The organism is Amycolatopsis echigonensis (genome assembly GCF_002846615.1).
Lineage (GTDB): Bacteria > Actinomycetota > Actinomycetes > Mycobacteriales > Pseudonocardiaceae > Amycolatopsis > Amycolatopsis echigonensis.
On sequence record NZ_PJMY01000003.1, the window covers coordinates 7,975,701 to 8,029,774 of the forward strand.

A 54,074-nucleotide genomic window follows, 5' to 3' on the forward strand; every position below is an offset into this window, starting at 1 on the left:
CATCGGCCAGATCGTCGACACGATCTCGCACAGCAAGTACTGGAAGGACTCGGCCATCTTCGTGGTCGACGACGACAGCCAGAACGGGGCCGACCACGTCGACGGCCACCGCGCTCCGGTCCAGGTGATCAGCCCGTACGCGGTGCACGGCAAGACCGTCAGCACCTACTACTCGCAGATCAACATGGTCCGCACCATCGAGCAGATCCTGGGCGCGCAGCCGCTCAACGAGAAGCTCGCGGCCGCGACGCCGATGTACGACGCCTTCACCAGCAAACCCGACAACACGCCCTACACGGCGGCGCCGAACCAGGTTCCGCTCACCGAAGGCATCGCCACCCAGCCGTCCTGCGGTCCCGACACCACGGGCCAGACCGGCGCCGCGGCGGCCGCGCTGAACAGGTCGGAGGCGCAGAAGACCGCGGTGCCGGCGAACATGCAAGCCACCGCCGCCGCCTGGCAGGCCTGGCTCGCCGGCCAGCACACCACCGGCAACGGTGCGGTTCCGGATTACTCGAACCCGGAGCAGATGAACCGCTACACCTGGTACCAGACGCACCAATGGGCAACGCCCTACCCCGGTGACCCGAAGATCTACGCCCCGAACGACGTTCCGGGCGCGGTTCTTCCCGGCGCGGACCCCAACTGACGAGTTCGCGGCAACAATTCGACGCAGCACATCACGACGGCCCGCCGGATCTCCGGCGGGCCGTCCTGCTTTTCGTCGGCCCCGAGGGCGAGAGCTCACGGGTCCGGCACGCGGGAACGCCCCGTCATGAAGCACGGCCTGCTGCCCCTCGGCATCAACGCCGAACACTCTCACCGAGACGCGGGCAACCACCGGGCCAGCGCGTACTTTGAGCAGCTGCCTCACCGCAGCTCGCGTGCTCGCGTGGCGCGCCGCCCGCCGATCATGCTGGCGATCCCGGCGCCGAACGCGAGGATCAGCCCGGCGGACATCACGACGTTGCCCGTGACCGTGCCAGGGTTCGAGGAGACGAGGTTCGGGGTCAGCTGCCCGGAGAGGCCGCCGACGCCGACGATCCAGAACGCGATGAACACGCCGAACACCGAATGCCACCACCAGCGGGCGGTGGCCAGCATCAGCAGCCCGGCCAGCACGATGAACAGGATGCCGGGCGGGAACGCGAGCCCGAAGAACCCTTGGGCCTCGGAGAACTTCGCCGGGTCGGCGGCCCACTGCACCAGCAGCCCGACGATGCCTGCGAGCAGCCCGGTGAAAGCGAGCAGGGTGTTGCGGTTGAGACGGCGGAACATGGCGGACTCCTTCATACAGAGGGTTGGCGGGACGAGCGCGCGGTGACGACTGCGGCCACCGCACACACCGCGGCGACGGCGAAGCCGGCCATCTGCGCCCAGCCGGCAGCGAAAGGCCCGAGCCGGTCGGCGTCGAGCAGCTGGTGCACGAACGCGGGTGAGGAGAGCCCGCCGAAGACGAAGAACACGCTCATGACGGTCGCGGCCAGCGGGGTGAACCGTCCCGGGACGAGTGCGACGAGCAACGCGAACGCCGGGTAGATGAACGGGCCGGGTCCGTCGTAACCGGTGGCCTCGTCCCCGATCGCGGCCACGATCAGCGCCACGCACGTCGCGACGAGAAGCGCCCGATGCCTGCCCTGCGCACGGCCGAGCGCGGTACGGGCCATCCGGATCTGTTCAGCCACGGGATTGTCCTCCTCGCCGCGGGAAACTGGCTCGGCTGCCAGTGTCGGCGAGCGGCCCGTACACAGGCATCGGGCGGGAAGCGACACTTTGGCGGCCCGGTCTACGTCACCGGACGTACCCGCGATGTCGGCGCACCGTTGACCGACCCGGATATCCAGACCACGCGAATGTGTTCCATCGGCTGGCGATGCGGGGAAATCGAGCGACGTGGGCACGATTCCGCGCGCCCCTGGGACAGATCATGGAGACCCTGCCCGCTCGGAACCCCCGCAGCCCAACTGAACCGCAGCGACTGCTCTCGTCCTGCTTCAATTCCGCGGGGAATACCGGCGTGCCAGGAAGCGAACCTTCGGTCGCGAGCATCGGGCCACCGCGTCGGGCAACTGTCCCATGTGGACATCATGAGATGCCCCGCCATACATCCTCATTCCGTGAGGTGCCGGTACTTTCTGCCGTCACGCCGGGAGCAACGCCGGAGGTCACGGCGGACCGGAAGGGCTGATGTCTCAGGGGTGCCGACACACTTGCCCGGCTTGGGTCCGGTGCACTACCGCCGTCCGCACAGTGTCGGCGTGCTGACATTTGTGCTGCGGCGATCGGCCTTGGCTGATGGGCTGATGCCCGCACCCTGAGCACGGACCTGGACCGAGGAGCGGCTGGTGGCGGAGCGGAAGCGGGATCGCGACGAGGTGTTCGTCGAGTACACCAAGAGCATCTGCCCGGTGTGCAAGGGTGGTGCTCGACGCGCACGTCAACATCCGGCAGGACAAGGTCTATCTGCGCAAACGCTGCAAGGAACACGGCGAATTCGAGGCGCTGGTCTACGGCGACGCTCAGGCGTACCTGTCCTCGGCCCGGTTCAACAAGCCCGGCACGATCCCGCTGACCTTCCAGACCGAAGTCAAGGACGGCTGCCCGTCGGACTGCGGCCTGTGCCCGGAGCACAAACAGCACGCCTGCCTCGGGATCATCGAGGTCAACACGAACTGCAACCTGGACTGCCCGATCTGCTTCGCCGATTCCGGCCACCAGCCCGACGGTTACGCGATCACCCTGGAGCAGTGCGAGCGGATGCTGGACGTGTTCGTCGCGTCGGAAGGCGAGGCGGAAGTAGTGATGTTCTCCGGCGGGGAACCCACTATCCACAAACACATCCTCGACTTCATCGACCTCGCCCAAGCGAAGCCGATCCGCAACGTCACCCTCAACACCAACGGCATCCGCCTCGCCACCGACAAGCGACTCGTGACCGCGCTCGGGGAGCGCAACGGCCGGAACGGGAAGTCGATCAACATCTACCTGCAGTTCGACGGCTTCGACGAGCGCACGCACCGGGAGATCCGCGGCAAGGATCTCCGCGAGCGCAAGCGGCAGGCGCTGGACAACTGCGCCGAAGCGGGGCTGACCGTCACTCTGGTCGCCGCGGTCGAGCGCGGGCTCAACGAACACGAACTGGGCGACATCGTCGAATTCGGGCTCGCGCATCCGGCGGTGCGGTCGGTGTCGTTCCAGCCGGTCACCCACTCCGGACGGCACGTGGAGTTCGATCCACTGACCCGGCTGACCAACTCCGACGTCATCAACCTGATCGCCGCGCAGCGCCCGGACTGGTTCGGCAAGGAGGACTTCTTCCCGGTGCCGTGCTGCTTCCCGACCTGCCGGTCGATCACCTACCTGCTCTCCGAAGGCACACCGGGCGAACCCGATTTCGGGGTCGTGCCGATCCCGCGGCTGCTCAAGGTCGAGGACTACCTGGACTACGTGTCCAACCGCATCGTGCCCGACTACGCAATCCGGGAGGCGCTGGAGAAACTGTGGAGCGCCTCGGCGTTCATGGGCACTGACACCACCGAAGAGCGGCTACGGCAGACCGCCGAAGCCCTCGACTGCGCCGACGCGTGCGGGGTCAACCTGCCCGAAGCCTTGGCCAACCTCACCGACCGGGCGTTCATGATCGTGGTGCAGGACTTCCAGGACCCCTACACCCTCAACGTCAAACAGCTGATGAAGTGCTGCGTCGAGGAGATCACCCCGGACGGGCGGTTGATCCCCTTCTGCGCCTACAACTCCGTCGGCTACCGGGAACAGGTACGCGGACAGATGTCCGGGGTGAAGGTCGCCGACGTCGTGCCCAACTCGGCAGAACTCCAGCCGTTGCTGGCCGATTCGCCCTACGGTTCCAAAATCGCGGCAGGCAACGGGCACCGGCCGAGCGCCCCGGACACCACCAACGTCGGTCGGCGGGCGGTGCCGGAATGAGCACGCCGGGCGAGATCAAGCTCTGTTGCGCCGCCTCCTACGAGCTCGACGCCGTGGCCCTGGTGCTGGGCGAGTCCTACCACCCCGGCGGGTTCGCCCTGACCCGTCGGCTGGCCGATCAGGTGCGGCTGAGCAGCGGCGAGCGGGTCGCCGACATCGCCAGCGGCCCCGGTGCCACCGCACGGCTGCTCGCGACCGAGTACGACGTCTCGGTCGACGGAGTCGACCTTGGACAGTCCACAGTGGAAGCCGCTACGGCAGCGGCGGGCGAGGCAGGGCTGGCTGCCAAGGTGCGGTTCCACCTCGGCGACGCCGAGCGAATCCCGTTGCCGGACAGCACTTTCGACGCGGTGGTGTGCGAGTGCGCGTTCTGCACCTTCCCCGACAAGGCCACCGCCGCGGCAGAGTTCGCACGAATCCTTCGACCGGGCGGACGGGTCGGCATCACCGACGTGACCGTTGCCGCGGGCGGACTGCCCGGGGAGCTGACGACAGTGGCGGCGTGGGTCGCCTGCATCGCCGACGCCCGCCCGCTCGCGGACTACGCGGCGATCCTGGAACGGGCCGGGCTGCGTATGGTGCACACCGAGCGCCACGACACCGCGATCGCGCGGATGATCGACGAGATCGACGCCCGGCTGCGGCTCCTGCGGATGACCGCGTCCGCCCGACTGGCCGAATCCAGGATCGATGTCGAGGCCGTCCTGCGCTACACGGCGCTGGCCCGGCAGGCCGTCGCCGACGAGCTCATCGGATACGCCCTGCTCGTCGCCGAAAAGCCTGGACAACGCGCTCCCCAGTTAAGGGTCCCGATAGGCCAGGCGGCGGTGACCACGGCCGGGACCAGGTGATAGCTGGCCGTCGGGTTGGCGGTGGCGAGGGCGAACCAGCCGACGGCTGCCAGAAGGGTGACCACCAGGCCCGCATGCCACGGACCGGCGGCGCAGCCCCGGCGTCCTCCCAGATGTTGACCTTGCGGACGGGCAGGCCGATCCGCTCCAGGTCGCCGAGCAGCCGCGAACAGTACGGGCAACCGGGCCGCCAGTACACGGTGGCACCGGTGTCGTTCCCGGTCACGGCGTTGGCGTGCGACCGAACAGACGGCTCCAGAAGCTGCCGCCGGGACGCGGTTCGGGTTCGCCCTCGATCCGCACCGCGGGGTAGAACGCGACGTGGTTCTTGATCCGCCGGGCCAGCGGGCTGGGATGCGGGTAGTACCACGCCACGTCCAGCTCGCTGCCCCGGTCGGAGGTGAGGTTGTAGTAGCTCGCCAGGCCCTTCCACGGGCAGAGCGTCTTGGTCCGGCTCTTGGCGAAGTACTCGGTGTGCACCGAATCCGGCGGGAAGTAGTGGTTTCCTTCGACGCGGACCGTGCGCGGCGCCTCGGCCAGCACGATCCCGTTCCACACGGCACTCAACATGCCTCCATACCACCACCCCTGCGGGAGCCCGGCAGCCGAAGTGTCAGCACGCTGACAGGACGGAAACTCTGTCAGGTCGCTGACACTCCACGGTGATCGGACAGGCATTCCCGGCGGAACACTGTCACGCTGGCCGTATGGCGTTGTCGAAGCTGCCCGCCGCGGCGATGGAGCAGACGATGCGGTTGCTGGGCACCGGTCCCGCCGCCGACATGGCGATCCGGCAGGCTGCGTGGGTAGCCCGCTGCGTCGGCCGCGGCGAGGCCGCTCCCCTGGGCCGCGCCGACGTGGACGCGCTCGCCGCGACGCTCCGGACCCGGACCTACGAGCGCGGCGCGCTCCTCTTCCGCGGCGGCGACGCCGCGGACGGGGTGTGGATCGTGCAGCGCGGCCGCGTCGAGCTGTCGGTGGGTTCCGGACGGCACCGCGCGGTCGTCTACGTGCTGCAGCCCGGGGACGTCGACGGCGACATCCAGCACCTGCTCGACATGCCGCTCACCTACACCGCACGCGCCCTGGACGAGGTCACCGCCCTGTCACTGGACACCGCAGCCTTCGAGAAACTCCTGGCCGAGCACCCGCAGATCGCCCGCCGCTGGCTCTCCAGCGTCGCGCAGCGGCTGGCGACCAGCCAGAGCCGCATCGTCGGGTTGCTCGGCCGGTCGCTGACCGAACAGGTCGCCCGGTTGCTGCTCGACGAAGCCGTCGACGGCGAGGTCCCGCTGCCCCAGCGCACCCTGGCGGCCATGCTCGGCGTGCAGCGGCCGTCCCTGAACAAGATTCTCAAGGAATTCGAGCGCGCCGGCCTGATCGAAGTGCGCTACGCCGCCATCGGCCTGCTCGACCCGGCCAAACTGCTCACCACCGCCGGATAGGAGACGAAACCGCGAGACGCTACGCCACCCGGCCTGCCACCGCGCCATCGAAGACGCCCTCTCGCGGACTGCGGTTCGGTAGTCGTTCGCGCCGCGCTCGAAGACTTCCCCATCGAGATCGCGGTGTCCGGTCACGACCCGCGAGGTGCTGGTCGGTTCACGGTGGTGTCTGCACGCTGACACTTTCCCTGTCAGCAGGACGACGGCTGCGATTAGCTTCCCGGGTCCACGGTTGTGAGGTGACGAGGTGGCGGTCGAGGCATGCCGACACACCGGCTCGCAGGTGTGTCCGCGGTGTTCGTGGACGCGGCCGGGCGAGGCGGCGCTGCTGGTGCTGCGCGGCCGCACTGCGCGCACGGCGTTTCCGGTGGCGCTCGTGGTCGGCACGGTGCTGTCGCTGGTCAATCAGGGCTCGACGATCCTCGCCGGCACGGCAACCGCGAGCACGTGGATTCGAGTGGCGGTGAACTACACGGTGCCGTTTATCGTGGCCAGCGTAGGCTATCTCGCCGGACGCCGCACCGCAGCGGACGCCACGGCCTGGCCCGGTTACCTGGCCCGCTACCACGACGCCCGGCCCGGCATCACCGAGCTCATCCTGGGGCAGGCCACGGACCGGCAGGCGGAACAGCCCTACTCGTGGCTGCTGGAACCGTTGCCCGGCCGCCACGCGGTGGTCCTCGACCTCGCCTGCGGCTCCGCTCCCACCCGCGAGTTGCTTCCGGACGCGCGCTGGCTCGGCGTCGACTTCTCCGCCGGGGAACTGGCGCTCGCCGTGGCCGCCGGCCGCGGCCCGGTGGTCCGCGGCCGCGCCGAGCAGCTGCCGCTCGGCGACCACAGCGTCGGCGCGGTCTGCGCGGCCATGTGTTTGCCGGTGCTGACCCCGCTCGACGCGGCGCTGGCCGAGATGAAACGCGTGCTGCGGCCCGGCGGGACGCTGGTGGCACTGGTCCCGTCCCGGATGCGGTTCGGGCGCGGGCTGCTCGGCTGGTGGCGGGTGATGCGGTCCCTGGGCATCCGCGCCCAGCCCTGGCCCAACCCCGGCGCCCGCGACGGACTGCCGAGAATCCTGCGTGCGCACGGGTTCATCGTCGACACCAGCGAACGCCGCGTGTTCCGGCGCGAGATCGGCGATGCGCACGCGGCGGCACTGCTCATCGACGGGCTGTACCTTCCGGACATCGCACCCGACCGCGTCGAGGCCGCGCGCGCCGCGCTGGCGTCCTGGGCACGACCGGGCCGCCGACTGCCGTTCCCGCTGCGCCGCGTCGTCGCCCACCTGCCCCTCACGAGCTGAGAGGAGAACCTGTTGTCGTATTTGCCGTCGCTGCCCGCCGAGGCCGTCCTGCTCGACGTGTTCCGGTCCTATCCGGACACCGCAGGACCGTTGCTCGACTATCACGAGGCGCTGCTGCGTGGGCCGTCCCCAGTGAGCGTGGCGGAACGCGAGCTCATCGCCGCCTACGTCTCCGGGCTCAATTCCTGCGGCTATTGCCACGGCGTCCACACGGCCACCGCGGCCGCGTTCGGCGTCCCGGGAAACACGCTCAGCGCACTGCTCGCCGATGTCGCCACCGCGCCGGTCGACGAGCGGCTCAAACCGCTCCTGTCTTACGTCGGGAAGCTCACCCGCACCCCGAGCCGGATGACCGAAGCCGACGCCGCCGCGGTGTTCGCTGCGGGCTGGGACGAGCGTGCCCTGCACGACGCGGTCTCGGTGTGCGCGTTGTTCAACCTCATGAACCGCTTGGTCGACGGGCTCGGCATCACGGCCAGCGCGGACTACTTCACCCGCTCGGCGCGGCGGCTGGCCGACGGCGGATACGCGGGTCTCAAAACAATGCTCGGCGACGACCGGTGACGACCGAGCCGGACAGCCGCGCAGCCACCAATGCGCTCCTGGACGGGTTGCGTCAGGGACGGTGGCGGCCGCGAGCCTGGACCAGATTCCTCCTCGACACCACTCGGCGCTCGATCAGTCAAGCCCGGCTGCGGCCACCTGCGCTGGGCGAGATCACCGTGCTGCACCTCGTCTTCGCTGCGGCCGGTCGGCGGAAGCGTCCTGTGTGGACGGTGGCGAGCTGGGTGCTGGCGGCCACCCACCTGGGCATGCTGGAAGACCGCCGCTCCCTCGGCGCGGCCGACATCGTCACCTTGACCCGCGCCAACCTGCCCGCGATCAGCGACGGGTGGGCCGTCCCCCTCGTTGCGCTCGCCAGCGATCTCGCCGACGGCCGTCTCGCCCGCGGGCTCGGCACCGCATCCCGGTTCGGGGCCGCCGCGGACTCGCTGGCCGACGCGGCCTTCTGGGCCTGGTACGCCCTGCACCACGAACCAAGCATCCGGGTCCGCACCGCCGCGCTGGCGGCCTGGGTGGCTCCGGTCGTCGCGGTCGCCACGGCCAGCTTCGGACGCGGCCGGATGGTGGACACGCCACGGCCCGTCCTCGTCCGGCCGGCCGCGGCGATGCAGGCCGTGCTCACCGCCCGCGCCCTCCTCCGCTGGACGCGTGGCTACCGCAGCAGCAGACAGACTCCCCAGTCCCGGAACCGGTCCGGGCATTCCAGCGGCATACCCGCAATCGGGGAAGATGTGTCGTAGCGCTGGCAATGTCCGGCCAGACCGTCACTCGCGCGTCGCTGACGGACCGCAGACGAGCCGAATGAAACGAGACGGAGCCTTGGGGCTCAGGAACCGGCCGCCTCGCACAGTTGCTGGAGCAGGGTTTCCCGTGCCCACTTCTCCCACTTCGCGGGCGACCAGCCTCGTTCCCGGGTGAACACCAGGTACAGCTCCGGGCTCAGCACCCCGTACAGGACATCCGCGGCATGCCGCGCCGACACTCCCGTCCGTGCGCCTGGCTTCGTGACCAGGGACTTCGCGGTCGTGTGCAGGACGGTATAGCGCGGGTCACGGTCCGGCCACAGCGCCGGGATCTCCGGATCCGTCGCGGTGGCGGCCGCGATGACCGGGATGATCGGTGCGACCCGGTCCATGACGGGTCGCGTGCCTCGCACGTGCAGGCGGACGTGTTCGGCCGCGGTCGGAGCGGCGACCGCGCGGCGGAACCAGTCCCGGCCCATCGTTTCCACCGGCTCGGCGTCGCCGGCGATGGTGGTGTCCACGACGTCCTTAAACAGCGCGCGTTTGGCGCCGAAGACGAAGTAGATCGTCTGGACGGCCACCCCGGCCCGGGTCGCGACGTCCTGCAGGCTCGTCGCCCCGTATCCCTTCTCCACGAACAGTTCGCACGCGGCGGCGACGATCTTCGCGCGGGTCTTGCGGGAGCGTTCGGCCTGCTTGTCAGAACTCACGAAGAAGAGTATAGCTCTAGAGAGGAACTCTAGAGGCTGACTCTAGTAACCGGAGGAGAAGTCATGGTCCAGCGGATGCAGGCGAAGAGCCCGGCGGAACAAGAGACGGCGGTCCGGCTGGAGTTCGAGGAGTACTACCGGGAGAAAGCGCCGTGGGACAACGGCGTCACGCCGCCGGAACTGGTTGCGCTGGTCGAGCGCGAGCCGGCCGGGCGCGCGCTCGAACTCGGGTGCGGCACCGGGACCAACGCCGTCTACCTCGCGGAACACGGCTGGGAGGTAGTGGGGGTCGACCTGATCGAACGGGCGATCGAGCAGGCCCGTGCGAAGGCGGACGCGGCCGGAGTGTCCGCACAGTTGCTGCTCGGCGATGCCACTCGATTGGTCGAGCTGGCCGTGGGCGACGGCTTCTCGCTCGTCTTCGACCTGAGCTGCTTCTGCGCCATCCCGGCGCATCGGCGTGACGGCTACGCGGCCGGAGTCACCCGCGCCACGGCACCGGGGGCGAACCTGCTGATGTTCGGGTACGGGCCGGACGCACTGCCCGACAAGATCTTCGGGGTGACCGCCGACGAACTGCGCACACGGTTCTCCGACTGGGATCTCGTCGACGTCACCCCGGGCACGAACCCCTTCCCCACTTTCTGGTTCACCCTGCGCCGCCGCTGAGCGGACGCGAAGTGCCGCTTCACCGCGACCGGTCCTGCTGGCAGGCTTCGCCACGGTGACGCGGGTGATCTTCGCCCCTGATCATGTGCATCGGCTCGGTCCCCGGATCACTCCACTGTGGACGTCGATGGTAAGTCTCGGCCGCACGGTCATGGGGTGGGAAAGCACAGAGACAAGCCAGCAGCGAGGGCAGAGCGATACTGGGTGACCTGACAACCCGGTCGCCGAAGCGGGAGGCCGAGGCCGTTGAACGCGAACGCCAGCACGACGTTCTGCTAAAACCTGCGGTAGGAGCGGCACCTGATCTCGGCGCGCGGTGAGCACGAGCCTGAGGTCGTCGCGGACAAGGATGATGTCGGCGGACCCGGTGGCGATGTCGGTGCCCCGCCGATGGGCACGCCCACGTCGGCGCGCATCAGCGAGGACGCGTCACTGATGCCGTCCCCGACCATCGCGACCTGGTGCTGGACTTGCCGCCAGAGAATCCATGCAGTCGAGTTGCCGACGTGGAGCGTCACCGGACTCGGCGCAGGCGTAACAAGGCACCGGTGACGCGGCGCATGACCGGTCTCTGGAGTGCGTCGCTCGACTCGGCCACGGCCGCGTTCCAGACACCGTCGGACCACGCCGGATAGGGATGAATCACCGACGCGAGATCCCTCAACCTCCCGCCGCGCGCGAGCAATCCGGTGAGCTCGGCGATCATCTCCCCGGCCCGCGGTCCTACGACTGTGGCACCGAGCACGCGACCTTTGGCGTCGAGCACGACGTGGGTGAAGCCGTCGGTTTCGTCTTCTACAATCGCGCGGTCGAGGTGCTCGTGCTGGAGCAGCCGGACCCGGACCGCGTCGCCGAAGCGTTGGCGGGCTTGGTCTTCGGTGAGGCCGAGGTGGGCGATCTCGGGGTCGGTGAAGGTCACCCAGGGAATCTTGTCGTGGTCGATGCGGCGGATCGGGGCGAGCAGCGCGTTGGTGGCGGCGATGCTGCCGTGGACCCCGGCGACGTGGGTGAACGCGGGCGCGCCGGTGACGTCCCCGGCCGCGTAGATCCGGTGGTTGCTGGTGCGCAGCTTGGCGTCCACGGCAACGTAGCCGCGCTCGTCCAGGCGAACCCCGGCCTGCTCAAGGCCGAGCCCGGCGGTGCGCGGGCGGCAGCCAGTGGCGACGAGCACCCGGTCGACATCGAGCACGCTCGGGCCGGTGCGGCCCGTGAGATCTAGACGCACCCCTTTCGCCTGCCGGGCGGCTTGGGTGACGGTAGTCGAGGTCAGCACGCGGACGCCGTCCGCGGACAGGGCGGCCGACAACGCGGTCGCAGCGCGGGGTTCTTCGCGCGGCACAAGGCGTTCGGTGGCCTCGACGACGGTCACCTCGGCGCCGAGGCGGGCGAACGCCTGTCCGAGCTCGCAGCCGATCGGGCCGCCGCCCAGCACGGCCAACCGGGCGGGCAGTTCCGCCAGGTCCCACACGGTGTCGCTGGTCAGCGGCTCCGCCTCGGCCAGGCCGGGCACCGGCGGGAGCGCCGGGGCGGAGCCGGTGGCGATCAGCGCGCGCCGGAACCGCAGCGACCGGCCCTCGATCTGGAGTTCGTCCGGGCCGGTGAACACCGCGGTACCGGCGACGACCTCGGCACCGGCGTCGGTAAGCGCCGCGGGCGAGTCGACCGGCTCGATCCGCTCGATCGACCTGCGGACATGCGCCGTCACGGCCGCGAAATCCACCTGCGGCTCGACCGGAGCGATGCCGAACCTGCCCGCAGTGCGCATGTTCTGGGCGGCGCGGGCAGCGGCGATCAGTGCTTTGCTCGGCACGCATCCGGTCCACAGGCAGTCACCGCCGATGCGGTCACGTTCCACGAGGACGACCCGCGCGCCGAGCCCGCCCGCGGTCTGGGCAGCGATGATGCCGGCGGTTCCGCCGCCGACGATGACCAGGTCGGCCCTGCCACTGCCTCGCGTCACGCTGCGCCCTCCTTGCCGAGCCTCGGACTCATCGTCCAGCACACCAGACCCGCCCCGCCCGGCAAGCGGAGTTTGTCAGCGACCAGACACTGCGATGGCGCGATCGACACCTGCGATCCAACCTGGAACGAGCGGTCCAGGTTGGAGGTGCACCGTGTCGGGCGTCAAGCATTTCGATCCCTCGGCGGTGGTCGGCGCCGTGACGCAGTTGCTGTGGCAGCGTGGCTGGGCCGAGACCGGGATCGCGGACATCGTGGCCACCACCGGCATCAGCCGGTCAAGCCTGTACGCGACGTTCGGCAGCAAGCAGAGCCTCTGCCTGGCCGCGCTGCGCCGCTACCTGGCCGAGCACGCCGAACCCGCGTTCACCGCGCTCGAGACCGGCGGGCGCGGGCTGTCGACGATCGCGGAGTTCTTCGACGGGCTGATCACCGCGCGCTGTGCGGGTCCGCGGGCTCGCTGGGGCTGTCTGGCCACCAACCTCCAGACCGGCGGGCAGGCACCCATCCCGGATGCGCTCGCCGAACATCACCAGCGGGTGCGGGATGCGCTGCGGACTGCGCTGGACTCGGCTGACCGGCTGGGCCAGCTCCGCCCGGACCTCGACCTGGACGCCACTGCCGAACACCTGGTGCTGGTGGCCCAAGGCGTCAACCTGCGCTCGCGAGCCGGCGCGGACGCGTCGACCCTGCGCAGCGCCGTCGCCGCCGCGTTGACCGCGTTGCGCCGTCCGGGCGATACCACCGAGACGTGGCCGCGCTCAACCCGACGAACACGGAGGAATTCGATGTCGGAGTTCACGATCCACGACGAGCATACCGCGCCGGCCGAAGTGGCCCCGGCGCTCGAAAAGATCCACAAGAGTCTCGGGTTCATCCCGAACCTGTACGGCATCATGGCCGAGTCGCCGCAGGCGTTCAACGCGTACCAGGCACTGTCGGAGCAGTTCCGCAAGACGTCGCTGCCCAAGGGCGGGCAAGATGTCGTGTGGCTCACGGTCAGCCGTTACAACGCCTGCCACTACTGCATGGCCGTGCACTCCACGAACGCCCTGCGGTCCGGTGTGGACAGTGAAACGGTCGCCGCGTTGCGCGACGGCAAGCCGCTCGGCGACCCGCAACTGGAAGCCATCCGCCGCTTCACCCACGCCGTGGCCGCCGAGCAGGGCAACGTCCCCGACGACGAGATACGCGCATTCCTGGCCGCCGGATTCGCGCAGCGGCAGATCCTGGACGTCGTCGTCGGTGTCGCGATGAAGACCCTGTCCAACTACATCAACCATCTGGCCCACACGCCCCTGGACGACGCGTTCACTGCCCAGGCATGGGAGGCCTGATGCCGAATCGCCCGCGCGTAGTGGTCTTCGACGTAGTGGAAACCCTGATGTCGCTGGAGCCGTTGCGACACCGCTTCAGCGACATCGGCGCACCACCGGAGTTGCTGGAACGCTGGTTCGACCGGCTCCTGCGCGACGGCATGGCGCTGACCTTGGCCGGGGACTACGAACCGTTCCCGAAGGTCGCCGCGGCCGCGCTGCGCACCCTGACCCGCGGCGCGGTCAGCAAGGACGCCGTCGAGCACGTCCTGGCCGGATTCGCCGAACTGCCAGCGCATCCCGACGTCGAACCGGCGCTGCGGCTGCTCGCCGAACACGACGTCCGCGTGGCATGCCTGAGCAACGGCGCAGTGCGGAACACCCAGGATTTTCTGCAGCGCACCGGGTTGACGACGTATGTCGAGCAAATTCTGTCCGTCGCCGACGTGCGCAGCTGGAAGCCGCCCGCCCAGGTCTACCAGTACGCACTCCAGAAGGCCGGCTGCGAGCCCGAGCAGGCCGCTCTGGTGGCAGTGCACGCGTTCGACTGCCACGGCGCGCACCGGGCGGGCCTGACGACGGGATGGGCCAGCCGCCACGAAGGCCACTACGCCGAGATCTTCGCGCCCGCCGACGTGGTCGGCTCCGACCTTGCCGAGGTCGCCCAGAGACTGATGGCGCTGCCCGCCGGTGCCTAGCGCCTGAGGTTGCGCACTTTGTGGCGCAGCGACCCCAGCAAACCCGGCGACGGGCGGCGCGCGGCATCGGACGCGAACGGCACGTCCGGCATCGCCTCCCGCATCGCCGCCTGCACCTGGCGCAAGCTCGGATTCACCAAGCCCTGCCCGCCGACGACCACCGTCGGCACGGTTTCGTTGCCTCGCGCAATGGACCGCACCGTCTCCGCCGCGGCCGGGTCTTCCCAGATATTGACCGGCCGATACGGGACCCCAGCGCGATCGAGCTGCCGCCGCAGCCGCGCGCAGAACACGCAACCCGGCCACCAATACACCGCCACTTCAGACATACCCCGCGCCCTCCCGAACCGCCGAACGTTGTACCCGCACTCAACGCCCCGGTCGACGGGCCTGCCGAGGGCAAACGCTACGACAGGCATTGCACCGGAGCGGCCATCGTGGTCGCGAACTCGCTGCCGCGCCGGTTCGGCCGCCGCTGCTCAGGCGAAGGTGCCTAACCAGGTTGTCAGCGCGTACAACGCGACGTACGTGCCGACGGCGATGCCGAGGACGCCGAGCAGCCGCCACCACCAGCGCCGCATCCCGGCCACACTGCACTGGTCGCGCCGCCGAAGGGACAGCCAAACCAGGACAGCCAGAACGGCCAACCCGCCGAGCCGGAACCACCAGGCGTAACCGTCATAGAGGTTCGTCGCCCACGCGAACGCGGTTCCGGCGGTGACCAAGCCGAGCAGCGCCAGCACAGTCGGGCCGACACAGCAGAGAATGCCCACCAACCCGCCGACGACGCCGATCCGCCATACCGGCAGCCGGTCGGCCTTGGTCTTCCTGGGAGACTCCCGATGGGACGTGGTCACGATGCTCCGTTCGCCGTTGCTGCCGACCACTCCAGCCTGGTGGTGCCGCGTTCGGCCACGGAACTGTCAGCGAGGCGACAACACGCGGTCGCCGGTATGGAGACGCCGCAGCGGAGCCGGTGATTGCGCTCAATTCGTCGGCCGCCGCGTGCCGCGCGATCCGGTACTGCGCCTCCAGATGCGGCAGCCTCGCATCTAGAAACGCTCGGTGTGCCTCACCGCGGTTGCGACGCATCCGACCCGTCCATGTGCCCGCACATCACCGTAGACGCCGGAAACCATCCCGTGACTGGGTCGGCCGCGTGCGGCAATGCACTGCAGGCGGCCGCGCACGACCGACGCCCACGCCGGGCTGATTCCCGACGACAAGGTCATCGCCGTGCGCGAGCTGGAAGCCGACCGCGAGCGGGTCACCGTCATGGGGGCTGACGCGTGCAGGCCGGTGCGGAAGGCTGACCAGCAGCCCCGCATCACGTGAGGCAGACTCTCCCCGGACGGGACTGCCGGCTCTGATGACACCATGAGCGGCACTGTCATGGTTGAAGTCCGGCGTCGCGCCGACCGTTCTCACCTGACGGGAGCGGCGTCCTGAACCGGTGTGCCGACTGCGGATCCGGTCCCCAGCACGTCCGCGATCCAGTCGGCCATGTAGTCGGTCCCCAGCGACATGTTCCCGATCTGGCAATGCTGTTCGCCGCCCTCCTCCGCGGTGAAGCGCCGGAGCTCCCGGCGCGGGCTGTTGACGCAGTCGTGGTAGGTCGCCCACGCGTCGGAGACCGGGATCTGCTGGTCCTCCTCGCCGTGGGTGATCAGGATCGGCACGGTGATCCGGTCCAGGATGCCGCGCAGGTGGAAGTCCCGGGTCGCCTGGACGCATTCCTCCATCGTGTTGGTGCCGAACACCCACATCAGGTGCTTGAACAGGTGCGGCACCGACGGCTGCGCGCCGGCGCCGGCGACCCTGCCGCGCAGGCGGGCAGCGAAGTCGTAATTGGCGCCCCAGCACACTGCGAGCTTGAAGCGCGGCTCGAAGGCAGTCGCTCGCGCCGCGTGGTGGCCGCCCAGGCTGAGCGCGACCATGCCGATCCGGTCGGGGTCCACGTCGGGACGGCCTTCCAGGTAGTCAACGCAGGCACCCGCGGGGATCTCAGCCTCCGCGAAGTTGTGCAAGCCGTGCTTGCGCAGCGCCTCCCCCACGCCGGGATTGTCCACGAACAGCACCGAAATCCCCCGCCGGTTCAGGGCCGCGCCGAACCCGGTGAGGAACAGGAACTCCTTGGTCCCGTCGAGTCCGTTGAAGTGCACCACGGCCGGAGCCGCGCCGCTCGCCGCCGGCACCCACAACGCAGGCAGCACCGAGCCTTGATACGGCACGAACACCTTCTCGCAGTTCACCTCGCCGAGCTCGAGGTACTTCCCGAACGCGTGGAGGACCCGGTCGTACGCCTCGACGCGCGCCGGGTTGTCGTGTTCGGGCATCCGTTCGCCGGTGATGTACATGATGGCGGCGCGGCGATATTTCTCCGCTGCCGAGTAGCGATGCCCGACGGCCTCGTCTGCTTGAGCCGCGGCGACGAGCCGGTCACCGGCACCGACCCAGGCCTCGAAGAACGCGTCCGCTTCGTCCATGCCAGGCCGCGGGCCGTGGTCGCGCAGATCGCGGCAGGCCCGGTCGACCTCGTCCATGTTGGCACCCATGTCCAAGGCCATCGACAGCGACAGATCGGCCGGGTAGTCCTTGAAGTAGTTCAGCATCCGCTTTCCTGTCTCCGGGGGTCGGGTTCAGATGTCGAGGCCGAGTGCGGCGAGCTTGCGGTAGAGCGTCGACCGGGACACGCCGAGTTCCTGGGCGACTCTCATCCGGCTGCCGCCTGCCGAGTCGATCAGGGCGGCGATCGCCTCGCGTTCGACGTTCTCGAGGAAGGTCAGCTCGCGATGCGGGGCGGGGGTGCCGGCGAAACCCAGTGCCGCCCGGTCGATCCGGCCGTGGGGCCGCGCTGCCAGGGCCCGATCCAGTGTGGTGAATAGCTGCCGCACGTTGCCCGGCCAGCTGCGCCGGGCCAATTCGTGGACCGCCGTCGCGTCGACGCTCACGCCGGAACGCTGGCGGTCCGCCCACGCGCGGACGAGGTCGGCGATGTCGGCGGAGCGGTGCGCCAGGCTCGGCAGCTCCACCATGTCGCCTCCGATCGCAGCCGCGGCTTCTTCCGCGCGAGCCGGACTGCACCACGAGACGAGGACCGTCAGGCGGCCGGAAGCCCGGCGCGCGTCCACCACCCTGCGCAGCAGTTCGCCCGGCCCCTCGCGCAAGTCGACGCCGTCGAGCACCAGCGCGTCCGCCTCGCAGTGCTCGGGCATGGTCTCGCCAGCCGATGCCTCGGCCACTTCGACTCGTCCTTCGTTGCCCACCTGCTGCTGGGCAGCCGATACGGCCAGGAAGCTCTTCCCGCTCCCGCTCGGCCCGGTGAGCACCACCGGGCGGCTGCCCGCCAGTGCCTCGCGGACCCGCTGGACCGCGCTCGTCCACCGCAGGCTGCGGCCGCGCAGGGCTGCCGCCGCCGCGGTCTCCAGCACGCGAGGACCGCACGGTGCGCCTTTCGGCTCAGATGCGGGGAAACCGGGCACCAGCTGGAGAACCGCGCCCAGGCACTGTCCGGGTTCGCCGATCACCCGGATGCGGGCGCTGAGCGGCGTTTGCGCGCCGCGATCGAGGCGGAGCGTCCGCTCGCCCCGGGAGATCGCGCGCTCGACCTGTTCCCACAGCAGCAGCTGCGGATGTCCGGCCAAGGCGTCGCCGACGTGCCGGTTCACCACGAGAAGCCGGCTGTTCACCGCTGCCAGCGGGCGCCGGTGGCCACGCCGGTCCAAGCGCAGGTACGCGTCGAGCAGCTCCCGGTCGTGTCTCGCGTGCCCGCTCGCCAGCCGATCGCCCGCGTCCCGGGCCGCGTGCGCGGCGAGCGGGAGCATCAGGCTTGACGGCGCACCGGTCGGCGCAACGAGATCCAGCACCCCTTCGACCACGCCGGTCGCCGGGTTGGTCACCGGAACACCGGTGGCGACAACGGAATCGAAGGTCTCGTTGTAGTGCTCCGCACCGTCCACAATGGCTGGACGGCCCTCCTCCAAGGGCGTGCCCAGTGCGGTGGATCCCACGAACGACTCGTCGAAGACCGCTCCGGGGACGGCGCTCATCCCGTCGAGCCGTCTCTCCATCGCGCCGTTGGCCGTCCACCGGCCCACTACGCGGGCGTCGCGGTCGATCAGGACCATGCCGAAGTCGGAGGCGTGGAACTGGCTCATCAGGTCCTCGGTGACCGGACGCACCGCGCGCAGCAGCGCACTGTCGCGATCGAAGTCCTGGCCGGTCCGGCGCGACACACGACCGGTCGCCGGCACGCCGGCCGCTTTGCAACGGCGCCACGAAGCCAGCGTCTCGGCGCGGATGCCTGGCGTCTCGACTCCGCCGGCGACGAACGCTGCGCGGGCCGCGGCGATGAATTCCTGTGTTCCGGCGGACATGGCAGGTCCTACCGGCCGGTGGGCGCGACGAGAATCTTGCCCTCGGCGCTGCCGGACGCCAGCGGTTCCAGTCCTCGCGCGACCACGTCCGGCAACGGGATCACCGACTCGAGCAGCGCCGTTTCGAGGTGTCCTTCGGCGAGGATGTCAAGAGCCGGGACGAGGTCGGCGTCGCACACGTGCGCGACGGTGGACTCGACGGTGATCTCGCGAAGGGCGACGGCAGCCAGGTCGATGGCGGGCTTGTCCTTCGGCAGGCCGACTGCCAGGACCCGGCCGCCGCCCGACACCATCCGCAGCGCGTTCTCGAACTGCCCGGAAGCGCCGCTGGCTTCGATCACCACGTCTGCTCCCCGGCCACCAGTGCGCTCGAGGACGGCAGCGACGACGTCGCTGCGGGCGGACACGGTGTGCGCCGCGCCGAGCCGCGCGGCCCGCTCCAGCTTCTTCCCGGGCAAGTCGATCACGGTCAGGTCGGCTCGGTACAAGTGGATAAGCCCGGCGAGGACGAACGTGCCGATCGCGCCGGCGCCGATGATCACGACCGAGTCGCCGTCGCGTACGCCCGCCCGGCGCGCCGCGTGCAGACCGACGGCGAGCGGCTGCGCCATCCCGGCGGCGTCCACGGAGACGCCGGGAGGAATCGGCCGCAGCGTCGCGGCGGGTGCCGCAACGTACTCCGCCAGGCCGCCCGGTGCGTTCAGCCCGAGCGTGTAGTAGTTGCGGCAGACGTTGGTGCGGCCCTCGGCACACCTGTCGCACTGTCCGCACCAGACTCCCGCGCCGGAGGCGACGAGCGTGCCCGCGGGAAGGCCGGGGCTCCCGTCCACCACCTCGCCGACGAACTCGTGTCCCAGGATCATCGGCCCGACGTGCCCGCTCGCCGGATGCGGCCGGTGCAGCGGCACCAGCACCGGCCCCTTCGCCCACTCAGTGGCGTCCGTCCCGCACAGGCCGTTGCGCCGCACTGCCAGGAGCACTTCGCCATCCCGCGGAGCCGGCACCAGCACTTGTTCGATCCGCACGTCCTGCGGGCCGTGGTAAACGGCTGCCTGCATCGTCCCAGTCATGCGGCAGCCCCTCGGACGCGGTCGGCCTCGGCCGGAAGGGCCTCGCCGGCCGTGGTGCGCGGCAGGAACAGCGCCGTCACGGCCGCAAGGGCGAAAACGCCCGCACAGACCAGGAGCCCGCCGCTGAAGCCGATGGTGCCGGCGAGCCCCGCCAGCGCGAACGGGGCGAAAGCGGAGATGCCGCGGCCGACGTTGAAGCAGAAGCCCGCACCGGTGGCTCGCGCCCGGGTGGGGAACAGCTCCCCGAGATAGGAGCCGAACAGACCGAAGAACGCGGTGAACGCGCCGAACAGCGGACCGAGCCACATCAGCGCCGCCTGATGGGTGACGACCGCGTAGACGGGCAGGGTGACGGCGACGCCGGCCAGTGTCGCCACGATCGTGCGGTGCCGGCCGACCCGGTCGGCGAGCAGGCCGAACCCGTTGTAGCCCAGGAACATGCCGAGGTTGAGGATGGTCACGAAGACCGCGACCGACGGGGCGGGCAGGCCGCGCTCGGTGGTCAGGTAGGTCGGGAGCCAGGTGGTCGCGCCCCAGTACCCGGTCAAGGCCAGCGCGGCCATGAGCGTGCCGAGCAGCGTGGTGCGGCGCAGCGAGCCGGTGAGCACGGTCCGCGCGGTGACCGGATCGCCCTCGTACTGTGCGTTCTGCTCGGCCCAGCTGGCCGATTCGCGGAAGAAGGCGAGGACCACCGCGACTGGCACGACGACCGCGAGACCGGCGGCGAGGAACATCGTCCGCCAGTCCGGCAGGAACGGGGCGGACAGCACCGCGGCGATCGCTCCCCCGGCGGGGAACGCGCTGATCACGAACGCGGCGGCACGGCCGCGCAGCCGCGACGGCCAGGTCTCGACCACGTACGCCGACACGACGCTCCACACCGCGCCGAGCCCGATGCCCGCGAGGAACCGGAGGACGAGGAACACCGCGAAGTTCGGCACGGCGGACAGCGCCGCGGTGAACCCGCCGAACACCAGCAGCGAAGCGATCAGCGCTTTCTTCCGGCCGAAGTTGTCCGCCACGTAGCCGCCGGTGACGCTGCTGACTCCGATGCCCAGCAAGGTCGCGGTCGCGAGCAGGCCCGCTTGCGTGACCGACAACCCCATCTCGTGCCGGATCGCCGGCAACGCCAGCGACAGCAGGACGATTTCGAGCGCGTCGAACAGGTAGGCGAGGAAGCACCCGCCCAGGACGATCCAGCGGGAATCTCTCATGTCGCATCTCCACGGTGAGCTGCCAGGGCATGCGGGCAGGGTCGATCGCCGTCCGGGCGCGGACGGTCGGGAATGGGCGCAGCGGGTCAGGGGCGGGCCGGTGCGGGGGCCAGGACGAGGTCGAAAGCGATGCTCGCCCAGGGGGCCGCGGGCTCGGTCCCGTCGGGTGCGAGCCCGCCCGCGTGAGTGGTCGCGTCGACGATCAGGCTGTCTTTCACGCCGAAGACCGCGTCGTCGCGCAGATGCGGGTCGCCGGCGAGGAAAATGTGGGTGATCAGCCGCCGGTATCCGGGCGCGGTGACCATGAAGTGCAGGTGCGCCGGGCGCATCGGGCCGCGTCCGGCGGCCTTGAGCAGGTCTCCGACCGGGCCGTCGTGCGGGATCGGATACGGCGCGGGCAGCACCGACCAGAATCGGTACTCCCCGTCCGGCCCGGTGCGCAGCCACGCCCGACCGGCGGAGCGGTGGTCGTCGTACTGGACGTCGTAGAAGCCGTCCTCGTCGGCCTCCCACACGTCGATCCGGGCCCCGGCGATCGGCTCGCCGCCAGTGCCGCGGACCTGTCCGGACACGTAGCATGGCATCCCGGCCGCGCCGCGGGCGATGTCTCCGCCGAGCGCGATTTCCGGTGCCTCGTCGTGGAAAAACGGCCCGAACACGGTCGCCTCGGTCGCGCCCGGTTCCGCCGGTTGGTTGATCGCGACGGTCAGCATCGACAGCCCGAGCACATCGGACAGCAGAATGAACTCCTGGCGCCGGTCGTCGGTGAGGCGCCCGGCGCGGGTGAGGAATGCGATGCCCGCTTCCCATTCCCGTTCGCTGAGGCGGGTTTCGCGGGCGAACGCGTGCAGGTGCCGGACCAGGCTCTGCATGACCTCGCGCAGCCGTGGCTCGGCGTTGTCGAAGCTGGCCAGGACCTCGTCAGTGACGGCCTGTTCCCGTTCGGCGGCAAGGCTTTCCCGTGTGCTCACCGGCTCTCCTTTCCTGGCTCGATGCCCGCCCACGCCGCGTGCAGCAGCGTCCGAACCCCGGCGGCGGTGACCGGACGGGGATTGTCGGCCGGTGCCAGCTCGAGGATCTCGTCCAGCACAGTGTCCACATCGGACTCAAGGAGTCCCAGCTCGCGCAACCCAGCGGGAACGCCCAGTCGCGCGGCCAGTTCGAACAACCCGATCGCCGGGTCCGGCGCGCCAAGCGCGGCGGCGGTCCGCGCCGCGGCGTCGGCGGCGGGAGCGGCATTGAACGCCAGCACGTGCGGGAGCACGATGGCGTGCGTCTGCGCGTGCGGCAGGTCGAAAGCTCCGCCGAGCACATGGCAGATCTTGTGGTGCAGCCCCGATCCCGCGACGGCAAACGCCGACCCGGCCAGGTAGGCGCCGAGCATCAGCTCTTCGCGCGAGGCGGGGTCCGCGCCCGAGCCGGGCAAGCCCGCCGCCAGGTGCCGGATCCCGTCCTCGGCGACGGCGCTGGACACAGGATTGCGGCGCGGCGCCCAGAACGCTTCGACGCAGTGCGCCATCGCGTTCAGACCGCTGGCGACCGCCAGTTCCTCCGGCAAGGTGGCGGTCAAGTCCGGGTCGTAGACGACTGTGCGGGGCAGCACGCGCGGGTCGGTTCCGGTCGTCTTGCGGCCCGCGTCGGTCAGGCCCCAGACCGGGGTGACCTCCGAGCCCGCGTATGTGGTGGGCACGGCCAGGATCGGCAGTCCGGTGGTCAGCGCGACCGCTTTGGCGGTGCCCGTCGTCGAGCCGCCGCCCACCGACAGGATCAGATCGGCGCCGGCGGCCGCGGCGCGTGCCTTGTCCGCCGCCTCGACCGGGACGTGCGGACGGACTGCGGAGAAGGTCTCCGTCACCCGGCCGGCGAGCGGGCCGCAGAGTTCGTCGGCCAGCTCGGTTTCCGAATCGGCGGCGACCACCAGAATCCGCTTGGCCCCCAAGGCTTCCGCTTCCGCGGCCAGCTGGGTCCGCGCGGCTCCGGCGCCGAAGACCACCCGGCCGGGCAGGGTGTCGTAGACAAAGGCGGCCATCAGCGCGCCTCGGGCAGCACGGTGGGCTGGTAGGCCAGCAGCAGCCATCGGCCGTTCTCGCGCACCCACACCGCCAAAGCCTTGTTGGCCAGGGTCTTGCGGGTCCCGCCGGCGGTGATGTCCGCGTGCATCTCTCCCACCACGACGGCGGTGTCCCCGGAGACGAGGATCCGGTCGACCGGGTGATCGATGCGGTGATAGACGTAGTAGCCTGCGCGCAGCTTCTCGCGGTACGAGTCCAGGGTGTCGGTGACGCCGTTCGAATGGGTGTAGGCCAGGTCGGGGTGCGCGTGCGCGGAGAAGGCCTCGATGTCGCCGGAAATGACGGCGGCGTAACGGCTTTCTTCCAGATCCCGGATGGTCGCTTCGACGTCCGCGGCAGTGCCGGCGGTCATGAGATCGTCTCCTTGTCGTTCGAGCGGGTGTTGCGCAGCCGCAGTGCCGCAAGGACCTGAGCCATGTCCTCGTCGCCGAGCCCGGCCGCGATCGCGTCGTCGAGGACGGACTGAGCCGCTTCGGTGCCCGGCAGTCCGAGCCGGCGACCGGCGGCGACGTCGAGGGCGAGGCCGAGGTCTTTGCGGATCAGCGACACCGGTGCGGCGACTCCGGCCGAGGCCGGGGAGAGGAACGCTTCCTCCTTGTAGCCGACGTAAGGCGCGCCCGCGGCGCTGGTGCGCAGCACGTCGTAGAAGATCTTCAGGTCGAGTCCGCCCGCCTCCGCGACGAGTAGGCCTTCGGCGACCCCTTGGTTGACCGCGGCCAGCACCGTGTTCACCGCGAGCTTCGCCGCCGAACCCGAACCGACCGGACCGGTGTGCACCTGCGCAGCGGTCATGGCGGACAGGACCGGACGGAGCCGGGCGAACTGATCCGGCGTGGCGCCGACCATCGCGGTGACCGTGCCGGCCTCCGCCATCGACACGCTGCCGGACACCGGGGCGTCCGCCAGTTCGACCGGGCCGCCTCGCGCAGCCAGTTCGCGCACCAGCGCGGGCCCGACGGTGCCCATCACGACGTGCAGATGCCCACGCCGCGCTCCGGCCAGCCCGCGCTCCACCAGGTCCCGAGTTGTCGCCCCGTCCGGCAGCATGCTGATGCTCACCGGCGCGTCCGCGAGCCGGCCCGCCGACTCGACCGCGGTCACGCCGTCGGGCGCCGCGCCGAGGCCCGGGTCGTAAGCGAGGACGGTGTGCCCGGCTCGGGCCAGCCGGGCGGCCATCGGCCAGCCCATCCGCCCGAGCCCGGCGAATCCGATCAACACGGACTCCTCCTGAGGATTGACTGCCTGGTTTCTCCGGCTGGCCGACAAGTGAGGGAACGGTCGCCCTCGACTGCCCATCGGAAGCGCAGCGTTCAGCCGGTGTTCAGTATCATGAAACAACGCGCAGCCTATGTCAATGCATAGCGCACAAAACCAGGCCGGGCACCGAGATCGCGGCAGCTCAGTACGCGGTCGCCGGGCGGCCCGCCAGATAAGCGAGGACCCAGTTCGAGAACTCGCAGGCGAGGTGCCAGCGGTGCTCGCTGATCATCCACGGCGGCAGCACCGCCGGAAACGCGATCGCGAGCCGCGCGGCGAATCCGCCTCGCGGGTCGTCGCGGAACTGGTGGCGCACCGCGCCGATCGGGACGCCGTCGCCGCCGCGAGCCCAGCCGGAGAGGTCGATCGGGAACCCCTGGTCCCGCGCGATCGGAACGCCCGCGGTGTCGGCGTAGTCGATGACGAACCGCGCGGCGAGCACCGCGCCGCCGGTCACCTCGATCACTTCCTGGACGCCGGCGCGGGGAGTCCGGACGAGGTAGTGGTCCGGGCAGGCGGCCAGCATGGCTCGCTCGTCGTTCCGGTCCCGCTCGCCGGTGAACCACCGCGCGAATCCGCCGGCCGTGCCGCGGCTGCTGGCGAGCCCCGCGCTGCTGACCGCCCACCCGCCGGGGGCAGCCGCGCCCTCGCTCGCCGGGCCGCTGACCGCGAGGTCAGGAGCCATCAGCTTGCGGATCTCCGCCTCGCCCATCCGCATCTTCACCGCGACGAGACGCTCGCGGTCACGGGCCACCTCCGCGGTGCTCTGGGCAGGCCGCAGCACTAGCGCGTCGAGTTCGGCCGCCAGCGCGGCGGGCAGGTTGCCGCGCAACCGCTCCGCAGCGACGCGCAGGCGTCGCGCCTCCCATTCGAGCACCGCGTCGCGGCCGATCGCCTCGCCGCTGAGGTAGGCGGTCAGCCCGGGTTCCGCGTCGTCAGCGGCGGCCGTTTGCCGACCGGCGACGGGCGCGAGCCCGGCCGCGGCGGCGGCAGTCAGAAAACGTCGCCTGGTCAGCACAGGACACCTCCGAGGAGAAGCATTTCCGGGCAGCGGCACGGCATTTCGATCCGTACCGTGCCGGGGATGCTAGGCCGCCGCGGCGGGGCCTCGGTGTCCCAGATCCGGCACACTTCCGGCGGAGCTCGCGCTCCTGTTTCAGCCGGCTCCGCCTTCCGCGGCGCGCTCCGCCGCGAGCATCTCGAGCGCCTCTGCCGCGTTCGACGGCGACGCGGCGAAACCGGCGGGACCGAGTTGCGCGGCGACCCAGTCCTGCGTGTGGTCGAGCTCGTGCCGTCCCGTGACGAACCAGATGCCGCGCGCGGGTTCGGCGCCCTGGTTCACGTACAGGTGCGGCCGGGTGGAGTCGAAGCACAGCGAATCGCCCGCGGCGATCGCATGCCGCTCGAAGTCCAGCAGCAGGACCAATTCCCCGGACAGCAGGTAGGCGTGCTCGGTCCCGCTGTGCCGCATCAGCTTCCGGTCCGCGGCACTCGCCGCGCCCGGTTCGTAGGTGACCAGCAGCGCGTCCACTCCAGTACCCGAGCCGACCGCCAGCCGCTCCCACCGGACCCCGCTGGCCATCTCCAGCACCGGGTTGTCGGCGGCACGCTGGACCACCCCGGACGACGCCGCACCCGGCGGCCGCTCGGCCGGGGTCGCGGCGGCGCGGCCGCCGCCGAGGCCCAGCAGATCGTCGAGCGAGACGCCGAGGTGGCTGACCAGTGCGTACAGCGTGCTCACCGACGGCTGCGACTTGCCGTTCTCGACCTGAGACAACAGGCTCGCGGAAATCTTGGCCGCCGCCGCGACGCTGCGCAGGCTCAGGTTGCGCGCCAACCGCGCCTCCCGCAGCGCCGGACCGATCATGTGCTCCACAGTCACCCCTGCTCGCCGTCCAGGTGGGCAGACCTGATCCGCCCTCGCTGAACGATACCGCCCGGACCGGCGCACGCGGGATCTACACTGTTCAGTGTCAACGCACACGAGCTCCGCGCAGGCACCCTCGTCGCGGGCACGTCCACCACCGGAGGCTCCGATGCCACCTGCCCCGCTGTCCATCCGCACAGTCCTCGACGGACGTCCGGTCTCCCGCGACGACGTGCTCAAGTGGGAAGCCGGCCGGATGCGCAAAGCAGCGGCGAAGCTGGGCTTGCCCGCTCCGCGAGGCGACCTCGCCCAGATGAGGACAAGCTTCGCCGACGCCAAGCTCGCCCTCGGCCCGGACGAAGTGCGCCGGCGGCTGAATCGCGACCTCCGCCTCAGCGAAACCGTTTCCCGGGCGCTCACCGGACTCTCGCGCGGACGCCGCGCACTGAGCACCTGCGACCTGTACGTGTCTGGCGCCGGCCGGGCGGGCGAGTTCGTCGACTGGTTCTGCGACACCGGCCGCAGCGATTACGCCCGCAGCATGATTGCCGCGAACCCGGACCACTTCCTGATCGACACCGCGCCCGACGGCAGGCAGGAAGTGGTGGAAACGACCGGCGGAAGCCCCCTCGCGACCCGGTTCTTCATCGACTACGCCGACACCTCGTCGCTCGTGACGCCCCGAGACGCGGAGTTCCCGCTCGACGCGTCGGGCGTCGCCCGCACCGCAGCGGGCCAGGCGATCGGCGGCGTCCGCCACGAATTCCGCGACCAGGACGGCGGATTCCACGCCCGGCTCCGCGTCGAGTTCCCGAAGCTCACCGCGCCGGCCATGCTCCGCGAGCACCGGCTCCACCTGGCGTGCGAATTCTCCAACTGGATCGCCATGTTCCGGGCCAGGCCCTAGCCAGCGTGACCGCCGACGCGGGAGCGCAGGTCCCGCGCAATGCGGAATCCGGACCGACGGCGATCCAGTCGTTCACCACTGCGGTGCACCACATAACCGGAGACCCGGTGGTGCTGTAGTCGCTGCCCGGGTTTTCGACCCAGGGCGAATGTCCGACCGGAGCAGCAGACGCGGGTTTCGGCGCCGTCCCAGCGGTTGGTTCCGGCACAGCACCTGCGCCGATCGCAATCGCACTCCAGATAGAGGCGGGATAAACGCTTGCCCGCTCCAACTGGGCTCCCAACAGCCGGTCAATCCCAGCAACCGACTGTTCCAGCTTAATGAACACAATCCGAACGTCAGCAAGCCGATCCAGCGCGGATGCCGGACCACCGATGGATCAGCACCGCACGTCGGAGCACGCTCATCTCCTCGTGCTGCCTCGCTTGCGCGCGACCCCGCCGACGATGTTCGCCTCCGCGGAGTCCCCCTGGATCGGCGCGTCCGGACGCCAATCCGGAAGCCAGACCAACCCGGGCTCGACAAGCTCGAAGTCGCCGAACAAAGCGGCGATCTGCTCCCGGCTCCGCTGGGTCAGCGGCAGGGTGGCCCGTTGCGTGTACTGCCCCGACACCTTGCCGAACGAGCCCAGCGCGTCCTCGTCCTCGGGATTCATGCTCACGTGCGTCAGCGCGAGCAAGCTGCCCGGCGCCAGCAGGTCGCGATAGTGCGCCAACTGCCGTTCCGGCTCCAGGCCGTCCGGCATGAAGTGCAGCAACGCGACGATCAGCAGGCAGACCGGCTCATCCGGATCGATGATGCCCTCGTCCAGCACCCGCTCCCACAGACCGGGACCGTCGAAATAATCGCCGAAGATCGCCCGGTGGCGCAACGGGTCCGCGGTGTCCTCCAACAGGATCTGCGAGTGCGCATGCGCGACCGGCTCGTTGTCGACGTAGACGACACGGCACTCCCCCGGCGCGACCTCATCGGCCACCTCGTGCACGTTGCCCTGCGTCGGCAGCCCGCTGCCGATGTCGACGAACTGCCGGATGCCCGACTCCACCGCGAACCGCACCGCCCGGCCGAGAAACTCCCGATTGGCCACCATCCCGACCCGCATCTGCGGCATTTCCTTGAGCTGCTGCTCCGCGAACTCCCGGTCGATGGCGTAGTTGTGCGTGCCCCCCAGCACGTAATCGTAGATCCGGCCGGCGCTCGGCCGGTCGATGTCGATGCGCGGAGCCTCGTCAACCATGCCGCGACCTTAACCGACACCCACCGAAGACTTCAGCAGCAGACCTGCCGCGAGGGCCGTTCGACCGGGCCGCTTCCCCGGCTCGGCCCGACGGGTGCCGCGCGAACCCGCGGTCCGTCCTGCCGCCAGGCGAGAAGATCAGCACCTGACAACCGGCCTCCGGAGTGAACGCCCGCCGGTTTGCCGGACGTCCTTGACACCTGTGTCAACGGGCAGGTAAACCGGCAGAACCCGACGGCGCGCGGAGGCCAACGATGGTGTTCTCGCAGGTCCTCGACCCTGCCCACAGCGTATTCGGCAGCACACTCCTCGCGCTCGCTCCGGTCATCGTCTTGCTGTTGCTCCTGGCGGTTTTCCGCATCTCGGCATGGCAGGCCGTGATCGTCGGCGCGCTGGTGACGATCGCGCTCGGCGTCACGGTGTGGCACGCGCCGTTCGCCGCGACGGCCAAGGCCTACGGGATCGGCGCCGGCCAGGGTTTCTGGTCGGTCGACTGGATCGTGTTCTGGGGCGTCGTCATCTACAACACGCTCGTGGTGACCGGCGCGTTCGACGTCTTCAAGAACTGGCTGATCGAGCAGGCGACCGCTGACATCCGCGTGCAGACGCTGCTGATCGCGTGGGCCTTCGGGGCGTTGCTGGAAGGCCTGGTCGGATTCGGTTACCCCTGGGCTGTTGTCGCGCCGATCCTCATCGCGTTCGGCATCGCCGACCTGCCCGCGTTGCGGGTGGCCGCACTGGCCAACAACGCGCCGGTGTCCTACGGCGCCCTGGGCGCCCCGGTCCTCGGCCTCGCGGCCGTCACCGGGCTTTCGGCCACGGCGCTGTCCGCGTCCATCGGCAAGATCGTCGCGGTCCTCGCGCTGGCGCCGCCGTGGATCCTGCTGTACCTGGTGAGCGGCAAGCGCGGCATCAAGACCGGATGGCCGCTGGCGCTGGTCGGCTCGTTCGGCTACATCATCGGGCAGTACCCGACCTCGCAATACCTCGGCCCGTACCTGCCCGACGTCATCGGTTCGCTGGTCTGTTTCGCCGCGTTGCTGCTCCTGCTGAAGGTGTGGCAGCCCAAGGAAACCCTCGGCTTCGGCGGCGTGCCGATCCCGTCCGACCGATCCCCCGTCGCCGACACTCCCCCAAGGCAGACCGCGCCGCTGCGGGCGCTGCTGCCGTTCCTGATCCTCGTCATCGTCGTCGTGGCCTGGACGGGACCGTGGTCGAAGCTGGGCAACTGGACCCCGTTCGCGCCCAGCGTGTCGGCGCGGTCCTCGCTCGGCCACACCGCCTCCGCTGTCACGTGGAAGTTCGCGCCCTTCATCGCCGGCACCGCGATCCTGGTCAGCTGGCTGCTGATCCTGGCCTATCTGCGGCCGCGCGGAGACCAGCTGCGCCGGGTGTTCCGGTCCACGTTCCAGCAGATGTGGGGTGCGCTGCTGGTCGGGCCGCTGATCTTCGGGCTGGCGGCGGTCTACAACTTCAGCGGGATCGCCAACTCCATGGCGAACGGGTTCTCCCACCTGGGTACCTGGTTCGTGGTGCTGTCCCCGGTCCTGGGCTGGATCGCGGTCGCCTTGTCGGGCAGCAACACCTCCTCCAACGCCGTGTTCGGGCACTTCCAATACTCGGTGGCGCAACTGATCCACGCCCCGGTGCTCCTGCTGCCCTCGCTCAACTCCCTCGGCGCCGAGGTCGGCAAACCGATCGCGCCGCAGACAGCCAGCGTCGGCGTCGCGACCACCAAATTCGTCCGCGACGAAGGCCAGGTCATCCGCTACAACATGGGCTGGACACTGGTCATCCTCGCCTACCTCATCGGCATCGGAGCTCTGTTCTACTTCGTGCTGCCCCAAGCGATGCGGATCTGATCCTGGCGACCTGCCGAGAGGTATCGAATCCAGGGTTCCCAGACGACCGCCCACCTCCCGTTCGAGACCGCGGGCGTGGTCGAAGCCGAACTCCGGCTACTTCGCAGACTGATCTCGCACTTCAGACGTCGCGGGCTACCTCGTAGACGTTGGCGGAGCGGAGGGAGACCGCGGCGTCGGCTGGTACAGACGCGTTCGCGGCGACGCTTCGCGCCGCAGTTTCGTCGGTGAACAGCTGAAAGCTCACGCCAGTTCGACCGTCGGTCGCCCACGTCCCGCGGACGAAGCCAGGAATCGTGCGGACGTGGCTGGCGAGGTGGTCGAGTTCGTTGTCGAGCTGTTGTGGCGTCGCCGACGGCTTGAATTCGACGGTGAAGACGACTGCGTGCATGGGTGCTCTCCTTTGGTGGTCGGGATATGAATCTGGTTGTCGGGACATGGATCAGACGGCGACGGCTTCGGCGATGCGCAGCGGTCCGGCGATGTCGAGCACGGCCGTCCGGCGGAAACCAGTGGCCGTGAGCAGGCGATCGAGTTCTGACGGGCTGCGTTCCTGGCCGCCGCTGACGGCAAGCATCAGCAAGTCGAGCGTGCGAGCTCGCGGATCCGGATGCTCGTCGCTGGGCAGACTTTCGATCACGAGGACCACGGCACCGGTTCGGCACGCGGCCCGCACGCCGCGCAAGATCGCGGTGGTGCCCCGGTCGGGCCAGTCGTGCAGCACCTCCATCAGCAGGTAGAGGTCGGCCGCTGGCAGCGGGTCGGTGAAGAAATCTCCCGCGCACGTGGTGAGGTGAGCGTCGTCGACACCGGCCTGGGCGATCACGTGCGGCAGGTCGAACAGGATGCCGCGAACGGTGCGGTGCCTGGTCAGGATTGCGTTAAGCAACTGCCCGGTCCCTCCGCCGATGTCCGCGACAGTCCCGAAGGGACTGAAGTCGTAGGCGCGGATGACCGCGTCCACGTCCGCGCGCGCCTTCGCCTGCATGGCGTTGTCGAACAGCTGCGCTTGTGCTGGGTGTTCGGCCAGGTAGTCGAAGAGGCCGTTCGGCGCGATCTCGGCGATGCCGGTGGTCCCGTGCCGGACTGCTGTTTCGAGTGATGCGACTCCGTGCCAGACCACATCGAGTGCCATCAGCTGTGCGAACGCGCGCAGGGACCCCGCGTGGTCGGTGCGCAGCAGGCGCGACATGGCTGTGTGCTCCACGCCCGCCGGCCCGTGCCGAAACACCCCAAGGTCGGCCAGTAGTCGCAATACCCGTCCCAGTGAGTGGTGCGCCACGCCGCAGGCGGCCGCGAGTTCGCTGACCGGGACCGGATCGTCCCCGATCAGGTCTGCGACACCGAGGTCTGCGACGACGTGGAGGGCACGTGCGTGCAGGTGGGCCGTCGTCATTGCCCACACCTGATCGACCGCCGCGTCGTGCACGGATGTCGTGGTCATGAGATGCCCTCCGATTTCGTCGCGAGTCGTCGACGAACCGGACGCTACGAGCCGGCGGCTGCGCGCAGATCCGCCGGATGACTCAGATTCCTACTCACCTCGGTTCTCGGCCACCCACGTCGCGATCGCACTTCGCGTGTTCACCCCGAGCTTGTCGAGGATGTGCTGGACGTGGTTCTGCGCGGTCCGCTCGGAAAGCACGAGACGCTCACCGATCTGCCGGTTGGTCAGACCCGCCGCGACAAGTCCGGCGACCTCCCATTCGCGGCGCGTGAGCAGACTCGTGCCGGTTGGCTGCGTGCGGACCGAGTCCGCACGCCGGCGGACGCCTGGCATGCGGTGGGACTTCGCCACGGCCGTTGCGTGCGCGATCAGCTGCCGCGCCCGCCTCGCGTCGCCGGGGGCACCTCGTGCGACGAGTGCCGCGGCGATCTCGATTTCGACGTCGCACTGGAAGCCGAGAGCGGCAACGCGTTCGCAGATGTCGCGGGCTGTTTGGAGGTCGTCCAGCGCGCCGCTGAGGTTTCCGAGGTTTCGGGCAGCTGTGCCCAGCCAGAGTTCGACCGGCCCGAGATAGGCGAGCGCCCCGACGCCGCTGACTACGTGATGACCTCGATAGTTGGCCAGCCGTTCGACGAAGACCGGCAGATCCTCGCCCCGGCCTAGCTCCGACGCCACCGCGATGCCCATGGCCGCGCACAACAGGGTGACGTGCGGGGCCGGACGCCAGTGACGTGGCGACCCGAGCGCGTCGTAGACCTCCGCCGCCTCGGCCGTGTGCCCCGCGGTCACCAGGCTGTGCGCCAAGGCGATACCGGCGATGACCGGAGGTGCGCCACCGGGGTTCGGCGCAGCCGAGTCACCCGACGCGGACAGCGTCGTCTCGTCGTGCCCGGCATGGCGGCCGAGGTTGCCCAGCAGTGCTGCCCGCCCGTGACGCGCGTTGGGCAGTCCGGTCCCGCCCGCTGCGGCGTGGGCGGCGTCGGCCAGCCGGCGCGCCTCGACCACGTGGCCGCGCGCTTGCGCGAGCGTCGCCTGCGCCAACAACAAATGCAACCGCGCGACCGGCGTGCCGATTTTGTCGGTCGGCACGGATGACGCGGCGACCTGGTCGGCAGCGCCGTCGAGGTCACCGCGCTCGAGCAGGACGGTTGTCCACGCCGTCCGCGCGGCGAGTTCGTGGTGGGCATCTTGGGTTGCCTCGGCGACCCGCATCATCCGTTCGGCGATCTCGGCGCGCGTGTCGAGATCGTCCGGGCCGGCGAACAGCGTTTGGAACGACCGGCAGGCGGCCATCACCGCGGTCGGCTCGCCGCTCGCCTCCGCAAGTTCGAGCGCGGCCCGGCTCGCCCGGCGCCCAGCGAGCGCGTCGGCCTGGTAGTTGAACGTTTCCGCATAGCACGCGGACAACATCGCGCGCAGCCGTAGGTCCTGGGGGTCGACGGCGTCCAACGCCTCGGTGCACAGCCGTCGAGTCGCGAGGTCGAAGCCGATGTGGCCGACCGGCGGCATTCCCAGGGCAACCTCGGCGAGCAGGTCTCCCCGGCCGATCTGCCGAGCCAGCGACGCGGCACGTGTCGCCGAAGCAAGGCGCTCGCCGAGGTCACCCGCGTCGTGGCTCGCGCGTTGCAGAGACATCAAGAGCTCGAATTGTTCGGCTGGTTCCAGATCAGCACCGATCGACAGCGCCAGGCGGTAGAGCCGGACCGCTGGTTCGAACGCGAGCCGCCGCATCGCCTCGTCGGCCGCCCGCCGAATCGCCACGAGCGCTCCCGCCGGGTCACCGTCCGCCGCCTCGGCGAGGTGGTGCGCGACTGCGAACAGGTCGGGTTCCGGGCGCCCCTCCGCGATTCGTGCGGCTTGACGGTGCAGGACGGCTCGATCGGCATGGCCCAGACCGCTTTCCACCGCGTCGCGCACTAGCGAGTGCACGAAGCGGTACCGACCTGCGGCGGTCGGCGCGACGAGGCCGGCAAGGTCCAAGTCGTCGAGAGCTGCCTGAATGTCCGTCTGCGTGGAGCCAGCCACCTCCGTCACCTCGGACACCAGAAACTCCGGCCCGAGAACGGCAGCGCTGGCCAGGACGCGCGACGTGTCCGCCGGCAACGTCCGAATACGGCGCGCAATCGTCTCGCGCACGGTCGGAGAAAGCCCGCCTGTGCGATATGTGCGCGCGTATTCGGCCAGGAACAGCGGATTGCCGCCGGTGAGCTCATGAACGCGTTCGGCGTCCGCATCGTCGGCGAGCAGACCCGCTGCGTCCAAGTATTCGCGAACGCCGGACACTGGCAAGCCGTGCAGCGACAGCTCGCGCGCGAACGGGCTCCGCAGCAGGTCGCTCCTCACCGCTCGGACGCGCGGATCAGTCGCTCGCATAGTCACCACGACGCACAGCCGCTCGCTTCGCAGCCCGCGCGTGACATGCTGCAACAGCAGAATCGAGGACTCGTCGACCCAGTGCGCGTCATCGAGAATGATCAGCGTCGGCGACGCTGCGGCGACTTCGCGCAGCGCTTCCGCGACAGTCTCGAATCGACGGAACCGCGCCTGCGCGTCAGCCGCATACTGCCCCACGTCACGGCCGGAGAGAACCTCCAGCGCCTCAGCCAGGACGCGCTCGCGCACGCGGGTTTCTTGCGCGAGTTGGCGCAGGATTCGTATCCACGGCCAGAAGGGTGGGGCGCCGTCCGCCTCGTCGCCGAGGCCCCAAGCCTGCACGAAACCGGCCGCTCCAGCCGCCTCGCCCAGTGCCTCCGCCAGGCGCGTCTTGCCGATGCCCGGCTCGCCCACACACATCATGACGACCGGACGCCCGCCACCGGCCGAGTCCAGGCACGAGCGAAGCAGCTCCAGCTCGGCCGTGCGTCCGACCAAGCGGTCGGCCGCCTTCGACGCGCGCCCGCTTCCATGCACGGCATCATCGTGCCTGAACAACGGGGCTCTGAAAACGGTCGCGGGGATCGGGTCGTCCGGCGTACTCGACCCGGCCGGCAGACCGCCCCCCTCCTCTGTGTCGTGATCGTCTGGGAGGCCGCACCAGCGGTCGACGTGTTTGGCGTCCTTCTGGCGCGGCGAGCCGCAGAAGGCGCGTCGCGGACCGCGCTTTTCGCGCGGTAGGTGGTGACCGTTCGCGACCTGGTTGTGGATGGGGTTCGGCATTGAGGCTGCCGTTCCACGGCCGCCGCGACGCGTGGACCTCGCATGGTTCGGGCGCGCAGGCTCAGCGTGGACGAATCGGAAAAGGGCAAGAACCAAGCCGAAACCGCAGTTCGGGCTCGCTACCTGTCACGGGGTCGTCTCGACCGCCCGGGCCGGGACACGGTGCGGTTCCGGGAAATCGGCCTCGACCAGGCAGCAGCGTTGACCGCGCACGTCAACCACCTGCTGGACGCGCGGGATCAGCGCTGGCCGCGCGCAATCTCCTCGTATCGATCAAGCTGGCGGCCCGGCTCGGGGAGGATCCTCCGGGCCGCCAGGATCACCTGCCGAGCACTTTGTCGACCCAGGCGACGATGTCCCCGACGACCTCGTCGCGGTTCGTCTCGTTCAAGATCTCGTGCCGCGCACCCGGATACACCCGCGTCGTCACGCTTTCGATTCCCGCGTCCCGGTAGCGCTGGACCAGGACGTCGAACAGCGCCAGGTTGCCGTTCACCGGGTCCTGCTCCCCCACCGCGAGGTACAACGGCAGATCCGACCGCATCCGGGCGACCTCTTCCGGGTCCGCCAGCCGCCGTGCGCCCGCGAACATCGCCTTCGTGTTGACCGGGTCGATCCCGAAGCCGCACAACGGGTCCGCGACATAAGCGTCCACTTCGGACTCGTCGCGGCTGAGCCAGTCGTAATCGGTGCGCTGGGGCTGGAACGGCGCGTTGAACACCGCGAGATCCAACGGCTGGTCCAGGTCCAGCGCCGGCTCGAGGACGTCGAGCGCGGCCGTGCCGGTCAGGACCACCGCGTCGACGTCCGCCGAGTGGTCCAGCAGGTACTGCTGCGTCGCGAACGACCCCATGCTGTGCGCCAGCAGGACAACCGGCAGCCCGGGGAACTCTTCCCGCGCCCGGCCGGTCAGCACGCCGATGTCGGATACGAGCGCCGCCCAGCCGTCCGGGCCGAGGTCGCCCGGAGCCCCGGCGATCGACGCGCCATGACCGCGGTGGTCCTGTCCGTAAACAGCGAACCCGCGACCGGCGAAAGCGCGGGCGACCCGCTCGTAACGCCGGACGTGCTCCCCCATTCCATGGGTCAGCTGCACAATCCCGGCGGGAGACCCGACCGGGTCCCACCGGTACGCGGTCACGGCTCCAGGCAGGGTGAGCATCGCATCGGGCATCGTCGCCTCCTCAGTCGACCCACCCTGCCGCACGACGAGTGCCGCCGCCACCCCCATCCGGGACGTTCTTCCCTCCCCTTCGGGAGAGGCCTCTGTCAGCCGGACAAGTCACGGACGAAGAGCACCGGCGATGGCCGCGGACGTCAACGCCCACTGGCGCGCTCCGCAGGCTGTTCAGCAGCGCCGGTTGCCTGTCGCCGCTCCGGTCTCGACGAGAAGCCCGGCAGCGCAGAGCGCCGGGATCCGGTGCGGGATCCCGGCGCTCCGGTCGAGCGTGGCTGGATCAGCGGTGCGCCCCGCCGATGCCGGGCAGGACCTGCGTGCCCTCGGTGCGGACGGCCTGCAGCGACGCCGGGTCGAGGCCGAGAGCCGAGAGGATCGTCGGCGCCACCTGGGTGGTCTCGACCGGGTTCGACTGGACCTGAGCCGGGACGCCCGGGCCGTTGACGACCATCAGGACGTTGCGGTCGCCGGTGTTCATGCCGCCGTGCTCCGCGAGCTTGGTCGGCTTCGAGTAGACGACGCCTTCCTGGACCTTGCCGAACACGTCCGGGTAGTGGCCGTTGTTCACCGGGACGCCGAAGAAGCCGGCGGCATCAGAGCCCGCCCAGATCTGGGTGAGGCCCGAGTGCTGGACCGTGACCGGCTTCTTGTTGACGTCGTAACCCTGCGCGGTGTGGTTCCACAGGTAGTTCTTGACGAAATCGCACGCGGCCTGCGAGGTGTCCGAGAGGTAGGACTGCCACAGGTCGTCGTCGGTGCCGGCGACGATCAGGCTCTTGTTGTCCGGGTGCTTCTGGGCCCAGGCAGCGTTGATCGCGCTGACGATCGGGCCGTCCTGGACCGTGACGAGCTCGTTCGGGTTCATCGGCGACTGGCCGTGCTTCGCCGTGACGATGACCGTCGTCGAGTCCGCGAGGCCGTCCTTGTGGATCTCGGCGGACATCTTGCCCAGCTGGGCGTCGACGTAGTCGAAGGCGCTCGACAGGGCCGGGCCGGGGACGAGCTTGCCGTTGACCCACTGGTAGCCGCCCGGCTGCGGCGCGCTGGTGGTGTAGTTGCCCTGCGCGTCCGGTCCGATCAGCGTGGTCGAGGTCGAGCGGCTCTTCTGCGCGACCGATACGGCCTGGAAGTTCATGCCGAGAACCGCCGGGGTGCCGACCTGCGCCTTGCCCGAGTGATCGCGGCCGCCGAGCTCGTTGAGGACTGCCTGGACCTTGTAGCCGTCGTACTGCTTGGTGGCGGCGTCGATGTGCGCCCAGTCGTCGTCCTGCGGGTAGGGGACGCCGTTCGGCATGACGGCCTGCGAGTCGATTTCGGGACCGAAGAAGTCGTCGATGCTCTGGCCGTTCGAGCCCGGGCCGTTGAACGACAGATAAACGGCGTGCTTGTCCGACCAGGCGGTGCGCCGACCGGCGTTGTGGATCACCTGGAAGATCGAGTTCGTGCCCAGGTAGTCCCACGGCGTGATGTTCTTGCAGGTCGCCGGGTCGACGGGAAACGTCGAGGCATTCAACGACGAGGCGTCGTTCTTCAGGTTCATGATCGCGGCCGGGTTCTTGTCGACGCCCTTGGCGTAGATCGAACCGTTCTCGTCGAAGGACGGGAACGTGCCGTTCGACGGGTTGATGAAATCATTGACGTTCGCCAGCGCGTCGTCCGGCGAGTCGTAGACGACGTCGCCGCCGGTGGCCGGCTTGCCCGGCGTGCAGGCGGAGCCGGGCTCGTCGGTTTTGTGGCTGTACTCGACGTCGTAGTAGACGCCGGTCGACTTGGGGTTGCCGCCGGTCATCAGCGCGGTGCCGCCGGGGTCGGAGTCCGACGGGTTGGACGCCTGCGCGTTGGTGTATTCGCTGCCGCCGCGCGAGAGCTTGGCCAGCGTCGAACCCGGGTGGGTGGCGACATACCAGTCGAGGTCGCTCTGGTGCATGCCGTCGACCGAAATCAGCAGAACGTGCTTGTTCGCGGGCGCGCCCGCCGACTGAGCGTCAGCAGGCAGGGTCGAAAGCACGAGCAGCGATGCGGCGGACGCCATCGCAGCGCCGGCTACGGCCGGGCGAGTGAACTTCGGCATGGCTCTCCATGGAGTCGAGTACAACGAGACGTCGCACATTTCCGTGTGCGCCGTATCTTTCTTCGCCAAAGCGGTCGGGTAAGAAAATGCGAGGTGAACAAAAGTAATCTGCCTGATTGCAGATGCATTCTCCCCAGACATCCAGGAGCGACAACCGCCGAAATATCGACGCAGTGTGACCGATTCAGCGCTGATTGCTGCGACGCCGCCCTTGACCTTATTCAGTCGAAATACACAAATCACCTGCGGCTATGCGACGGGCGACGTTTACGTCAGCCGGAATATATCGGTCCATACCCGCCAGCCGGGCGGAATGCACATTAGGCGCGGATTGCCACATTCACCACAGACCGAGACGATCCGGTCCTCCACGTAGACCTGGCCGACGACGGCGGACCATTTGTGGCGGCCGAGCACCACCTGATCGCCACCGGCCACCGACGGAATCGCATCCGGCCAGCAGATCGCCGCCCGCGCTCACGCTCAGTGCCGCCGGAGTGTGGTGCGACTCAGTCTGGCTGCCCAGGAGGACATTGCCCCGATGTCGTGAAACAGAAGTTCCCCGCCGCGACCCAGTTCGGACACGGCGCAACCCGCCGCTCGGACCGGCAAGCCCGCTCGCCAGCTGCCACCGCGTGGCACAGCGAGTGTGAGCCGAGGGAAGCCCAGCAGAGCTGCCCAAACTGTTGCGACCGCTGCCCGTCCGGGATGCATGGGAGGACATCGAAGCCGGGGCGACGGCAAGCAAATGGAGTGAGCGCCTCCTCGCCCGTACCCCCGCAGACCCGCGTGGCAGCTCCGCATGAGCTCGGCGGAACGGCCGTCTACCTGGTGTCCGACGCCGCGACCTATACCGTCGGCAGCACACTCACTGTCGACGGCGGGTGGACCGCGGCTTAGCCGATACGGGTAAGCGGAGCCAGTTTGCCGCAGTCGCCGAACGCATGGGCTTAACGGTGTCGGCTCGGAAGCCGGAGGTTCCGGCGCGAGTTGTCCATCTGAGCGGCGGCCCTCGGACGTGGTGATGCGGGCGGCTCGCCGACGATGGCAGCAGAACCAGACATTTCGACGACCACAGTGAGTGCCGCACCCGCCATGCAGGGTTGAGGGGTCGACCTGCGCTCACCGTCAAGTCCGCCCTGGGCCACGACGCACTACCGCCTCGAGCACTGACCCGTGCGACGCCTTCAAGAAACATGCACGATCTGCCCGGCGGCACCGCAGTGACAATCTCGGGCGACGCTTGGCAGTCTGGGGTGAACCGGCGGTTGCCGAGGATGCGGCAGAGGTCGCGCTCCCAGGCGGCGGGGTCGAGAGCGAGGGTGCCGCCTCTGCCGTTCCGGTTGGCGTAGAACACGCACGCTCCTGCCGTCCCGGGGCGCACTTATAAAAGAGTTAATTGACAGCATGCTGTCGATCGTGTGAGACTGCCCGTTGTGAGTGATCGGCGTGGGCCAGAGGACGCGTGGAGCGAGTTCGTACTCGCGGTCTTTGACGTCAACGGATTGATAATTCAGGCAGGCGAGCGCATCTCCGCTCCCTTGGGGCAGAGCGCAGCGAGGTGGCAAGTGCTCGGTCGGGCATTCCAGCCGCGGACCGTCGCTGAGATGGCGGCCGAGATGGGGCACGCACGGCAGAGCGTGCAGCGGGTGGCCGACGTGCTGGAGCGAGAGGGGTTGATCGCGTATCGGCCGCACCCCACCGACCGCCGCACGAAGCTTGCCGAACTCACCCCCCGGGGACACGAGGTACTAAGCGCGATCTATCAGCGGCAGGTGGCATGGTTCGCCGAGGTCGTGTCACAGCTGAGCGAGGCCAAGTTGCGTGAACTCACGGTCTCACTCAACGAGGTGTCGCGCACGCTTTCATCGACCATCACTGACGGCGAACGAGAGTCATGAGAGCAAGGAGACTACGAAATGGCACGCTTCATCGTGTTGTACCGCGCTCCGCAAGAGGTCGCGGAACGTTTCGCGACGGCCACGCCCGAGGAGGCCCAGGCCGGCATGCAGCTCTGGACGGATTGGTTTGCTCGGCTCGGACCGGCACTGATCGATCCCGGCCGACCGCTCGGCAATGCAAGGACCGTGACCCGCGATGGCGCCATGGCTGCCCCGACCGAGGTCATCGGTATGACGATCCTGCAGGCCGACACCATGGACGACGCGCTCGACATGGTCCGCGATCACCATCACCTGCAGTGGGCCGACTCCTGTGCCATCACCGTCCTCGAGGAGCAACCGATCCCGGAGGTCGAGGCCGGCATGGTCAGCTGACCGATCGGTAACCGGGTTCGATACCAGCCCAGTACAGCCGGGCCCACCTGAACGGACGGCGCTCGGTCGGAAAACCCCGCGAGCGAGCTTCCGCTCATCGGCATGTCGCGGCGGTCGCGGAAGGTTTTGCCTTTGCCCGTTTCGAGCAGCTCGGCGAGCTGTTCGTCGCCGACTACGGGGATGATTTTTTCGGTGGTGGTCGGCTGGCTGAGCTTGGCCAACGGGTGGCGGTCGATTTCTTCGGCGTCGAGCAGGTAGTTGAAGAACTGCTGGAGTGCCTTGTATTTGTTCAGGGCGGTCGATGCGGAACGGGTCTGGATCATCCAGGCGATGAACGACTCGACGTGCTTGCGTCCCACGTCGGCGGCCTTGGTGGCGTCCCATCCCCGTCTCGGCGAGAAACCGCGGGGAGGTCCTCACTGCCGAGGAAGTCGGCGAACTGGGCGACGGCAAGTTCGTAGTTGTAGCGGGTGGCGTGGGGTTTGTTGCCGACGCGGAGGCCGCGGTCCCACTCCTCGATGTAGGAGCGCCAGAGGTCGCTGGCCGGGCGGGGCACACCCTGTTTAGTCAAAGTGGTCGGCATGAGGAGAGCCTGCAGTCAAGGTGTCACCGAGCGCTGCGCTAGACCGGAAGGACACCTGCGACCACATGAAAAAACGGGCTTCCGCTGCTCTGAGCTGCGGAAACCCGTCGTCCGGTCGGGCTGACAGGATTTGAACCTGCGACCCCTTGACCTCCTCCGTCGCGCTGGTGACCAGGGGCGCTCGGCCGCAACACGCGTCTGAGCTGCAAAAATCGGCGGTCACTGGTCGACGTTGACTGGTGCCGTATTGGACGAATGTTGCACGCTGCGCTCGCACGCTGCGCTCGACGAGTTCGACGTTGGCGATCGTTCTGGTGCCAGCGTGTCGTGTCACACTTGCGGGCGTCGTCGGTTCAGAGCGGAGTGGCGTGCCATGGCTAATGATCGACCTGCAATCCCTGCTCAGCTCAAGCGAGCGCTGCTTGTGGAGGCGGGACACCGGTGCGCGATCCCGACTTGTCGGCAAGCAACTCCACTCCAAATCGATCACATTGACGAGTGGGCAAAGGTGCGCAAGCACGAGTTCTCAAATATGATCGTTCTCTGCGCCAACTGTCATGCCCGTAAGACATCAGGCGACATTGATCGAAAGTCAATGCAAATGTATAAGGCGAACCTATCGGTCTTAAATGACCGCTACGGTGACCTTGAGAAGCGCGTGCTCGAGGTATTTGCCACATCGCCGGAGCTAGGCCATATCGAGCTCCCAGGATGGCTTGACCTGCAGCTTTGGTACTTGTTTCGAGATGGGCTGCTGGAGAAGGTCAATCTTGGAGGTGCGAATATGATAATAGCAGGAGTGGCCGCGCGCCAGGGCTACAGGCTTACAGTCAAGGGGCGTGATTTTGTTGCAAAATGGATGAGCGCTCGCCCGATTGACAACACGGTACTTACGTTTGATGAAGAATAGTGGGTGGCCTCTCCGCCATCTCGTCGACCTGGCGCAGCCCGATCACGTCGGGTCAAGGGGGCACCTTCCCGCGGTCCGCAGCGTGCCGGCCGAACTGCCCCCTTGACGCGGCGTGATAGCCCTCGGGGAGGTCGGCGGGATGGCGGCAGGTCACTCACGGACGCAACGTGCGCGCGGTCCCGGCCATCTCGGAGACCTGCCCGTCCGGCGAGGACATTCTTTCTTCTTGAACTCGCTCCCCCGGCGCTGCCGCCCGGGCCGGGTGCGTGGGTGCCGGAGGCGGGCCCCGCGTGCCCGGATCCGGAGCGGCGCGGCCCCGGAGGGGCCGCCTTGAACAAGAAAAGAAACTCTGAACACAGGCATCGCACCGGACCATGCAGGAGGGACTCGGTAGCATGGTCACCGGACGGTCGCGGAGAGGAGCAGCGGTGGCAGACCTGGAGGAGCTGGAGGGCCGGGTTGCTCGCCTGGAGCGTGCGGTCGCGGAGGTTCAGCAGGACGCTGCAGCGGCTCGTGTGCTGGCGGGTGCGGCTGATCGTGATGTCTCGGGTTTCCGGGAGGAGCTTCGGGCGCACACGAGGACGTTGAATGCTCTGCGCGAGACTCAGATTGAGCAGGGTCGCCAGCTCTCCGATCAGGGCAGGCAGCTTGACGAGCTTCAGCAGCAGGTCCAGGAGGGTTTCAGCACGCTGAATACCGGTATGGCGCAGATTGTGGCGCTCCTTCGTCCCGAGCAGGATGGGGATTAGGGGGTACCGCAGACATAGGAACGCCCCGGCAGTGAGGTTGCACCAATGGCCGCCGGGGCGTTCGATTGTGGGGCTAAGATCTGCTCGCGGTGATCACTCGCGGAAGTCCCGTAGTACTCGTCGCTGAAGCTCGCGGTGTGCCGTCTCGAAGAGGTTGCGTTCGTAGCCCATCGGGTCTGGGTGTGCCTCGTCGTAGCTGTTGATGAGGGCATTGATGTGCTGAAACCAGGACTCCAATTCCGGGGTCGCCGCAGCGGAAATTCGGCCACGACTGACCGCGTGGTCGACGAGGAGCCGGAAGTCCTGCTGAAGAAGCTCAGGCTTAGGCCGGATGGGATTGAACCAGTCGTCGGTGAGGACGGGGCGCAACTGGGTGGCGTGCTGATTCCAGTGGAGCGTGATAGCGAGGTCTGAGGTGAAGCCAGACGGGAGCGTGTCCGGCCAGAGACTCCGACGTGCGGCGCGTTGACCGGACCATGGTGTGGAACCAACCTTCGGCAGGATCTCGGGAAGCAACAGACCGGCGAGCGGGGCAAAGAACCCATTGAGCCACTGGTCGGGGTACATGGGTCGCCAGTAGAGGTTCGAGATCGTTGCGTCGGCGATCCCTTGGATCAGGGGCTCGACGAGTAACGCGACAAGTGGGGTTTCGCCGTAGTAATCGAGGTCAGCATCCATCAGGCAGACGATCTCTCCCCGCGCGGACTTCACACCCGAGAGGATCGCTTCACCTTTCCCTTTAGGAGCAACGACGACCTTCGCACCTGCATCCTCTGCGAACTTGGCGGTCTTGTCGGTGCACCCGCTCGCGCTGACGATCACTTCGCCGTCGACTGACAGTTCAGAGAGTCCTGCCCTCGCGGCGGTAACCGCGGCTTCGATGGTCGATTCCTCGTTGTGCGCTGGCAGGACTATGGATACGTACCCGGCGTCCGTGGTCAAAGTACGATTGCGCGGTTTGCTCAGTGTCACTTTCCGTGCTCCTGTTCGTGGTTGTACTTCGGGTAACCGGCGGGCCACGGCGTTAGTTGCTCGCTGACCTCGATCTTGGTGCGATCGGCCGGGTAGACGGCGTCCGAAAGCTCAACGACACGATCTTGGACATCGATGGAGCGTGAGCGCACTTTCAGTAGCGGGGTCCCGACGTCCATGCCCCACTTCTCGCGATCGATCGAGCTGGGCTCCGCGGCAGTGACAGTCCGTTCGATTCGCCCTAGCTCAATCCCGACGGTGTAGAGCTGGTGCTGGTGCCCTCCTGGCCACGGCTCGTTTGCGTCGTCGAGTAGTTCGGGGTTGCTGCTGATGAGATCGAGAGGGATGTACGACACACTGAAGGCGATCCGATGGCCCGACTTGGGGTCCTTCATCTCGTAGGTTCGCTGCTGGAGTACATCCGTGTCCTGAATGCTGAATTCTGCGGCAAGCTCGGCCCCTGCGGGGATGTCCTTGTACACGTGCGTAGAGATGATCTCGTCGATCGGGATACCGGCGATCATCTCTATGGCTCCGCGCTTGGCCCGCTCGTCACGAGGGCGTAAGACCAGAGCCTTCTGCTCGTTGGTCCAGCGTGCGGACAGGTGGATGGGGTGTTTCTGAACCTGCGGGCGGACCACGGGCGGTTTCCCTCGACCGCTTGCGGTGATGAGACCTTCCTGGCGCAGCTCGGTGAGCGCAGAGCGGACAGTGATGCTTGCGCAGTTCCACTGGCCCTGAAGCTCGCGGACAGGCGGGAGTGGCTCTCCGGCCTGTAGCGCTCCTGAGTTGATGCGTTCGCGAAGGTCGTCGGCGATCTGAAGGTGCATCGGGACGACGCCGCTGGTGCGTTCTGCCTGCATGCGGGCATCTTCGCACACGCTCGAAAAGTTAGCTAGCGAACCCCTTGCGTCTTGGTCAACGTCGGTGATAGCCTACGGTCAGTTCGCTAGCGAACTAGCAAACTGAACTTAAGGAGGCAGGCATGCAGGACATCCCGTTCTACAGCGGCGGTTACAAGTTCATGGTCACCGAAGCGCCCGTGATGAAGATGCGGGAGGTCAAGGGCGAGATGGTCCCTGCGGTGGACAAGCAGAGCGGCGAGGCGTCGTTCGTGGTGATGCTGTTCGCGAAGCCGCGCCAGCCGGGGAAGAACGGCCGGATCGGCAAGGGCGAGGAAATCAAGGTGACGCTGGCGACGGACCCGGGCGAGGGGTTCGACGAGGGCACCTACGTGGAGCTGATCGACCCGGTGCTGAACACGTGGCAGACGACGAACGACGAGGGGCGGATCACCGGGTCGGGCCTGTGGTTCAAGGCAGAAGGTCTCAAGCCTGCCGGTGCTGGCGCGGTCCGCGACGCTGCCTAGCCCGGCTTCCTGACCGGCGGGTGCCCGGTCCCTCGGCGGCTTCCTCCCCGGCCGTGCGCGGATAACACCACCCTGGAGCCCTTCCCAAGTCGGTTGGCTGCCCGTTTTCGAGTCGGGCGAGGGCGCTTTCCGTTGATTGACAAATACAGAGTGGGCCGATCCATGCCTAAAACGCGCCTGTTTGTGGTGGCGCGCCTCGATTCCCGGGTGCTTTTCGTCCGGGAGTCCTGGGGTTTCACCACGGATTCGCATTGCGGAAGGGAGAACGGCATGCACACGGTTTTCACGGGGCGGGACGGGCTGTCGACGTTCGACCCGTACGGCCCGAAGCGGGGCTTGTGATGTCTGAGGACATGGTGCACATCGAGGCGGAGCACCAGTGGTTGAAGGGTGTTCGCACGAGTTTGTGCGGGCTGGTGTTCGGGCCGGGGCAGCACGAGCGGGTGTGGTTCTTCGCGTGGGGCGTGCCCCGCTGCAAGGACTGCGAACGGATCGACGAGCGGGGCTTCTGATGGCCGCGCACGCGTGCACGGCGAATTTTTTCTTGTCGGCGACGGGAATCGCGACCTGTCAGGTCTGTTCCCGGCAGTGGCATTACTTCGGAGACTAGGAGGTTTGGCGATGGTGGCGAATTTCAGTCCGTTTGTGTTCTGGCTGGCGCTGGTGGTGTGTCTGGGTTTCGCGTCGCCGCTGATGGCGGGGATGGCGGTGTTCGCGGGCATCGTGGTGATGGTGCGGGAGGCCCGGCGATGAGCCGCCCGGTGCGCGTCGGCGTGGTGATCCGGATGCTCGCGGCACGGCTGGAAGCGCAGCGGTTGCAGGCATTGGCCGAACCGGCGGACGACATGGCGTGGCAGGCGGGCTACTGCGAGGGCCTGCGGGACGCGCAGCACGTGATCCGGAAGGACTCCTGACATGCCGGAGATCGTCGCCATCATCGAGGCCGCGCAGACCGCTTACCGGCGGTTCGTCGCGGCGAACCCCGACCGGGACATCCGGGTCGCGGTCGGCAACGCGGTCGGGTTCCTGACCGCTGATCTCAGGACGGCGGCCGAACTGACCGCCGCGACACGGGAAGGGTGACGGGCAGCCATGCAGGTGGGTTACCTGAATCGCCGGGCGCAGGAGCGCTACGGCACGTTCACCGCGGCGCTGGACCTCGTGGCCGAGGTGCTGGCGGAGGTGGACAAGCTGATCGATTCCTACGACGACGGGCACGCCTCGGAGTCGTGGACGATCTCGACCCGGGACGAGCTGAAAGCGTTCCGCACCAAGGCGTTCGACGAGCTGGACCGGTTGCGGACGCTGGGCAAGAAGCACGAGGCCGAACTCGTCTCGCGGGATTGGAGGCTCTGAGCCATGGCGCATCAGGTTGACCGGGTCGTGGACGACCTGCACTCGGCGATGAACACGCTCAAGGACGCGATGCGCGGAATGCCGGTGCACCGCAACGGTTTCAAGGCCGCGCACGACAAGGCGGCGCGCGCGATGGGCACGCTGTCCACGGAACTGCTGGACGCGCGTCCCGCGCTGGAGAACTAGACCGAACACGCACGTCGCACGCGACCGGCCCCGCCCTCCGTCCTTGCCGGACGAGGTGTGCGGGGCCGTTTTCGTGCTGCCGGAAGGGAGTTTCTGCGATGAAGAACCGCATTCCGAAGTCGGACCGCCGGGCGGGGATGGAGTTCCGGGGCCTCAAGTGGACCGCCCGTCACCCGGGCTCGGTGCTGATGCCGGCCGGACTGACAGCCTCGGGGCTGGAGCTGGGCTGGAGTGCGACCGGCGGGATCGTCGGCGGCACGGCGCTGGGGCTGTGCACCTGGTACCGGGCGCACCCGGACACGTTCGACCACTACGCCGCGCCGCGGATGCGGGCCTGGCGTCGCCGCTGGTCGAAGTACTGCGGGCCGAAGCTGAACAAGGCGCTCCAGGCGTGCGACCTGTACGTCACCAACCGCCGCACCGGCAAGGCCGAGTTCCCGCGCGTGGTGCGGGTGCAGTCGTTCTCGCCGTCGGTGGACACGGTGACGCTGCTGCTGCCCCCGGGCATGGGACGGCGGGCGTTCAACGACAAGCTCGAAGACCTCGCCGACACGCTGCGGGTGGAGCGGATCGCGCTGGAGCGGGTCAAGCCCGGACAGGTGTCGCTGGTCATCGAACGCCGGGAGCCGTTCACCGAGACCATCCCGGCCCCGGACATGCCCGAGGAATCCGGCGCGGTCGACCCGGGCGACATCTACGTCGGCGACACCGAGTACGGCACCGACTGGCGGCTCTCGGTCCTGGGCAAGCACACCTTCATCGCCGGGGCGACGGGGGCGGGCAAGAACTCGATCCCGCTGTCGCTGCTGCGCGGCCTGGCACCGCTGATCCGGGACGGGCTGGTGCGGCTGTGGATCTGCGACCCGAAGCAGATGGAGTTCCGCAAACTGCAAGGGGTCGCGCACCGCTACGAGCACGACGAGGCCGCCTGCGCGGAGCTGGTGCGGGAGTTCATCGAGGACCTGCGCCGGGTGCAGCGCGACTTCGCCGCGACGGGCAAGCGCAAGATCACGATGTCGCGGGAGACGCCGCTGAACCTGCTGATCGTCGACGAGATCGGCGCTCTGCTGGCCTACGGCGACGGCACGATCGCCCGCACGCTGCGCAAGGATCTCGCGATCGCGGTGTCCCAGGGCCGGGCGACCGGGCATTCCACGATGGCGCTCGTGCAGGAACCGACCAAGGACACCGTCCCGGTGCGCGACCTGTTCCCGGTCCGGGTCTGCCTGCGGGTGACCTCGCAATCGCATGTGGACATGGTGCTCGGCGACGGGGCCCGGCTGCGCGGCGCGCTCGCCGACGAGATCCCCGAAAGCGAGGACACCGCCGGGATCGGGTTCGTCATCCGGCCGCGTTCGCGGGTCCCGCAACGGGTCCGTGCCGCGTACGTGTCGGATCGGGAGCTGGACGAGCTGGTCGCGTTCATCCTCCGCGGCTACCACGCCGGTCCGGCCCTGTCGGTGGTCGCATGAGCTACCGCGAAGACCGGCACCAGGACTTCCTGTCCTGCCTGTCGGTCGCCTCGGACCGCGCCGGGACCTGGTGCGACGCCGTGCGCCAGGAACGCGAACGCCACCTCGGGGCCATCGACACCGACACGCTCGTCGACGACCCGGAGTACTCCGCCGCGCTGGACGTGTTCGGCGCGCTCGCCGACGTGCTGGCCCTCGCCCGCCGGGTCGGCGCATGACTGTCCCCATCGGACAAGGAGAAGCGATGCAGCAGATCGTCTACTACCCGTGCCTGGTGCGCGAAACGTATTGGGTGGTCGGCTACGAACGCTTCGGTGGCTCCGGCCCCGTGCGGCGCAGCGTCACGCAGATCGCGGCGTGCACCACGGACGACGGCAAAGCGCTGGCCGCATGGCGGAAGCTGGCCGACGAGGGGCACGCCCCGGGCCTGCGCCGCTACGACGAGGTGTTCTTCCCGCGCTGCGGGGTGTGCGGCGAGCGTCCCTACGGGGCCTCGGCGACGCGGCCGGAACTCTCCTGGGACGCGGTCCTCCAGGTGATCTATTTCGAGCCCGCCTGGCTGGCCACGTCCGAACAGCTCGTGTTCTGCCCGTACCACCGACCCGAAGACGCAGAGGAGTAAACCCATGTGGCGCATCGGTTTTTACGTGTGGCGGGCGTGGCTGTGGTTCAAGCTCGGCGCACCCGCGCTGCTCGTCCTGATCCTGATCTACATGGCGCAAGGCCCGTCGGCGCTGTTCTGGAGCGCGACGGTGGTGTTCGGGTGCATCGGGCTCGGCGCGGGGATCGCGGTCGCGGACTTCCGCAACCGGGAGTTCGGGCCGGTCGGCCGGGAGCGTGTCCGGTGACCCGCCGCGACCCGGCGCAGCTCGGGCTCTTCGGCACCGTCCCCGCGGCTTCGGCTCCGCAGTCCGGCCGACAGTGCCCGCCCGCCCGGGTCTCCCGCCGCAAGGACACCGGGCAGGGCGCGAATCCGCTGGTGGCCAAGGACGTGCTGGCCGAGGTCCGCGACGGGAGGTTCGCGCTGCTGGACGACACGGACCGGGTGCTGGTGTTCGAGGACACCGACCGCGTCCGGACCGCGCTGGACGAGGACGTCGTGCATCACCTGATCTCCGTCGGCTACGTCGCCCCGGGCGGCAGCCGGGACACGGTGTCGGCGATGCACGGCGCGATCCGGCGGCCGGTCACGCCGCTGAAGCTCACCGCGCGCGGCCGCACGATGCTCCAGCGCTGGAGCAACCTTTCCGACTACCCGGGCGGTGCGCGGCCGTGAACGAGGACGTGAGCGGCATCGTCTGGCCGCTGGTCGCGCTCGTCGACGAATACGAGGACGCCGTCGCCCGCGGCCTCGAACACCGCACCGACGACGACACCTCGTCGACCGTGCTGGAGCTGATCGACCTGGACGTGCGGATCGTCCGCGAGTGCGAACGCCTCGCCGACCTCTTCCGCACCGATCTCGCAGAGAACGAGGACGCCCTGCACCTGCCGGGCTCGTCCTGACCCCTCACGGAAGGAACCCCACCGATGGAACACCACTTCGGCGAGAACATCGCCGACGCGTTCCGCCAGATACAGGCGGTCGTCGACGAGTTCCACGAGCTCTACACGCTCGAACTCGGCGTGCACGACGGCGAACCGTGGTTCGTCCAGCCCCGCCTGGCCGACCTGTCCGACGACCTCGCCCGCTGGCTGGACACCTACGCCGGGGTGTTCCGCCGCTGCGCGGAACGCTTCCGCACCGGCCACGAATAAAAGGGAGGAAACCTCATGTCCACTGCGGACAGTGCGAACGCGACTCGTCGGCTGGTGGACATCGTCCGTCTGCTGGTCGCCGCGACCCTCGGCCTGATCGGCGCGGCGGCCGGGTTCACCCACACCCACGACTGGGCCGTCCACCACGGACAGACCGGGTGGATCGCCTGGGCCGACGCCGTCGTCATCGAAGGCATCGTGATCGTGGCCGGGTTCGAGGTCCAGCGAGACCACCGCACCGGCCGACACCGCCGGTTCAGCTTCCCCCTCGGCGTGCTGGTCGCCGGGTTCGGCGTGCAGATGACCGCACAAGTCGCGCTCGCCGAACCCACCCCGGCCGGATGGCTCGTCGCGGCCATGCCCGCCCTCGGGTTCCTCGTGGTCGTCAAGCTCCTCATGCGCCGCGCCCCCGACGAACCCGCCCCGGCCACACCACCGGCCCCGGCACCGGCCGAACCCGCCCCGGCGGCAATGCCGGCCGAAGCGGAAACCGCGCCCGCACCGCCCGTGCGACCGGCTGCCCGGTTGAAGCTCCCGCCGGAGATCGCCAGCCGCGTCCACGCCGCGGCCGACGCCGCCCGCGACGAAGGCCGAGACCTCACCGCCGACGACATCCGCCGCGTCGCCCGCGTCCCCGACGCCATGGCCGCCCGCATCGTCGCCGACCTGACCGGCTGCAACGGACACCCCGTCACCGCCTGAACCGCCCCGCACCGACCGACGGCGCGGGAGCTGGCCTACACCGGCTGGTTCCCGCGCCGTTTTCCATGCCCGCGAACGAAAGGGCCACCGACATGCACACGCTGGACGAGCGCATCGCCTACCGGGTCCGGATGCGCGACTACGACGAATGGCGCGCCAAAGTGCACGCCGTCAACGGCTGCGCCCGCCCGATCCGCCTCGGCGGCGCGCACCAGCTCCAGGACGCCGCCAGCGGGCAGGTGCTGCACCACCACGGCGGCGACATCTTCGTCCCGTGCGGCAACCGCCGCGAATCGGTCTGCCCGTCCTGCTCCGACCGCTACGCCGCCGACGCCTTCCACCTCGTCCGCGCCGGGCTGATCGGCGGCCACAAAGGCGTTCCGGAGCATGTCACCGACCGGCCGAGGGCGTTCGTCACCCTCACCGCGCCCTCGTTCGGGCCGGTGCACCACGCCCGCACCAGTCCGCGCGGCAAGCGCATCCCGTGCGGCTGCGGGGAGTACCACCTCGACGCCGACCCGCGCGTCGGCACCCCGCTCGATCCGGACACCTACGACTACACCGGCTCCGTGCTCTGGCAGGCGCACGCGGGGGTGCTGTGGCAGCGGTTCGCGACCCGGCTGCGCCGCGAGATCGCCAAACGCGCCGGGCTCAAAGCCCGCGAGTTCGCCGAACAAGCCCGCCTGTCCTACGGCAAGGTCGCGGAATACCAGCGGCGCGGACTTGTGCACTTCCACGCCGTGGTCCGCCTCGACGGCCCGGACGGCGCGGCCGACCCCGCCCCGGCCTGGGCGCACCCGGACCTGCTGGAAGACGCCGTCTACGCCGCCGCCGGGGCCGCCTACGCCACCAGCGCACTGCCCGACGGCACGCCGCTCGTGCTGACCTGGGGCGACCAGGTCGACGTCCGCCGCATCGAACCCCTGGGCTCCGCGGAGCTGGAGGACAATGCCGGCCGGATCAGCGAAGCCCGCCTCGCCGCCTACATCGCGAAGTACGCCACCAAAGGCACCGGCAAAAGCGAAGCCGCGGACCGGCCGATCCGCTCCGAACGCGACATCGCGCACCTGCGGGTCTCCGACCACCACCGCCGCATCATCCAGACCGCCTGGGACCTCGGCGCGCTCGAACCCTACGACGAGCTGAACCTGCGCCGCTGGGCGCACATGCTCGCCTTCCGGGGCCACTTCCTCACCAAGTCCCGCGCCTACTCCACCACGTTCAAGGACATCCGCGGCGACCGCCGCCGCTTCCGTCTCGAGGAAACCCTCGAACGCCTCGGCCTCGCCGACCGCGCCGACACCGTCGCCGTGGTCAACAACTGGACCTTCGACGGCGCGGGCTACAGCGACGACGCCGAACGCGAACTCGCCGCCGCCATCGCCTGCCGCATCCGAGACGACCGCAAACACAAATACAGCAAGGAAAACGACCATGGACAACAAGCTGCTTAGCGTCGACGAGCTCGCCGACTACCTCGGCGTTCCGTCGAACACCGTGTATCAGTGGCGCAAGACCGGCAAAGGGCCGAGGGGTTACCGGATCGGCAAGTACGTCCGATTCCGGCCCGACGAGGTTGACGCCTGGATCGATGGGCAGGTGACCGCCTGATGGCCCGCGCGTGGATCTACGACCGCTCCGGGCAGCCTGACTTCGCTGCGCGTGTCCGGAAGGCGAAATCGGCCGGACGCAAGCCGCCCGCTCGATGGATGGTCATGTACTACGACCGGGCGAACAAGCTGCGCTCGGAGGTCGCGCCGAACAAGACGGCGGCTGAGGATCGCCGCGACAAGATCGCGGAATCGCTCGCGGGCGGGACCTATGTGGACCCGAATCTGTCCAAAGTGGCCGTAGGGGAGATGGCAGAGAAGTGGCTCGCCTCGCGGCATGACCTCAAGCCGAGTACGTGGTGGAAGTACCGGGGGTTGCTGGACAACCACGTGATTCCGAGGTGGGGCGAGACGCCGCTGAACGCGGTTCTGGGCGAGGACATTGCCGTCTGGGTCGCCGAACTCGTGAAGAGCACGAAGGACAAAGGCTCGGGGTTGGGACCCTCGCAGGCGCGCCATGCTTACCGCGTGCTGGCGATGGTGCTGGAGTGGTGCGTCCCGACGCGGATACCCCGGAACCCGGCTCGCGGGGTGAAGCCTCCGATACCGCTGGAGGCCGAGCACGTGTACCTGAGCTATGACCAGGTGGAAAAGCTCGCGGCGGCGGCCGGGGAGCTGCGGACGAAGTACGACAAGCCCACCGCGTGTGCAGCGGTCAACCGGGCGTTCATTCTGCTGCTCGCGTACACCGGGATGCGCTGGGGCGAGGCTGCCGCGTTGCGCGTGGGGCGTGTCGACCTCGACAAGCGCCGGATTCGGATCGCAGTGACCTTCACTGAGGTCGGCGGGGTGCAGCACGAAGTCCTGCCGAAGACCGGAAAGAAGCGGACCGTGTCGATCCCCGCGTCGCTGGTGCCGCTGCTGAAGCCGCTGAAGGAGGACAGGGCGGACACCGAGTTGCTGTTCACCACGAAGCGCGGCGATTCGCTGCGGTCGCACAACTGGCGTACCCGTGAGTTCAACGCCGCCGTGCACGCTGCCGGGCTGGAGGTCGACGGGCTGACGCCGCACAAGCTCCGGCACACCGCAGCTTCGCTCGCCATCGCGGCAGGCGCGGACGTCAAGGTCGTGCAACAGATGCTCGGGCACGCTGACGCGTCCATGACGCTGAACATCTACGGGCACCTGTGGCCGGACCGCCTCGACGAGGTGGCTGACGTGCTCGACTTTCGCCGTGGGCAAGCACTCGAACGCATGGCGGCCTGACCGGGAAGCCCCGGGCGCGTGTTGTACGAATGTTGCACGGCCCGGGGTTTCTGTCGTTCCGGGCCGATCGCGGGCAACAAAAAAAACCACGTCCACCTGCGTGAACGTGGCTCTGTCCGGTCGGGCTGACAGGATTTGAACCTGCGACCCCTTGACCCCCAGTCAAGTGCGCTACCAAACTGCGCCACAGCCCGGACTCCTCACTCCCCGAGGAACCCCTCGTGGAGTGCGATGCGACTACTCTAGCGGGTCTCCCCGCCGGCCCTGCAACGAGGTCTCCATTACTCCCTGACCTGCACAAACCCGCCAAATCAAGGCGAACGAGTCCGGACCGGGAAGACGCGAAGATCAACCGAGCCGCAGGGCCACCACAGCAGCCGGCCCTGGTCCCGGTCCCGCACAGGGACCAAGGCCGGGCAGCGAACCCGAAATCAGCGGCCGGCGAACCGAGCCTTCCCCGGACCCTCAGTCAGGAACGACTTCACCGCACCCCGCAAGTCCTCGGTGTTGTACAGCTCCGCGGCAATGGTCGTCACGTGCGCGTTGGCCTCCGGCACTCCGCCGTGCTCGAAGTGTTCCAGTATCCGCTTCGTGGCGGCGTGTGCCTGCGTCGGTCCCTCGGCCAGCTGACGGGTGAACTCCCGCGCAGCCTCGTCGAAACCCTCGTCCGGGAGCACCCGGTTGACGACGTTCCACCGCTCGAGAGTCGCCGCGTCGAAGGGTTCGCCGGTGAAGACGAACTCCTTCGCCCGGGCCACTCCGGCCCGCGCGGCGAGGCGTTGGGTGCCGCCCATCGTGGGTGTCAGGCCGACGACCTTCTCCACCAGGCCGAACTTCGCGCGGGAGGAAGCCAGCAGCAGATCGCAGGCCATCGCGACCTCGAACGCCCACGTCAAGCACAGGCCGTGCGCGGCGAACACCGTCGGGAACGGCAGGGCGGCAAGGCGATCGGGGACGCTGAGCAGTTCGTCGAAGAGCACCTTGGCTTCCGCCGCGGAAGACTGAGCGTCGAACA

At 68.9% G+C, this 54,074-nt stretch carries 64 protein-coding genes and 1 tRNA gene (2 of these 65 cut by a window edge); 37 read left to right on the forward strand and 28 right to left on the reverse strand.

The genetic code is table 11. The features are described from left to right. On the forward strand, window positions 1-649 hold the 3' portion of the coding sequence (locus tag ATK30_RS42660; protein ID WP_341867386.1) for an alkaline phosphatase family protein. It extends 2,111 nt beyond the left edge of the window; 649 of the gene's 2,760 nt are visible here — the last part of the coding sequence; its start codon lies beyond the left edge, outside the window; its stop codon occupies window positions 647-649. A gap of 221 nt (window positions 650-870) precedes the next feature. On the opposite strand, the gene ATK30_RS42665 is transcribed toward ATK30_RS42660, so the two are convergent. Together ATK30_RS42665 and ATK30_RS42670 are read right to left on the reverse strand one after the other, a co-directional pair. Beyond that, entirely contained in the window at window positions 871-1,278 is a 408-nt protein-coding gene (locus ATK30_RS42665) for a YbjQ family protein (RefSeq protein WP_101440337.1), read from the reverse strand. Between the two features lie 11 nt (window positions 1,279-1,289). Then, on the reverse strand, window positions 1,290-1,685 hold the full coding sequence (locus tag ATK30_RS42670; protein WP_208637576.1) for a hypothetical protein: 396 nt from the start codon (window positions 1,683-1,685) through the stop codon (window positions 1,290-1,292). 733 nt (window positions 1,686-2,418) lie between these two features. On the opposite strand from ATK30_RS42670, the gene ATK30_RS42675 reads away from it, so the two are divergent. Beyond that, window positions 2,419-3,945 (forward strand): radical SAM protein, encoded by a 1,527-nt coding sequence (locus ATK30_RS42675; RefSeq protein WP_244194894.1) that lies wholly within the window; start codon window positions 2,419-2,421, stop codon window positions 3,943-3,945. Beyond that, a complete protein-coding gene (locus ATK30_RS42680; protein WP_101440338.1) occupies window positions 3,942-4,796 on the forward strand; it encodes a methyltransferase domain-containing protein in 855 nt (284 codons plus the stop codon). The genes ATK30_RS42675 and ATK30_RS42680 overlap by 4 nt, the downstream gene beginning before the upstream one ends. Window positions 4,797-5,018: 222 nt before the next feature. Here ATK30_RS42680 and ATK30_RS42690 read toward each other — a convergent pair whose 3' ends face one another. Continuing rightward, on the reverse strand, window positions 5,019-5,366 hold the full coding sequence (locus ATK30_RS42690; RefSeq protein WP_101440339.1) for a DUF427 domain-containing protein: 348 nt from the start codon (window positions 5,364-5,366) through the stop codon (window positions 5,019-5,021). Window positions 5,367-5,503: 137 nt separating this feature from the next. On the opposite strand from ATK30_RS42690, the gene ATK30_RS42695 reads away from it, so the two are divergent. The 4 genes from ATK30_RS42695 to ATK30_RS42710 all read left to right on the forward strand — a co-directional run bounded on the left by ATK30_RS42695 (window position 5,504) and on the right by ATK30_RS42710 (window position 8,842). Next, window positions 5,504-6,241 (forward strand): Crp/Fnr family transcriptional regulator, encoded by a 738-nt coding sequence (locus ATK30_RS42695; protein WP_101440340.1) that lies wholly within the window; start codon window positions 5,504-5,506, stop codon window positions 6,239-6,241. 247 nt (window positions 6,242-6,488) lie between these two features. Beyond that, the gene (nrtS, locus tag ATK30_RS42700) at window positions 6,489-7,538 is read left to right on the forward strand and encodes a nitrate/nitrite transporter NrtS (RefSeq protein ID WP_101440341.1); all 1,050 of its coding nucleotides are present in this window, start codon (window positions 6,489-6,491) and stop codon (window positions 7,536-7,538) included. Window positions 7,539-7,550: 12 nt separating this feature from the next. Next, complete coding sequence (locus ATK30_RS42705) at window positions 7,551-8,102, forward strand: carboxymuconolactone decarboxylase family protein (RefSeq protein WP_101440342.1); 552 nt, start codon at window positions 7,551-7,553, stop codon at window positions 8,100-8,102. Continuing rightward, window positions 8,099-8,842 (forward strand): CDP-alcohol phosphatidyltransferase family protein, encoded by a 744-nt coding sequence (locus ATK30_RS42710; RefSeq protein WP_183122643.1) that lies wholly within the window; start codon window positions 8,099-8,101, stop codon window positions 8,840-8,842. The genes ATK30_RS42705 and ATK30_RS42710 overlap by 4 nt, the downstream gene beginning before the upstream one ends. Window positions 8,843-8,928: 86 nt before the next feature. On the opposite strand, the gene ATK30_RS42715 is transcribed toward ATK30_RS42710, so the two are convergent. After that, window positions 8,929-9,555, reverse strand: a complete 627-nt coding sequence (locus ATK30_RS42715; protein WP_101440343.1) for a TetR/AcrR family transcriptional regulator — start codon at window positions 9,553-9,555, stop codon at window positions 8,929-8,931. Window positions 9,556-9,618: 63 nt separating this feature from the next. On the opposite strand from ATK30_RS42715, the gene ATK30_RS42720 reads away from it, so the two are divergent. After that, window positions 9,619-10,224 (forward strand): class I SAM-dependent methyltransferase, encoded by a 606-nt coding sequence (locus ATK30_RS42720; protein ID WP_244194895.1) that lies wholly within the window; start codon window positions 9,619-9,621, stop codon window positions 10,222-10,224. A 514-nt stretch (window positions 10,225-10,738) separates the two neighbouring features. Here the strand turns inward: ATK30_RS42720 and ATK30_RS42725 are convergent. Next, window positions 10,739-12,184, reverse strand: a complete 1,446-nt coding sequence (locus ATK30_RS42725) for a dihydrolipoyl dehydrogenase family protein (RefSeq protein WP_101440344.1) — start codon at window positions 12,182-12,184, stop codon at window positions 10,739-10,741. 154 nt (window positions 12,185-12,338) lie between these two features. On the opposite strand from ATK30_RS42725, the gene ATK30_RS42730 reads away from it, so the two are divergent. Both ATK30_RS42730 and ATK30_RS42735 read left to right on the forward strand, forming a co-directional pair. Then, window positions 12,339-13,520, forward strand: a complete 1,182-nt coding sequence (locus tag ATK30_RS42730) for a TetR family transcriptional regulator C-terminal domain-containing protein (protein WP_101440345.1) — start codon at window positions 12,339-12,341, stop codon at window positions 13,518-13,520. Next, window positions 13,520-14,197 carry a haloacid dehalogenase type II gene (locus ATK30_RS42735; RefSeq protein WP_101441370.1) on the forward strand — a complete coding sequence of 226 codons (678 nt, stop codon included), beginning with the start codon at window positions 13,520-13,522 and terminating at the stop codon, window positions 14,195-14,197. Before ATK30_RS42730 ends, ATK30_RS42735 begins: the two co-directional genes overlap by 1 nt. On the opposite strand, the gene ATK30_RS42740 is transcribed toward ATK30_RS42735, so the two are convergent. Further along, window positions 14,194-14,526, reverse strand: a complete 333-nt coding sequence (locus tag ATK30_RS42740; RefSeq protein ID WP_101440346.1) for a glutaredoxin domain-containing protein — start codon at window positions 14,524-14,526, stop codon at window positions 14,194-14,196. The two genes, ATK30_RS42735 and ATK30_RS42740, sit on opposite strands and share 4 nt — an antisense overlap. A gap of 150 nt (window positions 14,527-14,676) precedes the next feature. Next, complete coding sequence (locus ATK30_RS42745; protein WP_101441371.1) at window positions 14,677-15,054, reverse strand: hypothetical protein; 378 nt, start codon at window positions 15,052-15,054, stop codon at window positions 14,677-14,679. A 310-nt stretch (window positions 15,055-15,364) separates the two neighbouring features. Here ATK30_RS42745 and ATK30_RS45245 point away from each other — a divergent pair, with 310 nt between their 5' ends. Next, window positions 15,365-15,532 carry a hypothetical protein gene (locus ATK30_RS45245; protein ID WP_158242582.1) on the forward strand — a complete coding sequence of 56 codons (168 nt, stop codon included), beginning with the start codon at window positions 15,365-15,367 and terminating at the stop codon, window positions 15,530-15,532. Window positions 15,533-15,621: 89 nt separating this feature from the next. Here the strand turns inward: ATK30_RS45245 and ATK30_RS42750 are convergent, their stop codons facing one another. From ATK30_RS42750 to ATK30_RS42795, 10 genes are all read right to left on the reverse strand, one after another. After that, window positions 15,622-16,809 carry an alpha/beta hydrolase family protein gene (locus ATK30_RS42750; RefSeq protein ID WP_101440347.1) on the reverse strand — a complete coding sequence of 396 codons (1,188 nt, stop codon included), beginning with the start codon at window positions 16,807-16,809 and terminating at the stop codon, window positions 15,622-15,624. Window positions 16,810-16,836: 27 nt separating this feature from the next. Then, entirely contained in the window at window positions 16,837-18,573 is a 1,737-nt protein-coding gene (locus ATK30_RS42755; protein ID WP_101440348.1) for a sigma-54-dependent Fis family transcriptional regulator, read from the reverse strand. A gap of 8 nt (window positions 18,574-18,581) precedes the next feature. Continuing rightward, window positions 18,582-19,643 carry a zinc-dependent alcohol dehydrogenase gene (locus ATK30_RS42760; protein WP_244194896.1) on the reverse strand — a complete coding sequence of 354 codons (1,062 nt, stop codon included), beginning with the start codon at window positions 19,641-19,643 and terminating at the stop codon, window positions 18,582-18,584. After that, window positions 19,640-20,857, reverse strand: coding sequence for an MFS transporter (locus ATK30_RS42765; RefSeq protein ID WP_101440350.1), 1,218 nt, complete (start codon window positions 20,855-20,857; stop codon window positions 19,640-19,642). Before ATK30_RS42765 ends, ATK30_RS42760 begins: the two co-directional genes overlap by 4 nt. A gap of 86 nt (window positions 20,858-20,943) precedes the next feature. Continuing rightward, a complete protein-coding gene (locus ATK30_RS42770) occupies window positions 20,944-21,828 on the reverse strand; it encodes an intradiol ring-cleavage dioxygenase (RefSeq protein WP_101440351.1) in 885 nt (294 codons plus the stop codon). Continuing rightward, window positions 21,825-22,886 carry a maleylacetate reductase gene (locus ATK30_RS42775; protein WP_101440352.1) on the reverse strand — a complete coding sequence of 354 codons (1,062 nt, stop codon included), beginning with the start codon at window positions 22,884-22,886 and terminating at the stop codon, window positions 21,825-21,827. The genes ATK30_RS42770 and ATK30_RS42775 overlap by 4 nt, the downstream gene beginning before the upstream one ends. Next, entirely contained in the window at window positions 22,886-23,281 is a 396-nt protein-coding gene (locus ATK30_RS42780) for a nuclear transport factor 2 family protein (protein ID WP_101440353.1), read from the reverse strand. The genes ATK30_RS42775 and ATK30_RS42780 overlap by 1 nt, the downstream gene beginning before the upstream one ends. Next, a complete protein-coding gene (locus ATK30_RS42785; protein WP_101440354.1) occupies window positions 23,278-24,147 on the reverse strand; it encodes an NAD(P)-dependent oxidoreductase in 870 nt (289 codons plus the stop codon). Before ATK30_RS42785 ends, ATK30_RS42780 begins: the two co-directional genes overlap by 4 nt. A gap of 181 nt (window positions 24,148-24,328) precedes the next feature. Continuing rightward, window positions 24,329-25,204: a hypothetical protein gene (locus ATK30_RS42790; protein WP_101440355.1), complete on the reverse strand. Its 876-nt coding sequence runs from the start codon at window positions 25,202-25,204 to the stop codon at window positions 24,329-24,331. A 138-nt stretch (window positions 25,205-25,342) separates the two neighbouring features. Beyond that, a complete protein-coding gene (locus ATK30_RS42795) occupies window positions 25,343-26,068 on the reverse strand; it encodes a helix-turn-helix domain-containing protein (RefSeq protein WP_244194897.1) in 726 nt (241 codons plus the stop codon). 154 nt (window positions 26,069-26,222) lie between these two features. Here ATK30_RS42795 and ATK30_RS42800 point away from each other — a divergent pair, with 154 nt between their 5' ends. Beyond that, the gene (locus ATK30_RS42800; protein ID WP_101440357.1) at window positions 26,223-26,960 is read left to right on the forward strand and encodes a hypothetical protein; all 738 of its coding nucleotides are present in this window, start codon (window positions 26,223-26,225) and stop codon (window positions 26,958-26,960) included. Between the two features lie 403 nt (window positions 26,961-27,363). Here the strand turns inward: ATK30_RS42800 and ATK30_RS42805 are convergent, their stop codons facing one another. Further along, a complete protein-coding gene (locus ATK30_RS42805) occupies window positions 27,364-28,197 on the reverse strand; it encodes an SAM-dependent methyltransferase (RefSeq protein WP_101440358.1) in 834 nt (277 codons plus the stop codon). A gap of 254 nt (window positions 28,198-28,451) precedes the next feature. Here ATK30_RS42805 and ATK30_RS42810 point away from each other — a divergent pair, with 254 nt between their 5' ends. Then, window positions 28,452-30,059, forward strand: coding sequence for an L-lactate permease (locus ATK30_RS42810; RefSeq protein WP_208637578.1), 1,608 nt, complete (start codon window positions 28,452-28,454; stop codon window positions 30,057-30,059). A gap of 121 nt (window positions 30,060-30,180) precedes the next feature. Here the strand turns inward: ATK30_RS42810 and ATK30_RS42815 are convergent, their stop codons facing one another. From ATK30_RS42815 to ATK30_RS42835, 5 genes are all read right to left on the reverse strand, one after another. Then, a complete protein-coding gene (locus ATK30_RS42815) occupies window positions 30,181-30,450 on the reverse strand; it encodes a hypothetical protein (protein ID WP_101440359.1) in 270 nt (89 codons plus the stop codon). A gap of 51 nt (window positions 30,451-30,501) precedes the next feature. Then, window positions 30,502-31,503 (reverse strand): methyltransferase, encoded by a 1,002-nt coding sequence (locus tag ATK30_RS42820; RefSeq protein WP_101440360.1) that lies wholly within the window; start codon window positions 31,501-31,503, stop codon window positions 30,502-30,504. Between the two features lie 90 nt (window positions 31,504-31,593). Continuing rightward, entirely contained in the window at window positions 31,594-34,416 is a 2,823-nt protein-coding gene (locus ATK30_RS42825) for an ATP-binding protein (RefSeq protein WP_158242583.1), read from the reverse strand. Between the two features lie 565 nt (window positions 34,417-34,981). Next, the gene (locus tag ATK30_RS42830) at window positions 34,982-35,836 is read right to left on the reverse strand and encodes an alpha/beta fold hydrolase (protein WP_101441373.1); all 855 of its coding nucleotides are present in this window, start codon (window positions 35,834-35,836) and stop codon (window positions 34,982-34,984) included. Window positions 35,837-36,119: 283 nt separating this feature from the next. Next, entirely contained in the window at window positions 36,120-37,910 is a 1,791-nt protein-coding gene (locus tag ATK30_RS42835) for an alkaline phosphatase family protein (protein ID WP_208637579.1), read from the reverse strand. Window positions 37,911-38,618: 708 nt separating this feature from the next. Between ATK30_RS42835 and ATK30_RS47610 the strand changes: the two genes are divergently transcribed. The 3 genes from ATK30_RS47610 to ATK30_RS42850 all read left to right on the forward strand — a co-directional run bounded on the left by ATK30_RS47610 (window position 38,619) and on the right by ATK30_RS42850 (window position 40,186). Further along, window positions 38,619-38,810 (forward strand): SDR family oxidoreductase, encoded by a 192-nt coding sequence (locus ATK30_RS47610; RefSeq protein WP_101440362.1) that lies wholly within the window; start codon window positions 38,619-38,621, stop codon window positions 38,808-38,810. Between the two features lie 668 nt (window positions 38,811-39,478). Then, window positions 39,479-39,811, forward strand: coding sequence for a MarR family winged helix-turn-helix transcriptional regulator (locus ATK30_RS44895; RefSeq protein ID WP_279630055.1), 333 nt, complete (start codon window positions 39,479-39,481; stop codon window positions 39,809-39,811). An 18-nt stretch (window positions 39,812-39,829) separates the two neighbouring features. Then, window positions 39,830-40,186 (forward strand): YciI family protein, encoded by a 357-nt coding sequence (locus ATK30_RS42850; protein WP_101440364.1) that lies wholly within the window; start codon window positions 39,830-39,832, stop codon window positions 40,184-40,186. On the opposite strand, the gene ATK30_RS42855 is transcribed toward ATK30_RS42850, so the two are convergent. Beyond that, a complete protein-coding gene (locus tag ATK30_RS42855) occupies window positions 40,102-40,545 on the reverse strand; it encodes a phage integrase N-terminal SAM-like domain-containing protein (RefSeq protein WP_101440365.1) in 444 nt (147 codons plus the stop codon). The genes ATK30_RS42850 and ATK30_RS42855 overlap by 85 nt on opposite strands. A 597-nt stretch (window positions 40,546-41,142) precedes the next feature. On the opposite strand from ATK30_RS42855, the gene ATK30_RS42860 reads away from it, so the two are divergent. Together ATK30_RS42860 and ATK30_RS42865 are read left to right on the forward strand one after the other, a co-directional pair. Then, the gene (locus ATK30_RS42860) at window positions 41,143-41,679 is read left to right on the forward strand and encodes an HNH endonuclease (protein ID WP_101437489.1); all 537 of its coding nucleotides are present in this window, start codon (window positions 41,143-41,145) and stop codon (window positions 41,677-41,679) included. A gap of 428 nt (window positions 41,680-42,107) precedes the next feature. Beyond that, window positions 42,108-42,428, forward strand: a complete 321-nt coding sequence (locus tag ATK30_RS42865; RefSeq protein ID WP_101440366.1) for a hypothetical protein — start codon at window positions 42,108-42,110, stop codon at window positions 42,426-42,428. A gap of 93 nt (window positions 42,429-42,521) precedes the next feature. Here ATK30_RS42865 and ATK30_RS42870 read toward each other — a convergent pair whose 3' ends face one another. Further along, complete coding sequence (locus ATK30_RS42870) at window positions 42,522-43,400, reverse strand: glycosyltransferase (RefSeq protein ID WP_244194898.1); 879 nt, start codon at window positions 43,398-43,400, stop codon at window positions 42,522-42,524. Then, window positions 43,397-44,263 carry a GntR family transcriptional regulator gene (locus ATK30_RS42875; RefSeq protein ID WP_101440367.1) on the reverse strand — a complete coding sequence of 289 codons (867 nt, stop codon included), beginning with the start codon at window positions 44,261-44,263 and terminating at the stop codon, window positions 43,397-43,399. Before ATK30_RS42875 ends, ATK30_RS42870 begins: the two co-directional genes overlap by 4 nt. A 122-nt stretch (window positions 44,264-44,385) precedes the next feature. Here ATK30_RS42875 and ATK30_RS42880 point away from each other — a divergent pair, with 122 nt between their 5' ends. The 19 genes from ATK30_RS42880 (at window position 44,386) to ATK30_RS42945 (ending at window position 53,059) form a co-directional block, all read left to right on the forward strand. Further along, window positions 44,386-44,769 (forward strand): hypothetical protein, encoded by a 384-nt coding sequence (locus tag ATK30_RS42880; RefSeq protein WP_101440368.1) that lies wholly within the window; start codon window positions 44,386-44,388, stop codon window positions 44,767-44,769. Window positions 44,770-44,931: 162 nt separating this feature from the next. After that, complete coding sequence (locus ATK30_RS44900; RefSeq protein ID WP_143271490.1) at window positions 44,932-45,111, forward strand: hypothetical protein; 180 nt, start codon at window positions 44,932-44,934, stop codon at window positions 45,109-45,111. Further along, on the forward strand, window positions 45,111-45,281 hold the full coding sequence (locus ATK30_RS45250) for a hypothetical protein (protein WP_158242584.1): 171 nt from the start codon (window positions 45,111-45,113) through the stop codon (window positions 45,279-45,281). The genes ATK30_RS44900 and ATK30_RS45250 overlap by 1 nt, the downstream gene beginning before the upstream one ends. Before the next feature lie 103 nt (window positions 45,282-45,384). Then, complete coding sequence (locus ATK30_RS45255; RefSeq protein WP_158242585.1) at window positions 45,385-45,522, forward strand: hypothetical protein; 138 nt, start codon at window positions 45,385-45,387, stop codon at window positions 45,520-45,522. Next, window positions 45,519-45,683 (forward strand): hypothetical protein, encoded by a 165-nt coding sequence (locus tag ATK30_RS45260; protein WP_158242586.1) that lies wholly within the window; start codon window positions 45,519-45,521, stop codon window positions 45,681-45,683. Before ATK30_RS45255 ends, ATK30_RS45260 begins: the two co-directional genes overlap by 4 nt. A gap of 1 nt (window position 45,684) precedes the next feature. Then, on the forward strand, window positions 45,685-45,852 hold the full coding sequence (locus ATK30_RS45265) for a hypothetical protein (protein ID WP_158242587.1): 168 nt from the start codon (window positions 45,685-45,687) through the stop codon (window positions 45,850-45,852). A gap of 9 nt (window positions 45,853-45,861) precedes the next feature. Next, complete coding sequence (locus ATK30_RS42885) at window positions 45,862-46,125, forward strand: hypothetical protein (protein ID WP_101437485.1); 264 nt, start codon at window positions 45,862-45,864, stop codon at window positions 46,123-46,125. Between the two features lie 3 nt (window positions 46,126-46,128). After that, window positions 46,129-46,311, forward strand: a complete 183-nt coding sequence (locus ATK30_RS42890; protein WP_101440369.1) for a hypothetical protein — start codon at window positions 46,129-46,131, stop codon at window positions 46,309-46,311. A 98-nt stretch (window positions 46,312-46,409) separates the two neighbouring features. After that, on the forward strand, window positions 46,410-47,783 hold the full coding sequence (locus ATK30_RS42895; protein ID WP_101440370.1) for an FtsK/SpoIIIE domain-containing protein: 1,374 nt from the start codon (window positions 46,410-46,412) through the stop codon (window positions 47,781-47,783). Beyond that, the gene (locus tag ATK30_RS42900) at window positions 47,780-48,001 is read left to right on the forward strand and encodes a hypothetical protein (RefSeq protein WP_101440371.1); all 222 of its coding nucleotides are present in this window, start codon (window positions 47,780-47,782) and stop codon (window positions 47,999-48,001) included. The genes ATK30_RS42895 and ATK30_RS42900 overlap by 4 nt, the downstream gene beginning before the upstream one ends. Window positions 48,002-48,027: 26 nt before the next feature. Further along, entirely contained in the window at window positions 48,028-48,405 is a 378-nt protein-coding gene (locus ATK30_RS42905) for a hypothetical protein (RefSeq protein WP_037820833.1), read from the forward strand. A gap of 4 nt (window positions 48,406-48,409) precedes the next feature. After that, complete coding sequence (locus ATK30_RS42910; protein ID WP_101440372.1) at window positions 48,410-48,631, forward strand: hypothetical protein; 222 nt, start codon at window positions 48,410-48,412, stop codon at window positions 48,629-48,631. Then, window positions 48,628-49,059 (forward strand): hypothetical protein, encoded by a 432-nt coding sequence (locus ATK30_RS42915; protein ID WP_037820870.1) that lies wholly within the window; start codon window positions 48,628-48,630, stop codon window positions 49,057-49,059. Before ATK30_RS42910 ends, ATK30_RS42915 begins: the two co-directional genes overlap by 4 nt. After that, complete coding sequence (locus ATK30_RS42920; RefSeq protein WP_101440373.1) at window positions 49,056-49,289, forward strand: hypothetical protein; 234 nt, start codon at window positions 49,056-49,058, stop codon at window positions 49,287-49,289. Before ATK30_RS42915 ends, ATK30_RS42920 begins: the two co-directional genes overlap by 4 nt. A gap of 24 nt (window positions 49,290-49,313) precedes the next feature. Then, window positions 49,314-49,541 carry a hypothetical protein gene (locus tag ATK30_RS42925; protein WP_101440374.1) on the forward strand — a complete coding sequence of 76 codons (228 nt, stop codon included), beginning with the start codon at window positions 49,314-49,316 and terminating at the stop codon, window positions 49,539-49,541. A 15-nt stretch (window positions 49,542-49,556) separates the two neighbouring features. Continuing rightward, window positions 49,557-50,243 carry a DUF2637 domain-containing protein gene (locus ATK30_RS42930; RefSeq protein WP_101440375.1) on the forward strand — a complete coding sequence of 229 codons (687 nt, stop codon included), beginning with the start codon at window positions 49,557-49,559 and terminating at the stop codon, window positions 50,241-50,243. A gap of 92 nt (window positions 50,244-50,335) precedes the next feature. Further along, on the forward strand, window positions 50,336-51,697 hold the full coding sequence (locus ATK30_RS42935) for a replication initiator (protein WP_101440376.1): 1,362 nt from the start codon (window positions 50,336-50,338) through the stop codon (window positions 51,695-51,697). Beyond that, window positions 51,678-51,854 carry a helix-turn-helix transcriptional regulator gene (locus tag ATK30_RS42940; protein ID WP_101440377.1) on the forward strand — a complete coding sequence of 59 codons (177 nt, stop codon included), beginning with the start codon at window positions 51,678-51,680 and terminating at the stop codon, window positions 51,852-51,854. The genes ATK30_RS42935 and ATK30_RS42940 overlap by 20 nt, the downstream gene beginning before the upstream one ends. Further along, complete coding sequence (locus ATK30_RS42945) at window positions 51,854-53,059, forward strand: tyrosine-type recombinase/integrase (RefSeq protein ID WP_101440378.1); 1,206 nt, start codon at window positions 51,854-51,856, stop codon at window positions 53,057-53,059. Before ATK30_RS42940 ends, ATK30_RS42945 begins: the two co-directional genes overlap by 1 nt. 120 nt (window positions 53,060-53,179) lie before the next feature. On the opposite strand, the gene ATK30_RS42950 is transcribed toward ATK30_RS42945, so the two are convergent. After that, a tRNA-Pro gene (locus ATK30_RS42950) sits at window positions 53,180-53,253 on the reverse strand. Between the two features lie 237 nt (window positions 53,254-53,490). Beyond that, a protein-coding gene (locus ATK30_RS42955) for an enoyl-CoA hydratase/isomerase family protein (protein ID WP_167442093.1) crosses the window boundary here: on the reverse strand, window positions 53,491-54,074 show its 3' portion. It continues 187 nt past the right edge of the window; the window shows 584 of its 771 coding nt (coding positions 188-771); its start codon lies off the right edge, out of view; the stop codon is at window positions 53,491-53,493.

Bases quoted from the DNA above. Each gene is read 5' to 3' on its own strand.
- ATK30_RS42850 (WP_101440364.1), top strand. From the start codon at position 39,830: ATGGCACGCTTCATCGTGTTGTACCGCGCTCCGCAAGAGGTCGCGGAA.
- ATK30_RS42800 (WP_101440357.1), top strand. From the start codon at position 26,223: ATGCCACCTGCCCCGCTGTCCATCCGCACAGTCCTCGACGGACGTCCG.
- ATK30_RS42695 (WP_101440340.1), top strand. From the start codon at position 5,504: ATGGCGTTGTCGAAGCTGCCCGCCGCGGCGATGGAGCAGACGATGCGG.
- ATK30_RS45260 (WP_158242586.1), top strand. From the start codon at position 45,519: ATGAGCCGCCCGGTGCGCGTCGGCGTGGTGATCCGGATGCTCGCGGCA.
- ATK30_RS42910 (WP_101440372.1), top strand. From the start codon at position 48,410: ATGTGGCGCATCGGTTTTTACGTGTGGCGGGCGTGGCTGTGGTTCAAG.
- ATK30_RS42740 (WP_101440346.1), bottom strand. From the start codon at position 14,526: ATGTCTGAAGTGGCGGTGTATTGGTGGCCGGGTTGCGTGTTCTGCGCG.
- ATK30_RS42890 (WP_101440369.1), top strand. From the start codon at position 46,129: ATGGCGCATCAGGTTGACCGGGTCGTGGACGACCTGCACTCGGCGATG.
- ATK30_RS42755 (WP_101440348.1), bottom strand. From the start codon at position 18,573: ATGTCCGCCGGAACACAGGAATTCATCGCCGCGGCCCGCGCAGCGTTC.
- ATK30_RS42940 (WP_101440377.1), top strand. From the start codon at position 51,678: ATGGACAACAAGCTGCTTAGCGTCGACGAGCTCGCCGACTACCTCGGC.
- ATK30_RS42760 (WP_244194896.1), bottom strand. From the start codon at position 19,643: ATGACTGGGACGATGCAGGCAGCCGTTTACCACGGCCCGCAGGACGTG.
- ATK30_RS42820 (WP_101440360.1), bottom strand. From the start codon at position 31,503: ATGACCACGACATCCGTGCACGACGCGGCGGTCGATCAGGTGTGGGCA.
- ATK30_RS42735 (WP_101441370.1), top strand. From the start codon at position 13,520: ATGCCGAATCGCCCGCGCGTAGTGGTCTTCGACGTAGTGGAAACCCTG.
- ATK30_RS42880 (WP_101440368.1), top strand. From the start codon at position 44,386: ATGCAGGACATCCCGTTCTACAGCGGCGGTTACAAGTTCATGGTCACC.
- ATK30_RS42835 (WP_208637579.1), bottom strand. From the start codon at position 37,910: ATGCCGAAGTTCACTCGCCCGGCCGTAGCCGGCGCTGCGATGGCGTCC.
- ATK30_RS45265 (WP_158242587.1), top strand. From the start codon at position 45,685: ATGCCGGAGATCGTCGCCATCATCGAGGCCGCGCAGACCGCTTACCGG.
- ATK30_RS42780 (WP_101440353.1), bottom strand. From the start codon at position 23,281: ATGACCGCCGGCACTGCCGCGGACGTCGAAGCGACCATCCGGGATCTG.
- ATK30_RS42945 (WP_101440378.1), top strand. From the start codon at position 51,854: ATGGCCCGCGCGTGGATCTACGACCGCTCCGGGCAGCCTGACTTCGCT.
- ATK30_RS42815 (WP_101440359.1), bottom strand. From the start codon at position 30,450: ATGCACGCAGTCGTCTTCACCGTCGAATTCAAGCCGTCGGCGACGCCA.
- ATK30_RS42875 (WP_101440367.1), bottom strand. From the start codon at position 44,263: ATGCAGGCAGAACGCACCAGCGGCGTCGTCCCGATGCACCTTCAGATC.
- ATK30_RS44900 (WP_143271490.1), top strand. From the start codon at position 44,932: ATGCCTAAAACGCGCCTGTTTGTGGTGGCGCGCCTCGATTCCCGGGTG.
- ATK30_RS42895 (WP_101440370.1), top strand. From the start codon at position 46,410: ATGAAGAACCGCATTCCGAAGTCGGACCGCCGGGCGGGGATGGAGTTC.
- ATK30_RS42935 (WP_101440376.1), top strand. From the start codon at position 50,336: ATGCACACGCTGGACGAGCGCATCGCCTACCGGGTCCGGATGCGCGAC.
- ATK30_RS42885 (WP_101437485.1), top strand. From the start codon at position 45,862: ATGCAGGTGGGTTACCTGAATCGCCGGGCGCAGGAGCGCTACGGCACG.
- ATK30_RS42765 (WP_101440350.1), bottom strand. From the start codon at position 20,857: ATGAGAGATTCCCGCTGGATCGTCCTGGGCGGGTGCTTCCTCGCCTAC.
- ATK30_RS42905 (WP_037820833.1), top strand. From the start codon at position 48,028: ATGCAGCAGATCGTCTACTACCCGTGCCTGGTGCGCGAAACGTATTGG.
- ATK30_RS42720 (WP_244194895.1), top strand. From the start codon at position 9,619: ATGGTCCAGCGGATGCAGGCGAAGAGCCCGGCGGAACAAGAGACGGCG.
- ATK30_RS42665 (WP_101440337.1), bottom strand. From the start codon at position 1,278: ATGTTCCGCCGTCTCAACCGCAACACCCTGCTCGCTTTCACCGGGCTG.
- ATK30_RS42860 (WP_101437489.1), top strand. From the start codon at position 41,143: ATGGCTAATGATCGACCTGCAATCCCTGCTCAGCTCAAGCGAGCGCTG.
- ATK30_RS47610 (WP_101440362.1), top strand. From the start codon at position 38,619: ATGCATGGGAGGACATCGAAGCCGGGGCGACGGCAAGCAAATGGAGTG.
- ATK30_RS42805 (WP_101440358.1), bottom strand. From the start codon at position 28,197: ATGGTTGACGAGGCTCCGCGCATCGACATCGACCGGCCGAGCGCCGGC.
- ATK30_RS42925 (WP_101440374.1), top strand. From the start codon at position 49,314: ATGGAACACCACTTCGGCGAGAACATCGCCGACGCGTTCCGCCAGATA.
- ATK30_RS42775 (WP_101440352.1), bottom strand. From the start codon at position 22,886: ATGGCCGCCTTTGTCTACGACACCCTGCCCGGCCGGGTGGTCTTCGGC.
- ATK30_RS42750 (WP_101440347.1), bottom strand. From the start codon at position 16,809: ATGCTGAACTACTTCAAGGACTACCCGGCCGATCTGTCGCTGTCGATG.
- ATK30_RS42810 (WP_208637578.1), top strand. From the start codon at position 28,452: ATGGTGTTCTCGCAGGTCCTCGACCCTGCCCACAGCGTATTCGGCAGC.
- ATK30_RS45250 (WP_158242584.1), top strand. From the start codon at position 45,111: ATGTCTGAGGACATGGTGCACATCGAGGCGGAGCACCAGTGGTTGAAG.
- ATK30_RS42690 (WP_101440339.1), bottom strand. From the start codon at position 5,366: ATGTTGAGTGCCGTGTGGAACGGGATCGTGCTGGCCGAGGCGCCGCGC.
- ATK30_RS45245 (WP_158242582.1), top strand. From the start codon at position 15,365: ATGCACTGCAGGCGGCCGCGCACGACCGACGCCCACGCCGGGCTGATT.
- ATK30_RS42830 (WP_101441373.1), bottom strand. From the start codon at position 35,836: ATGCCCGATGCGATGCTCACCCTGCCTGGAGCCGTGACCGCGTACCGG.
- ATK30_RS42930 (WP_101440375.1), top strand. From the start codon at position 49,557: ATGTCCACTGCGGACAGTGCGAACGCGACTCGTCGGCTGGTGGACATC.
- ATK30_RS42900 (WP_101440371.1), top strand. From the start codon at position 47,780: ATGAGCTACCGCGAAGACCGGCACCAGGACTTCCTGTCCTGCCTGTCG.
- ATK30_RS42680 (WP_101440338.1), top strand. From the start codon at position 3,942: ATGAGCACGCCGGGCGAGATCAAGCTCTGTTGCGCCGCCTCCTACGAG.